At 62.3% G+C, this 53,836-nt stretch carries 61 protein-coding genes (1 of these 61 cut by a window edge); 19 read left to right on the top strand and 42 right to left on the bottom strand.

Annotation, left to right across the window (positions count from 1 at the left end; translation table 11 throughout):
• Positions 1 to 225: 225 nt before the first annotated feature.
• The 7 genes from CIT25_RS30475 to CIT25_RS30510 all read right to left on the bottom strand — a co-directional run bounded on the left by CIT25_RS30475 (position 226) and on the right by CIT25_RS30510 (position 5,914).
• The gene (locus tag CIT25_RS30475) at positions 226 to 696 is read right to left on the bottom strand and encodes a MaoC family dehydratase (RefSeq protein ID WP_095488830.1); all 471 of its coding nucleotides are present in this window, start codon (positions 694 to 696) and stop codon (positions 226 to 228) included.
• Positions 693 to 1,163: a MaoC family dehydratase gene (locus CIT25_RS30480; protein ID WP_095488831.1), complete on the bottom strand. Its 471-nt coding sequence runs from the start codon at positions 1,161 to 1,163 to the stop codon at positions 693 to 695. The genes CIT25_RS30475 and CIT25_RS30480 overlap by 4 nt, the downstream gene beginning before the upstream one ends.
• A gap of 170 nt (positions 1,164 to 1,333) precedes the next feature.
• A complete protein-coding gene (corA, locus tag CIT25_RS30485; RefSeq protein ID WP_095488832.1) occupies positions 1,334 to 2,308 on the bottom strand; it encodes a magnesium/cobalt transporter CorA in 975 nt (324 codons plus the stop codon).
• A gap of 331 nt (positions 2,309 to 2,639) precedes the next feature.
• Complete coding sequence (gene ychF / locus CIT25_RS30490) at positions 2,640 to 3,743, bottom strand: redox-regulated ATPase YchF (RefSeq protein ID WP_095488833.1); 1,104 nt, start codon at positions 3,741 to 3,743, stop codon at positions 2,640 to 2,642.
• Between the two features lie 96 nt (positions 3,744 to 3,839).
• Complete coding sequence (pth, locus tag CIT25_RS30495) at positions 3,840 to 4,568, bottom strand: aminoacyl-tRNA hydrolase (RefSeq protein ID WP_095488834.1); 729 nt, start codon at positions 4,566 to 4,568, stop codon at positions 3,840 to 3,842.
• A 23-nt stretch (positions 4,569 to 4,591) separates the two neighbouring features.
• On the bottom strand, positions 4,592 to 5,230 hold the full coding sequence (locus CIT25_RS30500; RefSeq protein ID WP_095488835.1) for a 50S ribosomal protein L25/general stress protein Ctc: 639 nt from the start codon (positions 5,228 to 5,230) through the stop codon (positions 4,592 to 4,594).
• Positions 5,231 to 5,569: 339 nt separating this feature from the next.
• Positions 5,570 to 5,914 carry an anthrone oxygenase family protein gene (locus CIT25_RS30510; RefSeq protein WP_337126616.1) on the bottom strand — a complete coding sequence of 115 codons (345 nt, stop codon included), beginning with the start codon at positions 5,912 to 5,914 and terminating at the stop codon, positions 5,570 to 5,572.
• A 266-nt stretch (positions 5,915 to 6,180) separates the two neighbouring features.
• Here CIT25_RS30510 and CIT25_RS30515 point away from each other — a divergent pair, with 266 nt between their 5' ends.
• Positions 6,181 to 6,780, top strand: a complete 600-nt coding sequence (locus CIT25_RS30515) for a TetR/AcrR family transcriptional regulator (RefSeq protein WP_095488838.1) — start codon at positions 6,181 to 6,183, stop codon at positions 6,778 to 6,780.
• 82 nt (positions 6,781 to 6,862) lie between these two features.
• Here the strand turns inward: CIT25_RS30515 and CIT25_RS36995 are convergent, their stop codons facing one another.
• Entirely contained in the window at positions 6,863 to 7,192 is a 330-nt protein-coding gene (locus tag CIT25_RS36995) for an FAD-dependent monooxygenase (RefSeq protein WP_167391101.1), read from the bottom strand.
• On the opposite strand from CIT25_RS36995, the gene CIT25_RS37865 reads away from it, so the two are divergent.
• A complete protein-coding gene (locus CIT25_RS37865) occupies positions 7,166 to 7,414 on the top strand; it encodes a hypothetical protein (RefSeq protein WP_167391102.1) in 249 nt (82 codons plus the stop codon). The genes CIT25_RS36995 and CIT25_RS37865 overlap by 27 nt on opposite strands.
• A 32-nt stretch (positions 7,415 to 7,446) precedes the next feature.
• Here the strand turns inward: CIT25_RS37865 and CIT25_RS37005 are convergent, their stop codons facing one another.
• Entirely contained in the window at positions 7,447 to 8,028 is a 582-nt protein-coding gene (locus CIT25_RS37005; RefSeq protein ID WP_167391103.1) for an FAD-dependent monooxygenase, read from the bottom strand.
• Positions 8,029 to 8,178: 150 nt separating this feature from the next.
• Positions 8,179 to 9,429, bottom strand: a complete 1,251-nt coding sequence (locus CIT25_RS30525; protein WP_167391104.1) for an MFS transporter — start codon at positions 9,427 to 9,429, stop codon at positions 8,179 to 8,181.
• A 123-nt stretch (positions 9,430 to 9,552) separates the two neighbouring features.
• Here CIT25_RS30525 and CIT25_RS30530 point away from each other — a divergent pair, with 123 nt between their 5' ends.
• Complete coding sequence (locus CIT25_RS30530; RefSeq protein WP_095488840.1) at positions 9,553 to 10,437, top strand: AraC family transcriptional regulator; 885 nt, start codon at positions 9,553 to 9,555, stop codon at positions 10,435 to 10,437.
• 81 nt (positions 10,438 to 10,518) lie between these two features.
• Here the strand turns inward: CIT25_RS30530 and CIT25_RS30535 are convergent, their stop codons facing one another.
• The 6 genes from CIT25_RS30535 to lgt all read right to left on the bottom strand — a co-directional run bounded on the left by CIT25_RS30535 (position 10,519) and on the right by lgt (position 16,268).
• Positions 10,519 to 11,454 (bottom strand): ribose-phosphate pyrophosphokinase, encoded by a 936-nt coding sequence (locus tag CIT25_RS30535; protein ID WP_095488841.1) that lies wholly within the window; start codon positions 11,452 to 11,454, stop codon positions 10,519 to 10,521.
• 155 nt (positions 11,455 to 11,609) lie between these two features.
• Entirely contained in the window at positions 11,610 to 12,212 is a 603-nt protein-coding gene (locus tag CIT25_RS30540; RefSeq protein WP_095488842.1) for a hypothetical protein, read from the bottom strand.
• Positions 12,213 to 12,266: 54 nt separating this feature from the next.
• Positions 12,267 to 13,418 (bottom strand): M24 family metallopeptidase, encoded by a 1,152-nt coding sequence (locus CIT25_RS30545; RefSeq protein WP_095488843.1) that lies wholly within the window; start codon positions 13,416 to 13,418, stop codon positions 12,267 to 12,269.
• A complete protein-coding gene (pgeF, locus tag CIT25_RS30550; RefSeq protein ID WP_095488844.1) occupies positions 13,418 to 14,212 on the bottom strand; it encodes a peptidoglycan editing factor PgeF in 795 nt (264 codons plus the stop codon). The genes CIT25_RS30545 and pgeF overlap by 1 nt, the downstream gene beginning before the upstream one ends.
• Before the next feature lie 116 nt (positions 14,213 to 14,328).
• Positions 14,329 to 15,417, bottom strand: coding sequence for a class I SAM-dependent methyltransferase (locus CIT25_RS30555; RefSeq protein ID WP_095488845.1), 1,089 nt, complete (start codon positions 15,415 to 15,417; stop codon positions 14,329 to 14,331).
• On the bottom strand, positions 15,414 to 16,268 hold the full coding sequence (gene lgt, locus CIT25_RS30560) for a prolipoprotein diacylglyceryl transferase (protein WP_095489213.1): 855 nt from the start codon (positions 16,266 to 16,268) through the stop codon (positions 15,414 to 15,416). Before lgt ends, CIT25_RS30555 begins: the two co-directional genes overlap by 4 nt.
• A 132-nt stretch (positions 16,269 to 16,400) precedes the next feature.
• Between lgt and CIT25_RS30565 the strand changes: the two genes are divergently transcribed.
• The 3 genes from CIT25_RS30565 (at position 16,401) to CIT25_RS30575 (ending at position 18,000) form a co-directional block, all read left to right on the top strand.
• Positions 16,401 to 16,703 (top strand): accessory factor UbiK family protein, encoded by a 303-nt coding sequence (locus CIT25_RS30565; RefSeq protein ID WP_095488846.1) that lies wholly within the window; start codon positions 16,401 to 16,403, stop codon positions 16,701 to 16,703.
• Between the two features lie 418 nt (positions 16,704 to 17,121).
• Complete coding sequence (locus tag CIT25_RS30570) at positions 17,122 to 17,622, top strand: type III secretion system chaperone family protein (RefSeq protein ID WP_095488847.1); 501 nt, start codon at positions 17,122 to 17,124, stop codon at positions 17,620 to 17,622.
• Positions 17,623 to 17,640: 18 nt separating this feature from the next.
• Positions 17,641 to 18,000, top strand: a complete 360-nt coding sequence (locus CIT25_RS30575; protein ID WP_095488848.1) for a tRNA-binding protein — start codon at positions 17,641 to 17,643, stop codon at positions 17,998 to 18,000.
• Positions 18,001 to 18,168: 168 nt separating this feature from the next.
• On the opposite strand, the gene CIT25_RS30580 is transcribed toward CIT25_RS30575, so the two are convergent.
• The 4 genes from CIT25_RS30580 to CIT25_RS30595 form a co-directional block, all read right to left on the bottom strand.
• On the bottom strand, positions 18,169 to 19,254 hold the full coding sequence (locus CIT25_RS30580; RefSeq protein WP_245330073.1) for a glycosyltransferase family 4 protein: 1,086 nt from the start codon (positions 19,252 to 19,254) through the stop codon (positions 18,169 to 18,171).
• A 281-nt stretch (positions 19,255 to 19,535) separates the two neighbouring features.
• Positions 19,536 to 20,948, bottom strand: coding sequence for an ATP-binding protein (locus CIT25_RS30585; protein WP_095488849.1), 1,413 nt, complete (start codon positions 20,946 to 20,948; stop codon positions 19,536 to 19,538).
• A gap of 131 nt (positions 20,949 to 21,079) precedes the next feature.
• Positions 21,080 to 21,799: a response regulator gene (locus tag CIT25_RS30590; protein ID WP_036261013.1), complete on the bottom strand. Its 720-nt coding sequence runs from the start codon at positions 21,797 to 21,799 to the stop codon at positions 21,080 to 21,082.
• On the bottom strand, positions 21,786 to 22,319 hold the full coding sequence (locus CIT25_RS30595) for a MarR family winged helix-turn-helix transcriptional regulator (RefSeq protein WP_164547134.1): 534 nt from the start codon (positions 22,317 to 22,319) through the stop codon (positions 21,786 to 21,788). The genes CIT25_RS30590 and CIT25_RS30595 overlap by 14 nt, the downstream gene beginning before the upstream one ends.
• A 248-nt stretch (positions 22,320 to 22,567) precedes the next feature.
• Here CIT25_RS30595 and CIT25_RS30600 point away from each other — a divergent pair, with 248 nt between their 5' ends.
• The 3 genes from CIT25_RS30600 (at position 22,568) to CIT25_RS30610 (ending at position 24,689) form a co-directional block, all read left to right on the top strand.
• Positions 22,568 to 23,461, top strand: coding sequence for a branched-chain amino acid aminotransferase (locus CIT25_RS30600; protein WP_095488851.1), 894 nt, complete (start codon positions 22,568 to 22,570; stop codon positions 23,459 to 23,461).
• A 145-nt stretch (positions 23,462 to 23,606) separates the two neighbouring features.
• Positions 23,607 to 23,924, top strand: a complete 318-nt coding sequence (locus CIT25_RS30605; protein WP_095488852.1) for a hypothetical protein — start codon at positions 23,607 to 23,609, stop codon at positions 23,922 to 23,924.
• A 123-nt stretch (positions 23,925 to 24,047) separates the two neighbouring features.
• Positions 24,048 to 24,689 carry an MBL fold metallo-hydrolase gene (locus tag CIT25_RS30610; RefSeq protein ID WP_095488853.1) on the top strand — a complete coding sequence of 214 codons (642 nt, stop codon included), beginning with the start codon at positions 24,048 to 24,050 and terminating at the stop codon, positions 24,687 to 24,689.
• A 190-nt stretch (positions 24,690 to 24,879) separates the two neighbouring features.
• Here CIT25_RS30610 and CIT25_RS30615 read toward each other — a convergent pair whose 3' ends face one another.
• The 3 genes from CIT25_RS30615 to CIT25_RS30625 all read right to left on the bottom strand — a co-directional run bounded on the left by CIT25_RS30615 (position 24,880) and on the right by CIT25_RS30625 (position 26,200).
• On the bottom strand, positions 24,880 to 25,302 hold the full coding sequence (locus CIT25_RS30615) for a BA14K family protein (RefSeq protein ID WP_095488854.1): 423 nt from the start codon (positions 25,300 to 25,302) through the stop codon (positions 24,880 to 24,882).
• Between the two features lie 217 nt (positions 25,303 to 25,519).
• The gene (locus tag CIT25_RS30620; RefSeq protein ID WP_006202521.1) at positions 25,520 to 25,732 is read right to left on the bottom strand and encodes a cold-shock protein; all 213 of its coding nucleotides are present in this window, start codon (positions 25,730 to 25,732) and stop codon (positions 25,520 to 25,522) included.
• Between the two features lie 255 nt (positions 25,733 to 25,987).
• Positions 25,988 to 26,200, bottom strand: a complete 213-nt coding sequence (locus tag CIT25_RS30625; RefSeq protein WP_023799871.1) for a cold-shock protein — start codon at positions 26,198 to 26,200, stop codon at positions 25,988 to 25,990.
• A 526-nt stretch (positions 26,201 to 26,726) separates the two neighbouring features.
• Here CIT25_RS30625 and CIT25_RS30630 point away from each other — a divergent pair.
• On the top strand, positions 26,727 to 27,137 hold the full coding sequence (locus CIT25_RS30630; RefSeq protein WP_095488855.1) for a Kazal-type serine protease inhibitor family protein: 411 nt from the start codon (positions 26,727 to 26,729) through the stop codon (positions 27,135 to 27,137).
• An 82-nt stretch (positions 27,138 to 27,219) separates the two neighbouring features.
• Here the strand turns inward: CIT25_RS30630 and CIT25_RS30635 are convergent, their stop codons facing one another.
• The 5 genes from CIT25_RS30635 to CIT25_RS30650 form a co-directional block, all read right to left on the bottom strand.
• Entirely contained in the window at positions 27,220 to 28,773 is a 1,554-nt protein-coding gene (locus CIT25_RS30635) for an EAL domain-containing protein (protein ID WP_095488856.1), read from the bottom strand.
• A 282-nt stretch (positions 28,774 to 29,055) separates the two neighbouring features.
• Positions 29,056 to 29,280: a hypothetical protein gene (locus tag CIT25_RS30640; protein WP_095488857.1), complete on the bottom strand. Its 225-nt coding sequence runs from the start codon at positions 29,278 to 29,280 to the stop codon at positions 29,056 to 29,058.
• Positions 29,281 to 29,374: 94 nt separating this feature from the next.
• Positions 29,375 to 29,512, bottom strand: coding sequence for a hypothetical protein (locus CIT25_RS37010; protein WP_164547135.1), 138 nt, complete (start codon positions 29,510 to 29,512; stop codon positions 29,375 to 29,377).
• 49 nt (positions 29,513 to 29,561) lie between these two features.
• Positions 29,562 to 29,810 carry a hypothetical protein gene (locus CIT25_RS30645; RefSeq protein ID WP_095488858.1) on the bottom strand — a complete coding sequence of 83 codons (249 nt, stop codon included), beginning with the start codon at positions 29,808 to 29,810 and terminating at the stop codon, positions 29,562 to 29,564.
• Positions 29,807 to 30,073, bottom strand: a complete 267-nt coding sequence (locus tag CIT25_RS30650) for a hypothetical protein (RefSeq protein ID WP_095488859.1) — start codon at positions 30,071 to 30,073, stop codon at positions 29,807 to 29,809. The genes CIT25_RS30645 and CIT25_RS30650 overlap by 4 nt, the downstream gene beginning before the upstream one ends.
• A gap of 377 nt (positions 30,074 to 30,450) precedes the next feature.
• Here CIT25_RS30650 and CIT25_RS30655 point away from each other — a divergent pair, with 377 nt between their 5' ends.
• The 3 genes from CIT25_RS30655 (at position 30,451) to CIT25_RS30665 (ending at position 32,729) form a co-directional block, all read left to right on the top strand.
• Positions 30,451 to 30,633 (top strand): hypothetical protein, encoded by a 183-nt coding sequence (locus tag CIT25_RS30655; RefSeq protein ID WP_095488860.1) that lies wholly within the window; start codon positions 30,451 to 30,453, stop codon positions 30,631 to 30,633.
• Between the two features lie 36 nt (positions 30,634 to 30,669).
• Positions 30,670 to 30,933, top strand: a complete 264-nt coding sequence (locus CIT25_RS30660; RefSeq protein WP_095488861.1) for a DUF1488 family protein — start codon at positions 30,670 to 30,672, stop codon at positions 30,931 to 30,933.
• A gap of 212 nt (positions 30,934 to 31,145) precedes the next feature.
• Positions 31,146 to 32,729 carry a tetratricopeptide repeat-containing sulfotransferase family protein gene (locus CIT25_RS30665; RefSeq protein ID WP_245330074.1) on the top strand — a complete coding sequence of 528 codons (1,584 nt, stop codon included), beginning with the start codon at positions 31,146 to 31,148 and terminating at the stop codon, positions 32,727 to 32,729.
• 12 nt (positions 32,730 to 32,741) lie between these two features.
• Here CIT25_RS30665 and CIT25_RS30670 read toward each other — a convergent pair whose 3' ends face one another.
• The 6 genes from CIT25_RS30670 to CIT25_RS30700 form a co-directional block, all read right to left on the bottom strand.
• Positions 32,742 to 33,095 (bottom strand): DUF1428 domain-containing protein, encoded by a 354-nt coding sequence (locus tag CIT25_RS30670; RefSeq protein WP_095488863.1) that lies wholly within the window; start codon positions 33,093 to 33,095, stop codon positions 32,742 to 32,744.
• A 64-nt stretch (positions 33,096 to 33,159) separates the two neighbouring features.
• On the bottom strand, positions 33,160 to 33,588 hold the full coding sequence (locus CIT25_RS30675) for a VOC family protein (RefSeq protein WP_095488864.1): 429 nt from the start codon (positions 33,586 to 33,588) through the stop codon (positions 33,160 to 33,162).
• Positions 33,589 to 33,731: 143 nt separating this feature from the next.
• Positions 33,732 to 33,905: a hypothetical protein gene (locus CIT25_RS37015; RefSeq protein ID WP_095488865.1), complete on the bottom strand. Its 174-nt coding sequence runs from the start codon at positions 33,903 to 33,905 to the stop codon at positions 33,732 to 33,734.
• Between the two features lie 104 nt (positions 33,906 to 34,009).
• Positions 34,010 to 35,539 (bottom strand): ABC-F family ATP-binding cassette domain-containing protein, encoded by a 1,530-nt coding sequence (locus tag CIT25_RS30685; protein ID WP_095488866.1) that lies wholly within the window; start codon positions 35,537 to 35,539, stop codon positions 34,010 to 34,012.
• Between the two features lie 463 nt (positions 35,540 to 36,002).
• Positions 36,003 to 39,251: an excinuclease ABC subunit UvrB gene (gene uvrB / locus CIT25_RS30695; protein ID WP_095488868.1), complete on the bottom strand. Its 3,249-nt coding sequence runs from the start codon at positions 39,249 to 39,251 to the stop codon at positions 36,003 to 36,005.
• 112 nt (positions 39,252 to 39,363) lie between these two features.
• Complete coding sequence (locus tag CIT25_RS30700; protein WP_095489214.1) at positions 39,364 to 40,617, bottom strand: hypothetical protein; 1,254 nt, start codon at positions 40,615 to 40,617, stop codon at positions 39,364 to 39,366.
• 150 nt (positions 40,618 to 40,767) lie between these two features.
• Between CIT25_RS30700 and CIT25_RS30705 the strand changes: the two genes are divergently transcribed.
• A complete protein-coding gene (locus CIT25_RS30705) occupies positions 40,768 to 41,808 on the top strand; it encodes a CapA family protein (RefSeq protein WP_095488869.1) in 1,041 nt (346 codons plus the stop codon).
• A gap of 126 nt (positions 41,809 to 41,934) precedes the next feature.
• Positions 41,935 to 42,906: a DUF3137 domain-containing protein gene (locus tag CIT25_RS30710; protein ID WP_095489215.1), complete on the top strand. Its 972-nt coding sequence runs from the start codon at positions 41,935 to 41,937 to the stop codon at positions 42,904 to 42,906.
• On the opposite strand, the gene CIT25_RS30715 is transcribed toward CIT25_RS30710, so the two are convergent.
• Positions 42,903 to 43,412 (bottom strand): hypothetical protein, encoded by a 510-nt coding sequence (locus tag CIT25_RS30715; protein ID WP_095488870.1) that lies wholly within the window; start codon positions 43,410 to 43,412, stop codon positions 42,903 to 42,905. The genes CIT25_RS30710 and CIT25_RS30715 overlap by 4 nt on opposite strands.
• 893 nt (positions 43,413 to 44,305) lie before the next feature.
• Between CIT25_RS30715 and CIT25_RS30720 the strand changes: the two genes are divergently transcribed.
• On the top strand, positions 44,306 to 45,244 hold the full coding sequence (locus CIT25_RS30720) for a diacylglycerol/lipid kinase family protein (RefSeq protein ID WP_095488871.1): 939 nt from the start codon (positions 44,306 to 44,308) through the stop codon (positions 45,242 to 45,244).
• A gap of 149 nt (positions 45,245 to 45,393) precedes the next feature.
• On the opposite strand, the gene CIT25_RS30725 is transcribed toward CIT25_RS30720, so the two are convergent.
• The 4 genes from CIT25_RS30725 to CIT25_RS30740 all read right to left on the bottom strand — a co-directional run bounded on the left by CIT25_RS30725 (position 45,394) and on the right by CIT25_RS30740 (position 49,716).
• Complete coding sequence (locus tag CIT25_RS30725; RefSeq protein WP_095488872.1) at positions 45,394 to 46,605, bottom strand: mandelate racemase/muconate lactonizing enzyme family protein; 1,212 nt, start codon at positions 46,603 to 46,605, stop codon at positions 45,394 to 45,396.
• Positions 46,602 to 48,218, bottom strand: a complete 1,617-nt coding sequence (locus CIT25_RS30730) for a GMC family oxidoreductase (protein WP_095488873.1) — start codon at positions 48,216 to 48,218, stop codon at positions 46,602 to 46,604. Before CIT25_RS30730 ends, CIT25_RS30725 begins: the two co-directional genes overlap by 4 nt.
• A 165-nt stretch (positions 48,219 to 48,383) precedes the next feature.
• A complete protein-coding gene (locus CIT25_RS30735; RefSeq protein WP_206073022.1) occupies positions 48,384 to 48,956 on the bottom strand; it encodes a GNAT family N-acetyltransferase in 573 nt (190 codons plus the stop codon).
• 208 nt (positions 48,957 to 49,164) lie between these two features.
• On the bottom strand, positions 49,165 to 49,716 hold the full coding sequence (locus tag CIT25_RS30740) for a YybH family protein (RefSeq protein WP_158302695.1): 552 nt from the start codon (positions 49,714 to 49,716) through the stop codon (positions 49,165 to 49,167).
• A gap of 207 nt (positions 49,717 to 49,923) precedes the next feature.
• Here CIT25_RS30740 and CIT25_RS30745 point away from each other — a divergent pair, with 207 nt between their 5' ends.
• Positions 49,924 to 50,319, top strand: coding sequence for an acyl-CoA thioesterase (locus tag CIT25_RS30745; protein WP_095488875.1), 396 nt, complete (start codon positions 49,924 to 49,926; stop codon positions 50,317 to 50,319).
• A 498-nt stretch (positions 50,320 to 50,817) separates the two neighbouring features.
• Here the strand turns inward: CIT25_RS30745 and CIT25_RS30755 are convergent, their stop codons facing one another.
• The gene (locus CIT25_RS30755; protein WP_029350030.1) at positions 50,818 to 51,186 is read right to left on the bottom strand and encodes a winged helix-turn-helix transcriptional regulator; all 369 of its coding nucleotides are present in this window, start codon (positions 51,184 to 51,186) and stop codon (positions 50,818 to 50,820) included.
• A gap of 92 nt (positions 51,187 to 51,278) precedes the next feature.
• Here CIT25_RS30755 and CIT25_RS30760 point away from each other — a divergent pair, with 92 nt between their 5' ends.
• The gene (locus CIT25_RS30760) at positions 51,279 to 51,884 is read left to right on the top strand and encodes an NADPH-dependent FMN reductase (protein ID WP_095488877.1); all 606 of its coding nucleotides are present in this window, start codon (positions 51,279 to 51,281) and stop codon (positions 51,882 to 51,884) included.
• 62 nt (positions 51,885 to 51,946) lie between these two features.
• On the opposite strand, the gene CIT25_RS30765 is transcribed toward CIT25_RS30760, so the two are convergent.
• Complete coding sequence (locus CIT25_RS30765) at positions 51,947 to 52,354, bottom strand: winged helix-turn-helix transcriptional regulator (RefSeq protein ID WP_095489217.1); 408 nt, start codon at positions 52,352 to 52,354, stop codon at positions 51,947 to 51,949.
• Positions 52,355 to 52,451: 97 nt separating this feature from the next.
• Between CIT25_RS30765 and CIT25_RS30770 the strand changes: the two genes are divergently transcribed.
• Positions 52,452 to 53,432 carry a quinone oxidoreductase family protein gene (locus CIT25_RS30770; RefSeq protein WP_095488878.1) on the top strand — a complete coding sequence of 327 codons (981 nt, stop codon included), beginning with the start codon at positions 52,452 to 52,454 and terminating at the stop codon, positions 53,430 to 53,432.
• A 141-nt stretch (positions 53,433 to 53,573) separates the two neighbouring features.
• On the opposite strand, the gene CIT25_RS30775 is transcribed toward CIT25_RS30770, so the two are convergent.
• Positions 53,574 to 53,836, bottom strand: the 3' portion of a protein-coding gene (locus CIT25_RS30775; RefSeq protein WP_095488879.1) for a hypothetical protein. The gene runs 379 nt beyond the window's last position; the window shows 263 of its 642 coding nt (coding positions 380-642); its start codon lies off the right edge, out of view; the stop codon is at positions 53,574 to 53,576.

A 53,836-nucleotide genomic window follows, 5' to 3' on the forward strand; every position in this document is an offset into this window, starting at 1 on the left:
AAAACACGATCCGCCATCCCGAATCTCCCTGCTCCAACCTTCACCACAGAATCACCGTTCGGCTTCTGTGCAAAGGTCTCCCTGTGGGAGAAGGTGGCCGAGCGAAGCTCGGTCGGATGAGGGGTGCTGGACAGAGTGAGGCGTTGAGTTCCCTCCAACACCCCTCATCCGTCTTGGCGCTGCGCGCCAATCCACCTTCTCCCACAGGGGGAGAAGGAAGAAAGCTCACCCCATCTTCACCAGCACGGCACTTTCGAACTCGATGACCTTGTCGCCGGTCGAATCGAAGGCCTCCGAGCGCAGCGTGAGCAACCGCCAGCCCGGCCGTGATGCGATGGGGCGATGGGCAAGCGCGGTGCGGGTGAAGGTCACGGTTTCTCCGGCATAGACGGGCTTCAGCCATTTGAGGTTCTTGAAGCCGGGCGAGGGGCCAAATTCGGGCGCGGGCCTAGTGCCGGCCCACCGGGCGCCGTTGGCCTCCACGCCGGTCTCGAGGTTCAATTTCATCCAGGTTGCCGCTGTGTGCCAGCCCGAGGCGCACAGGCCGCCGAACACGCTCCTCTTCGCCGCCTCTTCGTCGAGATGGAATATCTGCGGATCGTATTTCCTGGCGAACGCCTTGATCGCCTCGGATTCGAATTTATGCGAACCGAGCGTGACGGTGACGCCGATGCAGAAGAATTCGTCGAGGCTCACGCGTTGGCCCCTCGGGTCAGGAACATGACGGTGTTCTCGAGTTCGAAGACGCCTTCGCCACGCTGGTTGAAAAGCTCGCTGCGCATGGTGACGAGGCCGAGTTGGGGCTTCGATCTGGACAGGCGCTTGGCAAGGACGGTGGTGTTGCCGGTCAACATATCGCCGGCCAGCACCGGCTTTTTCCATTTGACGAGGTCGACACCGGGGGCGCCCTGCGAGGTCGAGTCCAGCAGGAAGGCATCGCACAGCATGCGCATGAACATCGCGCAGGTGTGCCAGCCGGAGGCCGCCAACCCGCCAAGGATGCTGGCCTTGCCCGCCGCCTCGTCGAGATGCATCGGCTGCGCATCGAACTCTTGCGCGAATTCGATGATCTCGGCCGCGCTCACCAGCTTCGTGCCGAGGTCGAGCGAGGCGCCCTCGACGAAATCCTCATAGGCCCAAGTCTTTCCGGTCTGGCCGGTCATGGTCTGGAATTCTTTCCGGTCATGGTCTGGAATCCGGTTCAAGATTGCACGATCGCCACGGATCGGGGTTCCCGGATGCAGGTGGGACGGGATTTGGTCAAGTAATTTCTGGTGCGCCAGGCCATCGCGCGCCCCACGGAACAGTCAACGAAACAGAAGGTCCGAAGGCTTTACAACCAGCCGCGGCGGCGGAAATACCAGAAGGGCAGGATCGCCGACAGGATCATCAAGCCGATGGCGAAGGGATAACCGAAGTGCCAGCTCAGCTCGGGCATGACATTGAAATTCATGCCGTAGATCGACGCGACCAGCGTCGGCGGCAGGAAGATGACCGCGGCGACGGAGAAGATCTTGATGATGGCGTTCTGCTCGATCGAGATCATGCCGAGCGTCGCGTCGAGCAGGAAGTTGATCTTCTGCGACAGGAAGGTGGCGTGGTCGGCGAGCGACAGCACGTCGCGCGACAAGGTCTTGATGCGCGCGCGGATATCCTTGCTCATCTTGGTCTGGGTCGAGGCGTGGGTGAGGAAGCCGGCGAGCCGCTGCAGCGAGATCAGGCTGTCGCGGATCGAGGAGGCGATGTCCTCCTTGCGGCCGATGGCCTTCAGCAATTCCTGGAAGTCGCGGTTGCGCTTGGAAGCCTTGGTCGAGCGTGCCTCGAAGATGTCGCGCGAGATCGTCTCTATGTCGCGGCCGGCGCGCTCCAGAATGTCGGCGAGGCGGTCGACGATCGCCTCCAGCAGGCCGATCAGGATGGTGTCGCCGCTGGTGCAGCCGGTCGCCACCTTCTCGGCGCGCAGCGGAAAGGTCTTGAAGGCCTTCGGCTCGTGGTAGCGCACGGTGATCAGCCTATTGCCGGCCAGCACGAAGGTGACCGGCGACATTAGCGGATCGTCGGCCTCGGTCTGAGCCGGCAGCGTGGCGGTCATGAAATAGGCGCCGTCCTCGATATAGAGGCGGCTCGAAATCTCGATCTCCTCCATCTCCTCGCGCGTCGGAATGGCAACACCGAGCCAAGTCTCGATGGCCGTTTCCTCTTCCTTGGTAGGGTTCATAAGGTCGGCCCAGACGACCTTGTCGCTGTTTGCCAAGAGATCGTCGGCAACGCGCAGGCGATCATTGTCCACGACGAATGCCTTGATCATCGCCGGGTCTCCCTTGCTGAGGCCAAAAGGATGGGTTCGAGCGGGCGTGTCGTTTCGGATTGCACGGGACAGGCTTTCGACGAAAGCGCGGGCCGGTGCAGACGCCCCTTAGACCGGGCATTGCGGGCAGTCAAGCCACGCGGAAAGGGCCCGTGCGGTCTCTCCCTTCTCCCCTTATGGGAGAAGGTGGCCGAGCGAAGCTCGGTCGGATGAGGGGTGTTCCAGCTTGGCACCCACAGCGCTCCGGCTAACACCCCTCAACCGTCTTGGCGCTGCGCGCCAATCCACCTTCTCCCGCAAGGGGAGAAGGAAGAAGGCGCCGTCGGTCAGGTCAGGTGTTGAACTTGAACAGCATGATGTCGCCGTCCTGGACGACATACTCCTTGCCTTCGTCGCGCGCCTTGCCGGCTTCCTTGGCGGCCACTTCGCCACCCAGCGCGACGAAGTCGTTGTAGGCGATGGTCTGGGCGCGGATGAAGCCACGCTCGAAATCGGTGTGGATGACGCCTGCCGCTTGCGGCGCCTTGGCGCCCTTGTGCACGGTCCAGGCGCGCGTTTCCTTTGGCCCGACGGTGAAATAGGTGATGAGCTGCAAAAGCTCGTAGCCGGCGCGGATCACCTTGTTCAAGCCTGGCTCCTCAAGGCCCAACGTTGCCAGGAATTCCATTTCCTCGTCGTCGCTGAGCTGCGCGACCTCGGCTTCGATCGCTGCCGAAATCACCACGGTACGGGCGCCTTGCGCGGCAGCCATCTGTTCGACCGCTTTGGTGTGCGAATTGCCGGCGGCGGCGTCGGCCTCTGCGACATTGCAGACATAGAGAACGGGGTGCGACGTCAGCAGGTTCAGCCCCTGCAGGATGCGCAGATCCTCCGCGGAGATACCTTTGAGCAGAATGCGGGCTGGCTTGCCGGCCTGCAGGAGTTCAAGAGCGGCTTCCATCATCGGAAGCACGGTCAACGCCTCCTTGTCCTTGCCGGAAGCGCGCTTGCGGAACTGCACGATGCGGCGCTCGAGGCTGTCGAGGTCGGCGAGCATCAGCTCGGTCTCGACCGTCTCGGCGTCGGCGACGGGATCGATGCGGCCCTCGACATGGGTGATGTCATCATCCTCGAAGCAGCGCAGCACATGGACGATGGCGTCGACCTCGCGGATGTTGGCCAGGAACTGGTTGCCCAGCCCTTCGCCCTTCGAGGCGCCGCGTACCAAGCCGGCGATGTCGACGAAGGAGATGCGGGTCGGGATGATCTCCTTCGACTTGCCGATCGCCGCGATCTTCTGCAGACGCGGGTCGGGCACCGCCACCTCGCCGGTATTCGGTTCGATGGTGCAGAACGGATAGTTGGCGGCCTGCGCCGCCGCCGTCCTGGTCAGCGCGTTGAAAAGCGTCGATTTGCCAACATTGGGCAAGCCAACGATGCCGCATTTGAAACCCATTTTTATCCGGTCCTATTGGGAAATCGAAATTTGATGAGGGCTATGGGCGAAAGGGGTGACGAACGTCAAGCCCTTCGGCTCCGTTCACGCCGAAGCTCAATCCTTGCCGCCAAACAGCTTCTTCAGCATGGCAGCCATCGGGCCGGTTTGCGGCAGCTTGACCGCCGGCTGCTGTCGCGCCTGACGGACGTGGCTTTGCTGTTTCGGGCTCTGCTGTTTCGACCCCGCGTTTTCGCGTTCGGGCGTAGCACCGGTCTTGCGTTGGACGGCAACGCTGACCTTGTTCATGAAGCCGGACTCGTCCCCCCTGACGATCAAGTCGGCATGATCACCGATGGCGTCGAGCAGCGGCTCCAGCCATTCGCGATCGGCCTTGGCGAAATCGCCAAGCACATGATGCTGGACGAATTCCTTGACGCCCGGGTGGCCGACGCCGATGCGCACGCGGCGGTAAGCGTTACCGACATGGCCGTCGATCGAGCGGATGCCGTTGTGACCGCCGGCGCCGCCGCCGGTCTTCACGCGGACCTTGCCGTCGGCGAGGTCGATCTCGTCATAGAAGACTGTGAGCGCCGAGGGGGTGAGCTTGTAGAAGCGCAGCGCTTCGCCGATCGACTGGCCTGAATTGTTCATGAAGGTCTGCGGCTTGATCAGGATGATCTTTTCGCCGGCAAGCGTGCCTTCGGCGATCAGTCCCTGGAACTTCTTCGACCAGGGCGAAAAGGAATGGCGGCGGCCGATTGCGTCCGCCGCCATGAAGCCGACATTGTGCCGGTTGTTGGCGTATTTCGCGCCCGGATTGCCGAGGCCTGCAAACAGCAGCATCGTCACCTCCGGGCGGAAAGGGATTACTTCTCTTCGGCGGCAGGAGCCGCTTCGGGCTCAGCCGCTTCGACCGTCTCTTCCGCCTCCGGCTTCATCGCCGCGGAGCCGGCAATGGTCGCGACGGTGAAGTCGCGGTCGGAGATCACCGGCTTGACGCCGGCCGGCAGCTTGACCGCCGAGATATGGATCGAATCGCCGATATCGGTGCCGGTGAGATCGACGGTGATGAATTCCGGGATCGCATTGGCCGGGCAGTGGAACTCGACTTCGTGACGCACGATGTTGAGCACGCCGCCGCGCTTGATGCCGGGCGACTTGTCCTCGTTGATGAAGTGGACCGGCACGTCGACATTGACTTCGGTGTCCTTGCCGATGCGCAGGAAGTCGACATGGACCGGGAAATCCTTGACCGGGTCGAGCTGGAAGTCCTTGGGCAGGACCTGGATCTTCTTGCCGTCGACATCGATCGTGGCGATCGTGGTCAGGAACCCGCCGCCATGGATCTTGTAGTAGATGTCCTTGTAGGTCAGCGCAATCGCCAGGGGAGGCTGCTTGTCGCCGTAAATTACTGCAGGCACTTTACCGTTGCGGCGAACTGCACGGGCGGACCCCTTACCGACCTGTTCGCGCGCTTCGGCCTTGAGCTCGTAAGTATCGCTCATGGCATTTCCTTTCGCGTTGTTCTGGAGCGTTCGCGGCCGGCGAGGTGCCTGGGCCGTAAACGTCGAAAGCCGTCATGGCCTTACATGATCTGGTCCAAAATCTTTTTTGGGATCACGCAGGCCCGGACAGCCTTCCGCCGCGTTGCCTCCAAGGGTGTCTACGCGGGTGGCGGCTCTATAGCGGAAGGCGGGGCGGGGTGCAAGCCGTTGGGGGTGGGCAGTATCTCACCTGAATTTTCGGCGGTGCGGGGGCCCAGGCTCTGTGACCGGGAGCAATACGACCGAAACGAACAGGAATAAGCGCCCAGCCGCTGCGTCGTCCGGCTCAGGTGATCCCGGTCACATCCTCACCAGACCGAGGCCGGCAAAAGCCAAGGCGATTCCTGAGGCGATGGTTCGCGCCTGGTTCCAGAACTGCCATCGTTGTGAATAATCCTGCCAGATATGGCGCGCAGTCTCGATATCGTCGGGAATGGCAGTTGCGGCCAATGCCTCGTTCATTGGCACGTTCACCGTCAATGTGAGGAAAAGGCCTGATGTCAGATAGACGAGCGCTGCCGCCGCGAACCAAAACGCAGGCGACTTGCGGCCATCGAAACGCATCGCGGCAGCCGTGAGCCCCAGGACGACCGGCGTCAGAAAGAATGCCGGAAAGAACACGGCGTTGCGAACCGACGCATTCATCGCTTGCATTGCCTCGATTGCCACGCGCGGATCAGTCTGATCGAGGCCCCACATTGTGGAGCAGACCCAAGCGTAGAAAAATCCAAAAATCGCTCCGCAAAAGATGATCGATGTGATCGACAGTCCTACCACTATCCCAGGCATCGCTGCTTCCACCAAACCGTATCGCCGTGTACGCTTTTGCATATACGTACAAACGTGTACGGTTTTGGTCAAGCAGTTTCCAAGCTTGGCAGTTTCGCAGATTGGCAGTTTCGGAGATTGGAATGCGCGAGGACACCAAGGCTGCGCGTCGAGCACAGATCGAGAGGGCAGCCTACAAGCTTCTCAAGGAGAGAGGCTATGGCGGGACTTCCATGCTTGGCATAGCCAAAGAGGCAAAGGCGTCAAACGAAACTCTCTATCGCTGGTATGGCGATAAGAAGGGCTTGTTCAAGACGATGGTCGAGAACAATGCAAGGACGACGAAAGCGGCACTGGATGCGGCAATCAGGGACGAAGCCGATCCTCTGGTAACCCTTGAGGATGTTGCTCCGATCCTCCTTTCGATGCTGCTTGGCGAGCGGGCAATTTCCCTTAACCGCGCGGCTGCTTCTGACGAGAGTGGCGAATTGGGTGCGACGATTGCCGCAGGTGGTCGCGATTCGGTATTCCCGCTGATCGAGAAACTGATCCAGCGCGGCTTGGAGAGCAGCGCGCTCGCCGCGCCATCTGCACGCATCGCGGCCGATTGGTTCTTGAACCTGCTGATTGGTGATCTGCAGATCCGGCGGGTCATTAGCACGCTGCCGGTTCCTTCAGACAAGGATGTCCATTCGAGAGTGGTTGCCGCGATCAGTGCATTTAGAAAGCTCTGCAGCACATGACGGCAAAATTGCTCGATCTGTGGTTATGCATAGGGCGAGCAGGAATAGGTCGGTTTCCAAGGCCATGCATGGAGGCTTGGCGCTACGCGGCGATCCTGACCGGCTCGAAGTCTATGTCGAGAACCGAATCCAACTGCCGGTCCATGAAACGCTCAGGGATGCTCTTCACCAGCAAGTTGCGGAGAGGGACGACAATCGGGTTCCGCAATTGCGCAACTCCGGCGTAAAAACGCGATTCGGATGCAACGCGATGCGCCCTTTCGAGGCGACGCTTGTCATATTCGCGGATTGCCTGCCCGATCGGATGCCGTCCGAACAAAGCCGCAAGCACCGCCGCGTCTTCAATCGCGAGTCCCGCTCCCTGTCCCAGATCAGGGGTGACGGCATGGGCGGCATCGCCAAGCAGGGCCACCCTGCCGCGGGTGAACGCAGGCATTGGGTCGAGATCGAGAATGTCCGTCCAGATCATCGAGCCGGCAGGTGTCCGATCGAAGATTTCCGGAATCGGATCGTGGAAACCGGAAAACATTGCGCGCACCTCGGCAAGATCGGCCTGCGCCAGTTTGGGATCGCCGACGCGGTCGGCGCCGCTGCAGGCAAACCAGTAGACTCTTTCGCCGGGAATCGCCGCTAGGCCGATCCGTTTGCCGGCCCCCCAGCTCTCGGTCAGGCGGGTGGGTCCATTCCTTGTGGAAGGCCTGGCGCGATTGCGCGCCAGCAGACATAACGCGCGAAGCGCTCCCTCGATTGCGGAAACAGCGCCTTGCGAACCACGGAGTGAATGCCATCGCAGGCGAGCACCAGATCGCTCCCCACGCTCTCCTCATTCGCGAAGCGTAGAACGATGCGATCACCCAAGTCACGTGCATCGACGCACTCCATATCGGTGTGAATTATCGAGTGGGGTAGCTGCGAAAGAAGGGCCTTGTGAAGGTCGCCTCGGTGCAGCACAGCCATGCTGAGATGACCGTATCGCTGGCTAAAGCGCTGAAAATCCGTCGATTGAAGAACCTGGCCTTTGTCGTCAAGAAGGTCGAGCCGGTGTATCGCCTGCGCATTGGCCACAACCGCATCGTAAAGCCCGAGCGTGCGCAGAGCCCGAAGCGCGTTGGCGCTCAGGCTGAGACCTGCGCCCAAAGGCTTCAATTCGCTCGCTTGCTCGAAAATCTCGACCTCCCAGCCAAGGAGCCGAAGCCCCTTGGCAAGCGAAAGTCCCGCAATCCCGGCGCCAACGATGACTGCCCGCATGACCTCCATCCCTGAGAATTCTGAGTAGCGCTGTGATTGGTGTATCCAATCCTGGCCTCGTTCTTAACGAGCGCCTTACAGCGCGAGTTCCCATCGAGTTGCCATTTCGCGCGGCCTGACTTGGGAGAAAGCCGAGGTCCAACCCAAGCTTCACCCTATCGTGGCGTCGTCCTCGATCTTCCTCGCTTCCTTCATGTTGGGAAGAAAAACCGTCAGCAGCCCGAGCAGCGGCAAATACGAGCAGACCTGAAAGACGAAATCGATGCCTTTCATGTCGGCGACGACGCCGAGCACGGCGGCGGCGATGCCGCCCATGCCGAAGGCGAAGCCGAAGAAGATGCCGGCGATCATGCCGACGCGACCCGGCACCAGTTCCTGGGCGAAGACGACGATGTTCGAGAAGGCCGAGGACAGGATCAGGCCGATCAGCACGGTCAGCACCATCGTCCATTCGAAATTGGCGTAGGGCAGGGCCAGCGTGAAGGGCAGGACACCGACGATCGAGAACCAGATCATCGGCTTCTGTCCGTAGCGGTCGCCGAACGGGCCGCCGAGCAGGATACCCAGCGCCGAGGCGCCGAGGAACAGGAACAGCATGACCTGCGACATCTGCACCGAAACGCCGAATTTATCGATGGCGTAGAAGGTGTAGTAGCTGGCGAGGCTGGCGACGTAGGCGTTCTTGGTCAGCACCAGCAAGGTCAGCACCGCCAGCGCGCCCATCACCTTGCGGCGCGGAAAGGGCGAGACGAAACTCGCCGCCTTGCGGTTGGCGAGCGAGGCGCGAAGACGGCTGTACCAGCCGCCGACCCGCCACAGCACGATGATGCCGATCAGCGAGCCGACGGCAAACCACGCTATGCTGGTCTGGCCGAAGGGCACGACGATGAAGGCAGCCAGCAGCGGCCCTATGGCTTGGCCGAGATTGCCGCCGACCTGGAACAGCGATTGCGCCAGGCCGAACCTGCCGCCCGAGGCGAAACGGGCGATGCGCGAGGATTCCGGGTGAAAGATCGCCGAACCGATGCCGATCAGCGACGCGCCGATCAGTAGCAGCGAATAATGTCCGGCATAGGCCAGCACGATCAGGCCGATCAGCGAGGCCGCCATGCCGTAAGGCAGCGAATAGGGCATCGGCCGCTTGTCGGTGACCATGCCGATCAGCGGCTGCAGCAATGAGGCCGTCACCTGGAAGGTGAAGGTCAAAAGGCCGATCTGCCAGAAATCGAGGCCGTAATTGTCCTTCAGCAGCGGATAGATGGCCGACAGCAGCGACTGCATGATGTCGTTGACACAGTGGCAGAAGCTCACCGCAAGAATGACGGTGAAGGCCGTCGCTTGCGCCGAAGTGTGGCTGGCCGTCGCAGGGGTGGCGACGGTGGTGGCTGTCGTGTCGGTCAAGGCATGCTCCGTGGACTTTTTGGCGGGCGCTCCCGCAGGCGTAGCCGGTTGCCTTATAAGTCACTTGCCGGGCGACTTCTTTCGTGGTTTGGTCCAATAGTTTCGCGAGTGGGCCATTACCCAATGCCGCACGGCAATGAAATCTTCAAAGCTGGCGACAGCGATCTCGGGCAGTTGCATGAGCGCCGCTGGCAGTGGCTGGAGCAGGCCGTCGGGCCAGCGGTGGCCCTGCCGACCGAATACCCCGACGGCTACCATGTGCCGCGGCACCGCCATAGCCGCAGCCAGTTGCTGCATGCGCTTGTCGGCGTGGTTCTGGTGACGACGCGACATGGGCGCTGGATGGTGCCGCCCGATCATGCCATGTGGATTCCCGCCGGCACCGAGCATTCCGTCGAGATGCTTGGCGACGTCAGCATGCGTTCGGTCTATGTGATGCCGGAGGCGATCCCCGGGTTGCCTGAAGGGCTGCGGGTCGTCGGCGTCACCGACCTCATGCATAGCCTGATCGTGGAATCGGAAAAGCTGCCACAGGGCGGCGAACTGGAAGGGCGCGGCGGGCTGATCATGAGCCTCCTGCTGCATGAAATCCCGAACCTGCCGGAACGGCCGCTCGGCCTGCCTTTTCCTTCAGATCCAAGGCTTGCGGCGCTGTGCCGGCGCTTCGTCGCAGCACCCTCGCCGCATGCGACGATCGACGAATGGGCCGATATCGTCGGCATGAGCCGGCGTTCCTTCACCCGTTCCTTTCATCGCCAGACTGGATTGTCGCTATCGACGTGGCGCCAGCAGGCCTGCCTGTTCGCGGCCTTGCCGCGGCTGGCGGACGGCGAGCCGATCACCAGGGTGGCGCTTGATCTCGGCTATGACAGCGTGCCGGCCTTCATCACTATGTTCAAGCGCATGCTGGGAGCATCGCCGCGCGGCTATATGCGCGGCGCGCGGGATGCCGGCGAAGGCGTTCGCCGGCCCAATGTGCCGGCGCGGCTGGAAGGTCCTGTAGCCTAGGAGCGGCGCGCCCGATGGTGGGCTTTGATACGTGCGAGAGCATCCCTATCGAGGGCTGAAAATCGTTTCGTGGTCGGTGCGCTAGTCGAACAGGCTCGACACCGATTCCTCGGTCGCCGTGCGCGAGATCGCCTCACCCATCAGGTCGGCGATGGAGATGACGCGGATGTTGCTGGTGTCGAGCACCGCCTGGGTCGGCTGGATGGAATCTGTAATGACCAGTTCCTGCAGCTTCGAGGCGCCGATGCGGGCGATGGCGCCGCCGGACAAAACGCCGTGGGTGGTATAGGCGGTGACGCTGGTGGCGCCGCCGGCAAGCAGCGCATCGGCCGCATTGCACAAGGTGCCGCCCGAATCGATGATGTCGTCGATCAGCAGGCAATCCTTGCCGCGCACGTCGCCGATGACGTTCATGACTTCCGATTCACCGGGGCGCTCGCGACGCTTGTCGACGATGGCAAGCTGGGCATCGATGCGCTTGGCGAGCGCACGGGCGCGGACCACGCCACCGACATCCGGCGACACGACCATGACATTGGCAAGCTGCTTGTATTTCGCCTTCACGTCGCGGGCCATGACCGGCACTGAAAACAGATTGTCGGTCGGGATGTCGAAAAAGCCCTGGATCTGGCCAGCATGGAGATCCAGCGTCAGCACGCGATCGACGCCCGCCCGCGTGATCATGTTGGCGACCAGCTTGGCCGAGATCGGCGTGCGGCCCGAGGCGCGGCGGTCTTGCCTGGCGTAGCCGAAATAGGGAATGACCGCCGTAATGCGCTTGGCCGATGAGCGCATGAAGGCATCGATCATGATGAGCAGTTCCATCAGGTGATCGTTGGTCGGGAACGAGGTGGACTGCAGGACGAAGACATCCTCGCCGCGCACATTTTCCTGGATCTCGACGAAGATCTCCTGATCGGCGAAGCGCCTGACGCTGGCTTTGCCCAGCGGGATGTTGAGATAGCGGGCGACCGCTTCGGCCAGCACTCTGTTGGAATTGCCCGCGAAAAGCTTCATGCACCGTTCCTGGTGAAGGATGGAGACTCTGGCAGACTCTCTTGAGCCTCTTAAGTCGGGCTTTTAGCGGCCCGTGCCGGTATTGCAAGCGTCGTGATCGGGAATCCGCCGGCTAATCTCAATAAACGTTTACGGCGAGGGCAGCCTGCAACGTGTCAGCCCGCCTGACCGCCAAGCCATGTGGCAAACTGGTCGATCGTCTGATCGGCGATCGCCTGCATGGTCTCCGGCGCGACAGCAGCCCAGCCTTCGCCACCATTGACCGACGGCGCCTTCTGCTGGCCGTTGATGCGATGCAGCCGGTTGCCTGCCGGGTCATAGACGTCCCAGACATAGATGACGGTGGTATCCTTACCTTCCGACATCGTCGAGAAATAGCCTTTCAGCACGTGCGTTGGGGTCTGCCCGGCGCTGCCTGCCAAGATGATGCCGCGCTGCTTGGCTCGCGTCTGAAGCTCCGCGGTCAACGGTGTGGCGGCTTCTACCGACGCGCCGACGATCGGCGCCACCTGCAGGCGGGTTCGTGCGATGACGGCGGCGCTTTTTGCGGGCGGCACGGTCGTGGTTGCGGGCTGTGCAGGGGCGGAAGGTTGTGCCGTCGCGGAAGGCTGCGGTGCTGCAGCCGTGCCGGCTGCGGGCACGGCCTGTGTCGACTGCGGGGCTATGGCCGAGGGTTCGAGAACGTCCTTCGCATTGGTGCAGGCGGCCAACGCCAGCGCCGCGAGCAATGACACGGTCGTCACATGCGATCGCCTCATTTGCCTCAAAACTCCTTGGCGATGAACGCCCTTTGAATCCCTATCATTATGGATTCACTGCACGATCAAGTCGAGATCATGGCGGGACAGCGGCTTCGGCTGCGATTCGGTCGTCAGATAGGTGCGGCCAAGCGTCATCGCGGTCTCGGTTTCGGAGTCCATGATGATCATGTGGGCGAACAGCGTCATGTTTGGCGCGATGGGCTCGGGATTGCCCTGATAAAACATCGGCATGTCCATCCATGACGGAGTGAAGCGGGCGCCGAGCGAATAACCGCAGGCATTGAGACGGTGCTTGGTCAAATTGTGCGCCTCGAGTGTGCGGGCATGCGCGTCGAACACATCGCCGAAGGTATTTCCGGGCGTCATCGCCTTCTCGACGGCCAGAAGCGCGGCGCGCGCCGCATCGAACAGTTCCTGGTGACGTTTCGACACTTTGCCGGTCAGCACCGTGCGCATCATCGCCGCATGATAGTGGTGGAAGACGCCGGCCCATTCGAGCGTCAGCTGGTCGTTCTTGGTCAGCTTGCGGCGGCCGGCCTTGTAGCGGCAAAGCAGTGCGTCCACCCCCGAGCCGATGATGAACTCATTGGCCGGATAGTCGCCGCCACCAGCAAAGATTGCGCCCTGCATGGCGGCAAGGATCAAGGCTTCGTCGCCACCCTGCTTGATCAGTGGCAGGGCCGCGTCCAGCGCGTCGTCAGCGAGGCTCGCGGCCTTTTCCGCCTTGGCGATCTCGGCCGGGCTCTTGAACAGGCGCAGCCGGCTCACGATGCCGGAAGCGTCGGCGATCTGGCCAAAGGTTTGCAATTGTTCGTCCAGGCGCCGGCCATTGTAGGCGGTCAGGCCGTGGGTGTCGTATTCGACGCCGATGCGGGCGCCGAGCAGGTCGAGGTCGTTGAGCAAATTGCGCAGGTCAATCGCCGGATTGGCGCCGTCGCGGTCGGTCCACAGCACGATGTTGTCGATGATCGAGGTGTGGCGCGCCTGGCGCAGATCGGCCGAGCGCGTCAGCAGGATCATCGAACCGTCTGCCTTCACCACCAGGCACTGGAAGAAGCAGAAGCCGAACGTATCGTAGCCGGTCAGCCAGTACATGCTCTCCTGCGCAAACAGCAGGACGGCATCGAGCTTCTTTTCGGCGATCTCGATCATCAGCCGATCGCGCCGCGCGTCAAATTCCGACCGTTCGAAATGCAGCGCCATTATTCTGTCTCCAAAACGATTGCCGAAATCTGCCGCCCGTAATCCGGCTCGTTGCGATGCGTGGTGCGCCGGTAGGAATAGAACAGATCCTCCTCGGCGTAGGTGCAGCGGCTAAGCCCGTCGGCGGTGACGCCAGCCCGGCTTAGCCGATCGACCGTATAGAGGTTCAGGTCGAACATTGCATGTCCCGACTTCGCCGACGGCGCGAAGTAGCGGATGTTGTTGGCATCGGCCTCGACGAAGCGGGCGACGAATTCCGCCCCGACCTCATAGTTTTCTGGGCCGATGGAAGGACCGAGAACGGCGACGATGCGCTCGCGCCGGGCGCCGAGGCCTTCCATCGCTGCAATGGTATTTTCCAGCACGCCTGACAAGGCGCCCTTCCAGCCGGCATGGGCCGCACCGATGATACGCGCCTCCACATCGGCGAACAGGACCGGTCCGCAATCGGCGGTCGAGGCGCCGACGGCGATGCCCGGCCGGTCGGTGACGATGGCGTCGGCCCTTGGCCGCTCGCCGGGAAAAGGCTCCCTGGCGATGACGACGTCGGGCGAATGGATTTGGTGGGCGGTCAAGAGATGGGTTGAAGGCACGCCCATCCAGTCGGCGACGCGGCGGCGGTTCTCGGCTACCTGCGTCTGGTCGTCGCTCGAGCCGGTGCCGATGTTGAGGCCCTGATAGATGCCGCTGGAGACGCCGCCGACGCGGGTGAAATAGCCGTGGCGAATGCCTTGCGCCCGCGCCTTCTCCAGCAAGTGCGACCGAACGGGATCCGGTTTGGTCTGATTCAGCATGGCGGCGTTGTTGTCCGTGTGGGCGATTTCGTCAAGCTACAGTCCAAAGATGGGCGAAAGTCCAAAGTTGGGCGACAGTCGGAAGTTGGGAGAGTGGGAGAGGCGGCAGCGAAAAGTCAATCCGCTGGTGCAAAGGGCGGAACGGCGATTTCGGCAGGCAGGACGGCAAGCACCTTGAAGAGGTCACCCATGGCTTGCGGGCCGGCGAGGCGCTCGACCTCGCCTGCAATCTTTTCGCGAGCCGCCTCATCGGCATTGGCGCCGAGTTGGCCGGCGCGTTCGAGAAGGCCCATTTCCACCAGGAATTCGCCTTGCGTGGAGAGATGGGCATCGAGGCCGTGCGCCCGCACAATCGCGGCAAGGGCGGCGAAATCGACATGGGCGGTGAGATCGGCTTCGCCCGGATTGGCCAGCACATCTTCGTGATCGTGCTTGCGCAAGGCCTGCAACGTGTCGCCGATCCCTGGCCGGAGATAGCCATAGTCGAGGAATAGGCCAGCGCCACCGAGCTCGGCCAATCGCTCAGCGATGGTCGCCATCAGCGCGGCTCGGGCCGGCGCGACCTCGACAATCGCGCCCTGTGGCGCATTTTCGGCGTCGTTCGGCAACAGCGTCGGATCGACCGAGCCGGCGCCGGCGAAGAAGTGCAATTCGTCCGCGCCGTCGAGGCCGATCATCCGTTCGCGCCAGCCTGTTCCGGCGCGGACGAACTGTCGGATGGGCACAGCGTCAAACAATTCGTTGCCGACGATGAAAAGCGGGGTCTGCGGCAGCGTGCCCGTGCTTTCGTGCCAACCGATCGTGGCCGGCGTGGCGGCAAGCGTTTGCTTTTGGACATCTATCAGCCGCGGGCTGGTCTCGACCATGGCGAAGGATGCGCCGGCGGTCAGCGCCGGATCGAGCCGCGAAAGCGTGCGCAGCATGTCCTTCATCAGCGTGCCGCGGCCAGGACCGATCTCGGCGATGGTGACCGGCATCGGCCGGCCGGTCGCCAGCCAGGCTTCGTAGAGCCAGACAGCGACCAACTCGCCGAACATCTGGCTGATCTCCGGCGCGGTGACGAAGTCGCCGGCAGCCCCGAACGGTTCGCGCGTCGTATAGTAGCCGTCCTGCGGATCGAACAGGCAAAGCGCCATGTATTGGTTGACCGGGATCGGTCCCGCCGCACCGATCAGCTCGACGATGCGGGTTTTCAGCCGGGTCATACCGGCTGGGGCTGTGTTACCGGCTTTGCAGTCGCCATCGCCCAGACGCCGGCAAGCACCATTGGTAGCGACAGCACCATGCCCATGGTCAGCCAGCCGGTGCCGAGGAGATAGCCGAGCTGCTGATCGGGCTCGCGGAAGAATTCGACGACGATGCGCGAGAGACCGTAGCCGCAAATGAAGGCGCCGCCGACGAAGCGCGGCGTCTTTAGCTTGAGCCTGGAATGGGTGAGGAAGCGCAGGATCAGGAACAGCACCAGGCCCTCGAGCAGCGCCTCGTAGATCTGGCTCGGATGGCGTGCAAATGGGCCGCCATTGGGAAATTCGACCGCCCATGGAACATCGGTCGGCCTGCCCCAGAGTTCGGAGTTGATGAAATTCGCCATGCGAACGAGGCCAAGGCCGACCGGCACGCCAGCTGCAACCACGTCGAACAGCGACCATGTGCGGATGCCGCGCGACCAGGAAAACAGCGTCATGGCGAGAATGACGCCGAGCAGGCCGCCATGGAACGACATGCCGCCTTGCCAGACGGCGAGTATATCGAGCGGGTGGGCGATGTAGCGTGGCAGGTCGTAAAACAGCACGTAGCCAGTGCGTCCGCCAAGCACCACGCCGATGGCCGCCCATACGATGAAGTCGTCGAGATCCTCAGGCTTCATAGGCACGGTGCCGTCGGGCCAGAGCCTTGCATTGGTGACGAGCCGCTTGGCATACCACCAGGCGAAGAGAATGCCGACGATGTAGCCGACGCCATACCAATGCACCGCCAGCGGTCCGATCTGGACGATGACCGGGTCAATGTTGGGGAAGGGCAGGGCCGCCAGCGGCAGCATAAGATACTCGCTCAACAGGATCTCCCGGTTGCGGATCACGTTCGGGCGCGGACCATGCGGCAGGGTTTTGGCGGGGTCAAGGCGACGTGGATGCTTGCATTCCGGGTCGCGCGCCACTACGTCAAATCGACCAAGCGAGGATTTGCCATGTCGACCGGACCGAACCGCATTCTCGATGAATTCGCCAAGCTGATGACCGACGCCGCGGGTGCCGCGCAAGGGGTGCGGCGCGAAGTAGAAACCGCTTTCAAGGGGCAGGCCGAGCGCGTTCTCAACTCGATGGACCTGGTGCAGCGCGAAGAATTCGAGGCCGCACGCGATATGGCGGCGAAGGCCAGGGAAGAAAACACCCGCCTTGCTGCGCGCCTCGAAGCGCTTGAGGCAAAGCTCACCGAATTGACCGGGCAGGCCGCGCCTGCGGCTGCGGCAAAGCCCAGATCAAAAAAATAATCGTTAAACTTTTCCACAAAGCACAATCGCAAAAAGCGCTTTGACGTGAATCGCTTACCGGCATTGCGTGAATCTTCGTGACAGAGGCTTTCCACATGCGAATGACGCAGTGCGAAAAATTGGGCTGGTCACGCGACTCCCGATCAATAGACTGAATTTGTTGCATGATTCGAAGCAGGGTCATGCGCCGGGCGGTGGGGTCCGGTCTGGGGTCTTTGCGTTGACGAAGTCCCGGCCGTCCGAGTTCTAGACAAGATTGTTCGTTGTGTGTGCCCGCGGAGCGTGTGGCGCTCACTAGAGCGACGTGCGTCCACTTGGACGCACAAAGTACGCTCTAGAACTTTGAACGTTCGCATCGTGCTTTCCGAAAATCGAACCGATTTTCGGGCCGTTGCGAAGGAACGACAGGAAGCATTCCATGGAACTTCTCGAACTCGACCTCTCTCGCGAAATTCATCCGGTGGATGTTATCGAGCAGGTGGCCCACAACAACGACTGGTCCTTCGAACGGGCCGGCGACGACGAGATTTCGATTTCGGTTGCCGGAAGCTGGACCGACTACCACGTCTCATTTTCCTGGATGGAGGATTTCGAGGCGCTGCATCTGGCCTGCGCTTTCGACATCAAGGTGCCGGAGGCGCGCGCGCTCGAAGTGATGCGGCTGCTTTCGCTGATCAACGAGCAGATGCTGTTCGGCCATTTCGACCTCTGGGAACAGGAAGGCGCGATCATGTTCCGCCAGTCGCTGCTGCTTGCCGGTGGGGTCGAGCCGTCGAGCCAGCAGGTCGAGGTGCTGTTGTCGTCGGCGCTGGAAGCCTGCGAATGCTATTTCCAGGCGTTCCAGTTCGTCGTCTGGTCGGGAACCTCGGCCAAGGAGGCGCTGGCCGGCGTCCTGTTCGAGACCTATGGAAACGCCTGAGCCAGGTCCTGACCATCAATGAGCTCGAGCAGCCAGCGCAAGCCCGAGATCAGCTTCGCCGATTTCGACCGTGTCGATATCCGCGCCGGCACGATTATCGAAGCCGAGCCGTTTCCCGAGGCGCGAAAGCCGGCGATCAAGCTGAAGATCGATTTCGGCGCTGACATCGGTGTGAAGAAATCGTCGGCGCAGATCACCAAATATTATGCGCCCGAGACGTTGGTCGGCCGGCAGGTCTTCGCGGTGGTCAATTTTGCGCCGCGGCAGATCGGCCCCTTCATGTCGGAAGTGCTGACGCTTGGCTTTCCCGACGAGGAGGGCGCCGTCGTGCTTGGCGCGATCGAACGCAAGGTGCCGGATGGCGGCCGATTATTTTAGCTTCGTCATCCACGGGCGAAGCGGACGCGCAACCCCGAGAATCCATGCCGTAGCAGTGGTCGAAGAGTAGGACGGTCCAGAATCGCGTTGTTCTGGCCGCTCCTGTGGGGCAAGTGCGGCTCGTCGCCTCAACCCAACAAGTTCTTCACCGAAGGGGTCGCTCGCAGGTCACGGCATGGATCCTCGGGTCTGCGCGTCGGCTTCGCCGCCGCTTCGCCCGTGGATGACGAAAGGTGGTGTCAGTTTGCGCGTGGTGCCCAGCGCCTCTTCAACCGTCTCCAGAAACATTTCCGCGCAGGCTTTCCAGCTATAGCGCATTGCCCGTTCGCGCGCCTCAGCGCGGTCGACGTGGAGCGCGGCGAGCGCTGCCTCACGCAAATCATTCGACACCGCTCCGCCAACCCCGTCGCCGACAATGTCGATTGGCCCCGTCACCGGATAGGCTGCGACCGGCGTGCCGCTGGCCAGCGCCTCGATGATGACATTGCCGAATGTGTCGGTGCGGCTGGGGAAGACGAAGACATCGGCCGAGGCGTAGATCTCGGCCAGTTCGTCATTCGGGCGGTGGCCAAGGAAATGGGCAGCGGGGTATCTGGCCTTGAGCCTGGCCAACTCCGGCCCCTCGCCGACGATCACCTTGCTGCCGGGCAGGTCGAGATCGAGGAAGGCGGCTAGGTTCTTTTCGATCGCGACGCGGCCGACGCAGAGGAAGATCGGTCCCTTGAGCCCCAGATCCTTCCTCTTGTCCGGCCGGAAATGGTCGGTGTCGACGCCGCGCGTCCACGGCCTCAGCTTGGTGAAGCCGCGCGCCGACAGATCGTCCGCCAGCGACTGGGTGGCGACCAGCGTGCCCTGTCCGGAATTGTGGAAATCGCGAAGCCAGCGGTAGGCCCAGGCCTCCGGTATAGGCAGCCGCGCGCTAAGATATTCCGGGAAGCGCGTGTGATAGCTCGTCGTGAACGGCCGGCCTGCCTTGCGACAATAGCGCCGCGCCATGATGCCGAGCGGGCCTTCGGTGACGATATGGATATGATCGGCATTGCGCACTTCGATCAGGCGCGCGACATGGCCCGGCGTCGTCAGCGCCAGCCGGATGTCCGGATAGGTCGGCAGGGGCAAGGTGCGAAAGATGTTCGGGGTCAGGAAGTCCGTCTCGACGTCGAAGGATTTCAGGGTTTCCGAAAGCCGTTCCAGCGTGTGGACGACGCCGTTGACTTGCGGGCGCCAGGCGTCGGTGACCATCAGGATGCGCATAGCAGCCCTTTGCTTGAAATGTCGTCGGTTTCCTTGATGCGAGGCCGCAAGGCCGAATCAATCAGGATCGCACGCTTCATGCGCGCTCTTCAGCATGGTTTCATGACGGGCCGATGAAGGCGCAAACCGGCGGTCGTCCGCAGCTGCCAGAAAAGCAGCGCGTCGTCCCGAAAATCGAATTCGATTTTTGCTGCGCTGACCTTCGGTTCGGAAAGCACGGTGCGTAGGTTCAAAGCGTTAGAGCGTACTTTGTGCGTCCAACTGGACGCACGTCGCTCTAATCAGGCCGGAACCTTGATGACGGCGCGCAAGCCGCCGAGCGGGCTCTTGTCCAGCATGATATCGCCGCCATGGCTGCGGGCTATGTCGCGTGCGATGGCAAGGCCAAGGCCGGTGCCGCTGGTGTCGAGGTTGCGGGCCTCGTCAAGCCGCACGAAAGGCTTGAACACGTCCTCGCGCTTTTCGGGCGGAATGCCCGGACCGTCGTCGTCGATGGTGACGAGCAGCGAGCCGCGGCCATGGTTGGCGTTGATTTCAACCGTCTTGGCGTAACGGAAGGCGTTGCCGACGATATTGGACAACAGCCGGGCAAAGGCGTGGGGCCGCACATGCACATTTGGATCGCCGGCGAGCGCGGTCGACAGTTTGCGCTTGCGCAGCGTGGCCTCCTCGCCCAGCTTTTCGAAATACGCTTCAAGATTGAAACGGCCGGCGTCTTCCGTTGCCTCGCCGCGAGCAAAGGCGAGATAGCCTTCCAGCATAGACTGCATGTCATCGATGTCCTGGCCGAGCGCCTCGGTGTCGGCCTTGGTCCCGGTCAGCGCAAGCTGCAGCTTGAAGCGAGTGAGGATGGTTCTCAAATCGTGGCTGACGCCGGTCAGCATAGCGGTGCGCTGTTCGAGCTGGCGTTCGATGCGTTCGCGCATCTGGATGAAGGCAAAGCCGGCGCGGCGGACCTCCTCGGCGCCGCGCGGACGGAAATCGCGCGGCATCGGCCGGCCCTTGCCGAAACTTTCGGCGGCCTCGGCCAGCGTCAGGATCGGCCGGATCTGGTTGCGCAGGAAAGGGATGGCGATCATCAGCAGCACCAGCGAGGTGCCGACCATCCAGATCAGGAAAATGTGCGTGTTCGAGGCATAGGCCTGGCTGCGGCGCACGAAGGCGCGCAGCACCTTGCCCTCGAGCTGGACGCGGACCTCGATGATATTGGAATTGCCGACCGTGTCGATCCAGAACGGCCGGTTGATCTGATGGGTGATCTCGGACGAGAGAATTTCGTCGAGGATCGAGAAGAACGGCTTTGGACCGGGCGCTGGCAGCGGATCGGGCGGAAGCAAGTCGATCTTCAGCTGCATGCGATCCTGCGCGATGCGGATGATATTGGCGTAGTCGGCGTCGTTCGGATAGGTTTCAACCAGGTCGACGATCGCGGCAATGTCGCGGACCGTGGCCTGCGACAGGCGCTGCGTCACAGTCTGCCAGTGGCGTTCCATGAAGACAAAGGCGAGGACCGATTGCAGCAGGATCATCGGTGCAATGACGATGATCAGCGAGCGGGCATAGAGCCGCTTCGGCATGTAAAGCGAAACGAGGCGCCAGAACCGTTTCCAGGCAAGCGGCACCGCCTTCAGCGCCCGCCTGGCGCGAGCGCTCAAGCCGCTATCTTCCGGCCGTTCCAGTTGCGTGGTCGCCATTCGCCCTTTTTGCCCATCTGCAGCTCAACAAGGGACCCGCAAGCGCAGTGCTGCGCTTGCAATTTTCGACTTTATGCATGTCGTCGTCCCAAAACCGCTTCGCACTTTTCGGCGACATGCATTGCGGCAGTCTATTCCACGCTGAGCCGATACCCAATACCACGCACGGTCTGCAGCCAGACCGGGTTGGACGGATCGCGTTCGATCTTGCGGCGCAGCCTGTTGATCTGGACGTCGATGGTGCGCTCGCCGACTTCGGACTCGTCGCCGACAAGTTCATGGCGCGGTATCGTTTCGCCGGCCCGCGCCGCGAAGATCGCCAGGATCTCCTGCTCGCGGTCCGTCAGCTTCAGAGCCTCGCCGCCGCGCTTGAGCTCCCGCCTGGCGATCTGGAAGGTGTAAGGGCCGAAGACCAGTTGCTCGACCTTGGGGGTCGTTGCCGGACCGCCGCGGCGCAGGATGTTGTTGATGCGCAGGATCAATTCGCGGGGATCGAAAGGCTTCGGCAGATAGTCGTCGGCGCCGGCCTCGAGCCCGGTGATCCGGCTGTCGGTCTCGGAAAGCGCGGTAAGCATCAGGATCGGCACGTTCTTGGTCGCCCGCAGCGCCTTGGCGAGGTCGACGCCGGTTTCGCCCGGCATCATTATATCGAGCACGAGCAGGTCGAAATCGAGGCCGGCGAGCTTGCGCCGCGCTTCGCCGGAATTTCCGGCAACGGTGACGCGAAAGCCGTTTTCGGTCAGATATTGTTTGAGAAGATTGCGGATACGGGTATCGTCATCGATCACCAGCAGATGCGGCGCATCATCATCCGGTGCTGCCGGTTGATCAACCCTTTCAATGGTCTCCATGGCTTTTCCCTGACATTTTTGCGGGCACAATGTCGATCTGCGCCCTTAGTTCCGGATTGACCATCGCTTCCAGGAAGCGTTCGATCAAGGCGCGTTCGGTGGCTCCGAAATCTTCCAATGCAGCATGGATGCGGCGCGACTGTGGCCGTGCCAGCGCCAGCGCCAAGGCGCGGCCCTTGGCCGTCGGATAGAGTTCGCGCTGGCGGCGGTCGCGCGGGCCCTGCAACTGGACGACATGATCGGTGTCGATCAGTTGCTTGAGCACGCGTGCCAGGCTCTGCTTGGTGATCTTCAGCACGTCGAGGAGTTCGGCGACCGTCAGGCCCGGCCTGCGATTGACGAAATGCAGAACCCGGTGATGGGCGCGGCCGAAGCCATAATCGGACAGGATCTGGTCCGGATCGGAGGTAAAATCGCGATAGGCGAAGAAGAACAATTCGATGATGGCAAAGTCGATGCCGTCCTCGTCGGTGACCGCCGTCCTGATCGGTTTTCCGGCTGGGTGGCTGCGATCCGTCATCTTTTCTCCGTGCGAAAGGGAAATTATGTCAGTACTATTGACGTAATTTCCCGGCAATGGTAATTTTTGACAAGCTTTTCGGCGGATTGCGAACGAAAAGGCAAGGGAAAGCCGTTTTTCCGGAACTTCCTGTGTTTGCCAGACCTTATATATCCGCCTACGCTTCGAGATACCGGCCGCCCGGTGCGGCTGATAAGAAACGCGCAACGACACAACGATGTGCGGGCGGCCGCCCGCGGGAGGTTACCATGGCATCCGTTCCCTTTGACCAAATGGACGGCTTTATCTGGATGAACGGCGAGTTCGTCAAATGGGCCGACGCCAAGATCCACGTGTTGACCCATGGCCTGCACTACGCCAGCGCGGTGTTCGAGGGCGAGCGCGCCTATGGCGGCGAGATTTTCAAACTGACCGACCACAGCGAGCGCCTGCATGAATCGGCACGTCTGCTCGGCTTCAAGATTCCCTATTCGGTTGCCGAGATCGACGACGCCTGCCGCACGCTGTTGAAGAAGCAGGGCTTTCAGGATGCCTATGTCCGGCCGATCGCCTGGCGCGGCAGCGAACAAATGGGCGTTTCGGCGCAAAACAGCCGGATCAACTGCGCCATCGCCATCTGGCAGTGGCCGAGCTATTTCGATCCGGCACAGAAGCTGAAGGGCATCCGTCTCGATCTGGCCGAATGGCGCCGCCCCGATCCGCGCACTGCGCCGTCGAAATCGAAGGCTGCCGGCCTCTACATGATCTGCACCATGTCCAAGCATGCCGCCGAAGCCAAGGGCTATGCCGACGCCATGATGCTCGACTGGCGCGGCCAGGTTGCGGAAGCGACCGGCGCCAATATCTTCTTCGTCAAGGACGGCAAGATCCACACACCCACCCCCGACTGCTTCCTCGACGGCATCACCCGCCGTACAGTCATTGGTCTTGCCAAGGATCGCGGCTTTGAGGTGATCGAGCGCACCATTATGCCGGAAGAGCTCGAAGGCTTCCAGCAGTGCTTCCTCACCGGGACCGCGGCCGAGGTGACGCCCGTTTCAGAGATCGGTCAATACCGATTCGAGGTGGGTGAAATCGCCAAGACTCTGATGAACGACTATTCTGCGGCCGTTCAACCCAAGCATGCGATCGCCGCAGAATAACGAAAGTCACAGCTTTTTTAACAAGTAGGGGCAGTTTTCGGGCTGCCCCTTTTATTTAAGCACTTCTGCATTTGACTTTCGTCCAATTCGGCGTCTCATGATGGTGTCGGCCCGGGAGGCTGGCAGCTATGGAGGGACTGGTAACATGGACATGAACACGCTTCTTCCGATCATTATTCAGGTGATTACGGGTATCATCGGTGGTCAGGCGGTTGGCGCGGCGATCAAGACAGCGGCAATGGGTCAGCTTCCCAAAATTCTGGGCGGCGCCGTTGGCGGCGTCGGCGGCGCGGCGATCCTCGGCAGCCTGCTCGGCGGCGGTACGATCGATCCGGCTGCAGCCGCAGCGGCAACTAGCGGATTGGGCAGCGCGCTGAATCTGCAAAACATCGTCGGCGGTGCTGGTGGTGGCGCCATTCTGACGGCCATCATCGGCGCGGTCATGAATGCGATGAAGAAGTAAGCTTGGCGGTTTCGGGCTTTCGCATGGGCGGCTTCGGCCGCCCATTTCTTTTGTGTCCGTGCCAACGGTGGACGCCGTTTGCATGTGTCTCTACATCAGGGGCGACACAGCGAAAGGACGATCATGGGTCAGCTCAATGCCAGTATCGTGCCGGTCACGGCCTTCCAGCAAAACTGCACCATCCTCTTCGACATGGACGACAGACAAGGCGTCGTCGTCGATCCGGGCGGCGACATCGACAAGGTGCTGGCGGTGCTAAAGGATAACGCGATCAACGCCGGCGCGATCTGGATCACGCATGGTCATATCGACCATGCCGGCGGCGCCATGGAGCTGAAGGAGGCGCTCGGCGTCCAGATCATCGGCCCGCATGAGGCCGACCGTCCATTGCTTGCCAACCTCGAGAACCAGGCAAAACTCTACGGCATCACCGATCCGGTGCGCAATTGCATGCCCGACCGCTTTCTCAGCGAAGGCGATACCGTCTCGTTCGGCCAGCACGCGTTCGAGGTCTTTCATTGCCCGGGTCACGCGCCCGGCCATGTCGTCTACTACAATCGCGCTGCGAAGTTCGCCCATGTTGGCGACGTGCTGTTCCGTGGGTCTGTCGGGCGCACCGACCTGCCGGGCGGCGACCACGCCGCGCTGATCGCGTCGATCAAGGACAAGCTTTTGCCACTCGGCGACGACGTCGGCTTCATCTGCGGCCATGGTCCCGGCGGTCGCTTCGGTGAGGAGCGCCGGAGCAATCCATTCCTGATTTAAAGCGCGTCGCATCTGAGGCGCCTCATGCGATGCGCGTCAGGCCCTTGTCTTGCGCATGCCGACAACAAAAAAGCGCTGGCCATGCGGACAGCGCTTTTTTAGGGCTGGGGAGGCCTTAAAGCGCTTTGCGCTTTAAAACCGCTATGCCCCCTGGGGTCAGGCCCGTGCGCATGCTTTTGGGCGACATGTATTAGTTGGCGGTGCAGAAATGCTGTTCGCCGTCATAGCCGGTGAACGTGCCGGTCCGGGAGTTGAACGAGCGATAGCGATCCGAACAATATTCATACCAGCCACGGGTCCATGGCTCGGCGTAACCATCATTATAGGCGACCCGCGGTTCCGCGTAGTAGCGGCGCACCGGGGCTGGCCGTGGATAACGCCCATAATCATCATACCCGGGATCGTAATAGCTGGGCTGCGGGTTGTTGAGCGCACCAACGATCAGGGCGCCGGCCGCGAGGCCAAGGACGCCTGCCGCGATCGCGTCGCCATTGCCATTGCCACGATGGTGGTGCCGGTGGCGCCAGTCGCCGGCGCTGGCCGCGGGCAAGGTCGCGAGCGTGGTCGCGACAATCGCGGCGGACAGGATGGTGGTCTTGAAAATTCGGTTCATCTCGGTCTCCTTCGTGCCGGCCCGGGTAATTTGGGGATGCGGTCCGGCTTATCGAAGACTAGTAGGCGACCGTGGCTGAACGGGGGCTGAACGAAATTGGCGGGCTGGGACCAGTCGACATTCATCGATCAGGCTTGGCGCGAGCCACAAATATCGCACGCTCAACAAGGAGCGGACTTGCCCTGCGGAATCCGTCCGATGCTGTCTCGATCCCGGCTCAGCCGATCGACAGGTTGACGGCTTTCGGACCCTTGCCGCGCTTGTCCGGCTCGGTGTCGAATGTTACCTTCTGCCCATCCTCAAGACCGGGAAGACCCGACGCCTGCACGGCCGAAATGTGGACGAAGACATCCTTCGCGCCATCATCCGGCGTGATGAAGCCGAAGCCTTTGGCATGATTGAAGAATTTGACGGTGCCGGTCTGCGGCATGGGAAGCTCCTTTGATCCCATCAAGTCCAGTCTCGGGCCGGCAAATGCCCGAGTGGAAATTTGTCGTTTATTTTAGCGTCATCGGCAAGAGAAAGTTTTGCGCGCATTGGCTTGCCCACCCGGGCACGAAAAAAGGCGCGACGAAAACCGCCGCGCCTTCGAAAACTCGGATCCGGCGCTGAAAGCCGGCACAAGGCCTGTGGAGACCTCAGGCACAGTCCCTGAGCACGTCCGAGCGGACGTGCGCGCGACGGTTCAGTCGGCGCGGAGATTGACCGCCTTCGGCCCCTTGCCCATCCGGTCCGGCTCGACATCGAAGGTGACCTTCTGGCCATCAACGAGCGTGCGCAGGCCCGAAGCCTCGATCGCGGAGATGTGGACGAACACGTCCTTGGCGCCGTCATCTGGCGTGATGAAGCCGAAGCCTTTGGTTGCGTTGAAGAACTTAACGGTGCCGGTCTGGGCCATTGGGGAAACTCCTTCACCCGTGTCAGTCTTGTGGTTTGCCCGCCGCCTGACGCCGTGGGCAAGTCCCGGTGGTTGCTTCGGCAGTCATGCATTGGCGCATGGTCAAAACCCCCCGCCGAAAAACGGGGCCGTCAGAGATTCACAGTATCGGGGAAAGGTCGTCCAAAACGTTCCGCTCTCCGGGTCGCAAATGCCCGAACACGAAATTTATCGCACGGAAAGGTGATCGTTGCAAGGTAGCGCCCGCGGGCCTCCCGTCGGGCGCATTCCGACGCATGGCACCGATAGGCTGGGGTGCTCGTCCGGTCATCGGCCAGTGCCCGCCCACGCATGGTCCAGCGGGCAGAGAGCTTGCAAACAGGGGTTGCATTTGGCGGTGGAATGGCGAGGATCGGCTTGGAGTAGAGCGCGTTTTGCATTTTCTTGTGCATGTCGTTATCCCAAACCGCTGCGCACCCTCGGATCAGGCCCGTGGGCATGCTTTGGGCGACATGCATTGGAGCGGGGCTTTGAGGGAGGTATAGTCATGAAATTTCTTGCGGCAATCTTCTCGCGGCAGGGTTTTGCCATCCTGTTGCTGTCGGCAGTTCTTGCGGCCTGTACCGCGGTGGTGGTGGACGAAGGACCGGGGTACCGTCCGCCAAGGCCCGGGCCGCAATTCTGCACCAAGCAATATGATCCGGTCTGCGCCCGGCGTGGCGGCGACCGCCAGACCTTCGCCAATGCCTGCCTTGCCGAGCGAGCCGGGTATCGCATCATCCGCGACGGCCAGTGCCGTGACGGCGGCGGCGGTGGCGGTGGTGATGAGGAGCAGACATTCTGCACCCGCGAGTATGCCCCTGTCTGTGCACGCCGCCGTGGCGACCTGCGCACCTTCCCCAACGCATGCGAGGCCCGCGCCGCCGATTATCGCATCGTCGACGACGGTCCCTGCTAAGGGCTGGTTTCCTCCCCGTCCGGCGACGGGGAGGGGCCATCTATCAACTGGACATAGGCGGGCGAAGGGCAGCCACTTGCCTCTACGCCGACAGCCTCGCCTTGCGGCAATAGGCGATGAACTCGGCCGCGGGCATGGGTTTGGCAAACAGCCAGCCCTGACCATAGTCGACGTCGCGTTCCATCAGATAGTCGGCCTGTGCCTGCGTCTCCACGCCCTCGGCAATGATCTTCAGCTTCAGCGTCTTGGCCATGTCGATGATATGCGGCGTTACGGAACTGGTGGCGGAATCCGTGGCAATCGTGTCGATGAACGATTTGTCGATCTTCAGCGCATCGAGCGGTAGGCCTTCGAGGTGGGACAGGCTGGAATAGCCTGTGCCGAAGTCGTCGATTGCGACCGCGTGGCCAAGCTCGCGGGCGCGAATGACGGTCGAGCGCGCTGAATCGACGTCGACGAAACCGCGCTCCGTCGCCTCCAGCCAGATCTGCCGAGGCTGAATTCCGGTGTGCTGCAGGGCCTTTTCGATGACCGGAAGGACCCTTGCCGTTCTGACGTCGGCCGGGCTGAGATTGATCGCGATGTGGAGGGAAGGATTGGCGACAAGAAGCTTTTTCAGGTCCAAAACGACAAGGGCTATGACCTGATCGGTGATTGCCGCGATCAGGCCGCTCTCTTCGGCCAGCGGGATGAAAAGATCGGGCCGGACCAGCGAGCCGTCGGGCCGTCTCCAGCGCACCAGCGCTTCGGCCCCCACGCAATTGCCGGTCCTGAGCTCGACGATCGGCTGATAGTGGACGATGAACTCGTGCTTGCGAACGGCAATCTGCAATTCTCCCAGCGGCGACAGCCGCCGCCGCGACAACCAGGCAACCATGCCGATGATGAAGGCGGCAATGAAAACGCCGAGAGGAAGCAACAGCAATTGCCGCCTGCGCACGCTGTCCACGATCTGGCTTTCCGGTTCGGTGGCGACGGCGATCCAGTCCGTCCCGCGCGCCGTGGCAAACAGATGGCCGTCATCCAGGCCTTTGCCCGGGGTGGCGATGATCTTGGCGATGCGGGCGGGATCAGGCCCGTTCAACGCGCTGAGCAGGACGCCGGTGTCGGTCGCGAGGGCAAGCTGAATGTCGGGATCGACGACAATGTCGACAAAGCGCAGAGGATCGACAAGGACATTATGGTGCTTGTAGTGCAGGGCCATCAGCGGATGGCCCTGGTCGGCCAGGGGCTGTATCCGGGCAGTGACGGCAACGCCGTCTGCGGTGGTGAAATCCGGTGCGGCTTGCGCAACGCGTCCTTCGGTCGAGCCCCAGGATGTGCATTTGAGCAGTCCGGTTTCGAAATAGCCCATCTCTTCGATCGAGCGGGTGTTGATGGTGAGCTGCCGCATGCGGGCAATGTGGCCCACCGAACAGCGGTCGCCGGTGAACCGGTCGATCTCACGCAATGAGTCGGTTGCATCCTTGAGCGATATGCTGGCCCTGGCGATCGCGCGGTTGGCGAACAGATCCAGCCGTTGATGTTCTTCTTGAACCGCCAGAACCCATGAAAAGTGGAACATCGCCGCGATAGGCACGATGGCGCCGAGCAAGGCCAACACCACCGCAGTCACGATGATGCGCGGCCTGTCCATGTGCGCCTCCCTGCCTTTGGCTGCGAGCGACGATTTCGTGCGCGGCCTGCCGGGCAGCCAACCGTGATCGGGCCCGGTTCCAGCGGACCTTATATGGCTTTTGACGTTACGTGATCTTTAATTGGATCCGCTAGAGCAATTCCAGGAAAAGGTGCGTGGCGGTTTTCCCGGGAAAAGCGCGTAGCGCTTTCCCTGGGGAATTGCGTAAGAACAAATACTTAGAGCGGTTCGGCGATTCTATCAAAAGCAGAACCGCTAGTGGCTGAATGAATGCAGTGTTGCTCATCCGTCCGCTGGATACGCTCCATCGGCCGGGCCGGCATAGAGCTCGCTGCCGTCTTCGTCGGAAATGCGCAGGCGGTCCGGGATCTGCGGCATCGCCAGCGAGCGGAACAGCTCAGTGGCGCCCTGCAGGGCGGCGCGCAGGTTCGGCGCCTCGAGTGATACCCTGTCGAGGATCGCTTCGTCGGCGTCGCGCGATCGATAGAACTCGACAACGAAGTTCAAACACGCCTCCGTGTTGCGGCGACGCAGTCCTGCGGGTGCACCAAAGCCGCTTAGGTGCACAAGCATGGTGAGGCGCGCGCGGCGCTTCGGAGCGCTAGCCCTTGGACTTCGGCTTCAAACCGGCTTCCGCCTGCTTGACGGCCGAGCCGAAGGGCGAGGCCGGCTTTGCCGCCGCCTTGTCTTTCTTGGGCTTGCGTGTCTCGCGGTTGCTGCGCTGTTGACCCTTGGCCATTTCTTGGTCCTCGTGATTGATGAACGTGGTGGTGGCGGTCGACGAGGGCCTAGGCGCTCGGATTGTCGGCCACTTCGAGATTATCTTCCGTGGTGACCCGCTCATGGGTCTCCTCGTCGCTGCGGATGCGGTATTGCGGCGAGCCGTCCTTGACCGGCAGCTTGCTCTTGATCTGGAACAGCTCCGCGGTCTTCTGGACAAGGCCGGTGCGGCTCTTCATGCGAACGGTCTGGCCGATTGCGAAAAGATGCGCGGGCGTGTCGGTGCGCGGGCGCGCGTTCTGCTGGAAGCGGATCATGCGGCATTCTCCTGGTCGCGCCTCAGCGCGGTTTCGAGTTCGGCGAGGTCGATGGCGACCAATTGGCTGGTCTGGCTTTTCACCGTTCTCGCCGGCAGATGGATGAAGGTGGCGACACGGCGCCAGGCAAGCCATGACATGCCATCGATAAGCTCCTCATCGTGGTCGATGTCGTAGTCGCCGGCCGGCAACTTTCCCTCCAGGCCGCCAAGCATGAAGGGCGCCTCGAAATGCGCGATGGAATGGGTAGTTCGGCCAGACATTCTCGTGCCTCGAAGTCTCGTTCCCGGCGTGATTCCGATAAAGTAGTGCCCGCTTTGCGGCACTGGGACTTAGAGTGTCGTGCGTCCCTATATCGGCAATTTGGGTATCGGCGATCTGGAATGAGTTTGGCGGGTCGAGAACCTCTGACGCCGCGAGATGCCAAGCTTGGCCCAAAAAACGATCTCAATTCATTAATCCGAAATTGCGGTTTATTCAAGAAGATTCATGCCCGGTGACGATCTTGCGGCGAAATTACTTTTCTAGTGATATTTGTAGAATGATGATACGGTCCAAACTCTTCACAAGAATTGTCTGAAATTGTGCTGGAAAATTTCATCCCGGTATTAATTTTTATTTATGTCTGAAAGGAAAATCCATGGTTTCCGTGAAAACGCCTGATGGCTCGACCGTAACAATCAAGCCGATCATCAAGCCCACAAAAGTCATATCCGCGCGGCTGACGATAAGAAGTGACGAGGCAGCAAGGCGCAGGATTGCCGACACCGACGGCACGGTGCGGCGGGCGCGTCAGCTCGCCGAAACCCACCGCCTGATCTGACATGGCCGGCTTTGCCACTAATCAAGGAGCTTGAGTGTGACGCTCAATTTTCCCAACCGCAGCCGCTCCTACGACGCGGCGGCCAAGCGCATTCGTTTCGTCGGCCATGACGGCATGTTCGAAGTGCCGTTCTTTGTGGAGATTGCAGCGCTTTCGGCGGCAACGGCCACGAGCGGAGCCGAAGCCGAGTATCTCAGCGCGTTCGATGCGGAGCGCTCGTCGATCCAGGATGTCGCGCGCGAAGCCTATTCGCACGGCCGCAGGAACATGTATGTATTGACCCGGGCCGATTTCCGGTAAGCTGGCCTGCGACCCCTTGAACCTGTCGCGCCGATGGCCTAGATCGCGGCAGGCGGACAAAACACGGCAGGTTTCCCATCAACAGAGATCCGAGAAGACCGGCAGGCGCGGGCGCCAATTTCGGCTCAGGCGGACAGCCGCCGCTGGGGCTCGACCAGCGTGTGCAGCAGGCGCTGCAATTGCATCAGGCGGGGCGCCGGCAGGAAGCCGAGATGCTCTACCGGCAGGTGCTGGCGCAAAAGGCCAACCACGCGGCGGCAGCGCATTTTCTAGGGCTTCTGCTGCACCAGACCGGTCGCAGCGCCGAAGGACTGGATCTCCTCGAACAGTCGGTGCGCCTGCAACCCAAGAATCCGGATTTCCTCAACAACCTCGGCACGGTGATGCGCGACCTCGGCCGAGTCAGTGCAGCCGTGGATTTCTTCCGTGGCGCGGTGGCGCTGCGCCCGGACCAGCTTGCGGCGCGCGACAATCTCGGCTCGTCGCTAAAGCAGATGGGACAGTTCGAGGGCGCAGAGGAGATCTATCGCGGCACCCTCGGTCGCAACCCGTTCCATGTTCGCGCCCGCATCGGGCTTGCCGAAACGCTGCAGGAGGCCGGGCGGCTCGATGAGGCGCTTGCCGTCTTTCGGGAAGCGCTGACGATCCGGCCTAAGGATGCCGACTTGCTGCACGGGCTGGGCGTCGGGCTGATGGAAAAGGGCAAGCTCGACGAAGCGACTGACTTGTTCCGCCAGGCGCTGACCGTCAATCCCGGCATGGCCCGGGCCTGGCTGATGCTGACGCAGGTCAAGCGCCAGAAAGAGCCCGACGCCGAGCTTGCCGGCATGGAGGCGCAGCATGCCAAGGCGCCGCAAGACAGCCTGGCGCGCATGCAGCTTGCCTTCGGCCTCGGCAAGGCCAATGACGACCTGAAAGATTACCCGCGCGCCTTTGATTATTTCGCCGAAGGTAATGCCATCCGCCGCAAGGGCATCGATTATGATCCGGTGAGGACGCGGGCCGAATTCGAGGCGATGAAATCGGTGTTCGATGCCAGCTTCTTCGAAAAGCATAAGCCAAGCGCAACCGCCGACGATGCGCCGATCTTCATCGTCGGCATGCCGCGTTCGGGCACGACGCTGGTCGAACAGATCATCGCCAGCCATCCCCAGGTCTATGGCGCCGGCGAGCTCAGTATTTTGAAGACGGTGGTCGGCAAGCAGTTTCCGTCAACCATGCCAGGTGGCTTTCCCTGGGGCGTATCCGATGTACCCGACACGGATTTTGCCGATGCCGGGCAGGCCTACCTCGATATGCTGCATGCCCGCTATCCGCATGTCCGCCATGTCACCGACAAAATGCCAGGCAACTTTCTGTTTATCGGCTTTATCCGTCTGATGCTGCCGAAGGCCAGGATCATCCATTGCGTGCGCGATGCGGCGGCGACCTGCCTGTCGATCTACAAGGTGCATTTCCGCGGCGACACTCACCGTTATGGCTACGATCTCGGCGAGCTCGCCGACTTCCACAATCTCTACACCGACATCATGGCGCATTGGCACGCCGTGCTGCCCGGTGTCGTGCACGATGTGCGCTATGAGGATTTCGTCGCCGACCAGGAAGGGCAGACGCGGGCGCTGATCGCTCATCTCGGCCTGCCGTGGGACGATAGAGTGCTGTCGTTCCACGAGACCGACCGTCCCGTGCGTACAGCCTCGGCGGCGCAAGTGCGCCAGCCGATGTACCAGGGCTCGGTCGATCTGTGGAAGCGCTACGGCGATCGGCTCAAGCCGCTGCTTGACCGGCTAGCGTAATGCGTTGCGGGCCTACAGCTCAATGAAGGGCTGAAAGCCGCCAAAGATCATGCGCTTGCTGTCGAAGGGCATCGCCGATAGCTCTCCGTTCAGGCGTGGGTCGGCCATTACCTTGGCCATCACTGCATCGCGGTTCTGCCGCGATTCATAGACGACCCATGAGAAGACGACGACCTCGTCGTCCTTGGCCTGCACGGCGCGCGGAAACGAGGTGACCTCGCCATAGGGCACGTCGTCGCCTATGCATTCGACATAGGCGAGCGCGCCATGCTCCTTCCAGACGGTGCCGCCGAGCTGCGCCATCTTCTTGTAGGCATCGAGATTTGCCTTCGGCACGGCGAGTACGAAGCCATCGACATAGGACATTGTGGTTCTCCTTGATTGTGGGATTTTCCTTCTCCCACAAGCAAGGGGAGAAGGAAGGAATGCGCTACGCTGCCTTCACCGGCGCGTTCATCGCCCACTCGACGCCGAAAGGATCAGTCAGCTGACCCCAGCGGTCGCCCCAGAACATCACCTGCAGCGGCGTACCGACCGTGCAGCCGGCGTCGACGGCGCGCTGCCACCAGGCGTCGATGTCGTCGCTGCCGAGATGCAGCTGCATTGTGAAGCCCTGCGGCTTCACCGCCGCCATTCCATGCTCGGGATAGAAATCGGAAATCATCAGCGTCGAACCGTTGATGTGGAGATGGATATGCATCGTCCGGCCCTTCTCGTCCGGCGGGTAGAAGAAGACCTGCTCGGCGCCGAAGGCCTTCTGATAGAATTCTGAAGCCTTGAAGGCGCCGTCCAGCTGAAGGTAGGGCGTCAATCCACCGAGGACTTTCGCGGCAGGCTGGGTCTGGGGCTGATCGTTCATGTCTTGCTCCTCTTTGGTTAGGCGTTGCGAACCACAGGACGAATGCGGCAGCGGCGATCCTACATGGCCGACGCGCTTTTTTGGTGCCGACCGTGCGACGGCCGGCTCTTGTCAAGGAGCCCCGTTGTCAAGGAGCCCTCTTGTCAAGGAGCCAGGCCAATCCGCGGGCTGTTCTGTGGGTCGATGACGATTTCCGGCCAGCCGATGTCCTTGCGCAGTTCGATCGGCAACGAAAGGATGGCGCGCTCGCTGCGGTAGCGGGCGCGAGCCGCCGAGTAACGGGTCGCTATGCGACCTACGGATGACAGAATAGACATGATGCTCTCTCCTCGATTGGCGCCGGCATCATCGTGTCGGCATCCCAAGGACGTGGCGCGCGGCCATGATCCGACAGACCGTCGGAATTTTTTGGAGCAAAGCTTCAACCGCGCGTTTCTGCCACCGATCGGAAGAAATCCTCCGGGCTGTCGACCTCGACCAGCCGCCGCTTCTCGATCAGCCAGAAGCGGTTGCCGATCGCCCTGATGAAGGAGCGGTCGTGCGAGGCAAGCAGGCAGCTTGCCTCATGGGCCAGCAATTCTGCTTCCAGTGCTTCCTGGCCATCGATGTCGAGATGGTTGGTCGGCTCGTCGAGCAGGTAGAAATTGGGATTGGCGAGCCTCAGCGCCAGCATCATCAGCCGCGCCTTCTGTCCGCCCGACAGCACGCCGATCCTGCGCTCCTGCATGTCGATGCTGACGCCCGCACCGGCGAGCAGCGAGCGGGCGCGTTGCTCGCCGACATCGAAGCTGCGCGAGAGCATCGCCAGCGGCGTGTCTTCGCCACTGATGCCTGACAGCGCCTGGTCGCTGTAGCCGAGCACCGTCGACGGCGTTACCTTCACGCCTTGCGCTGCCATATCCGGCTCGACGATGGCATTTCTGATCAGGCTGATGAGCCGCGACTTGCCGACACCGTTGCGGCCGAGCAGGACGATGCGGTCGCCCTGGCAGATATGGCGCTTGCCGGTCCTGAACAGCAGCCTGCCGTCAGGCGTCTCGACCACCACGTCGTCCAGCGTGATCAGCACCTTGGCATGGGTGCCGCGATTGGCGAGCTTTATCGCGCCCGCCGATCTTTCGCGGTGCGCCGGTGCCGCGACCTCCTCGAGGCGCTGGGCGCGCTGGTTGAGCTGCTTGGTCTTGACCGTCAGCAGGTCGCTGCCAGAGTTGATGCCGATGTTGTTGAGCTTGGCCGCCTGCCGGCGCAATTGCTGCGCCACCTTCATGTCGCGCTGGAACTTGCGCTCCGTCGAGGCGTCGACTTCGCTCAAAGCGTCGCGCGCCCTGGAATAGGACAGCGCAAACACCGACGACTGCTCAGGGCGCAGGAACAGCGTGCGGTTGGTCGTGGCGTCGAGGAAGGCGCGGTCGTGGCTGGCAATCACCACCGGCACCTCACGCGGCAGCGCGTTCAGCCAGGTTTCGAGCTGGCTGATCTTGGCGAGATCGAGATGGTTGGTCGGCTCGTCGAGAAGCAGGACATCGGGATCGGTGACCCAGACTCGGGCGATCAGCGCCAGCCTTTGCCAGCCGCCGCTCAGCGCCCGCATCGGCCGCTCGCGCATCGGCTCAGGCACGTCGAGGGAGTCGAGCACCACATCGACGCGCCATTGCTCGCTTTCGGCCTGCTCGGCCGGCAAGGCGTCGGCCACCACCTGCTGAAAGCCGCGCTCGGCCAGCATTGCGGGAACGGCTTGCTCGACATAGCCGACCCGGAGGCCGCGGGTGCGGGTGATGTCGCCTGATGTCGGCTCCATTTCGCCAGTCAGGCACTTCAGCAAGGTAGATTTGCCGCGGCCGTTGGCGGCGACGATGCCGAGCCGATCGCCGGTGCCGATGGTGAGATCGAGATTGGAGAAGAGCGGCGCACTCATGGTGACGCCGAGGGATTTGAGGCTGATCAGGGCCATGTGGATTTCTCTGGTCTGCCCGGAATAAAGGTCCGGTTCGATGCACTTTAACGGTGCGCAGGCTGGCCATCAGAACAGGCGTTGCGGCACCACGAAGGGCAGACCAAGAAAATCGAAGCGGGAGAACCCGGACCGTCTCTGGTCAGCCCTGCAAGCAAGCTCGCAGGGCAGCGACAGGGCCGCGCTGACGGTGGTGGTCGAAAGACACGCAGCCCTCCTTTCAAGACGTTCGAGTGTGCGGAGCGATTACACCAAAGGCGGGGCTGGTGGCAAGCGGACTGCTTCAAGCGATGACAGTGGAGTCCTTCCCTTCTCCCCTTGTGGGAGAAGGTGGCCTCGCAAAGCGAGGTCGGATGAGGGGTGTTCCAGGGAACGCAAACGTCTCACTCCGCTGGAACACCCCTCAACCGTCTCGGCGCTGCGCGCCGATCCACCTTCTCCCACAGGGGGAGAAGGGAAGGCGCTACTTTCCCGGCCGCCCTGTCTTGCCCGGCCGGCGTTTTTCGCGGCGGGCGTCGGCGGGGTCTTCGTAGGAACCGATGCCAGCGCGCTGGCGAACGATCGGCTTGGCGGAATCGCCCCCCACTTGGGGGGAGATCGGTTGTGGCTTGGCCGGCACTTTTCCCTCGACCGGCTTTTCGGTGCGGCGCACTGTCATCTCGTCCAGCGAGTTCTTCTTGAACAGCGGCTTGGTCGGTTCACCCGGTATACCGAAATCCGAGCCGTGCGCCTCCTGCGCCGACTGCTTCTTGAACAGCGAACGCGACACCGCGCCTGACGGCTTCGGCATGTCGGTGCCAGGCCCCATATCGTCCAGCGACGGCTTGGCGAACAACGGCTTCTTCACCGGCACAGCGCCGTCAGCGCCCATTTCGTCGAGCTCCGGCTTGCGGAAGAGGTTGGGCCGGGCAGCCTTGGCCGCCTCTTCGGCGGCACGTGCCGCGTCCAGTTTGCGGAAACGCTCTTGTTCCTCTGATGTACGATGTTTGGCCACGCCCTTGTTGTGCTTGCCCTTCTCGCGGCCCGAAACCGGGCTTTCCATGTCGGCATATTTGGCCAGCGGATCGTCGGAGATGGACAGCTCCATCTCGCGCAGTCGCTTGATCTCGTCGCGGATGCGGGCCGCCTTCTCGAAGTCGAGATTGGCGGCGGCGTCGCGCATCTGCTTGTCCATCGCGTCGAGATGGGCTTTCAGGTTGTTGCCCATCATCGCGCCGGCGCTGTCGGTGAACTGCGAGATGTCGGCGCGGACATGATCCTTCTCGTAGACCGAGTCCAGGATGTCGGAGATGCGCGACTTGACCGATTCCGGGGTGATGCCGTTGGCCGCGTTCCACTCCATCTGCTTTTCGCGACGGCGGTTGGTTTCCGCCATCGCCCGCTCCATCGAGCCGGTGACCTGGTCGGCGTAGAGGATGACCTTGCCGTCGACGTTTCTGGCGGCGCGGCCGATGGTCTGGATCAGCGAGGTTTCCGAGCGCAGGAAGCCCTCCTTGTCGGCATCGAGAATGGCGACGAAACCACATTCCGGGATGTCGAGGCCTTCGCGCAAAAGGTTGATGCCGACCAGCACGTCGAAGGCGCCGAGGCGCAAGTCGCGCAGGATCTCGATGCGCTCCAGCGTGTCGATGTCGGAGTGCATGTAGCGGACGCGGATGCCCTGCTCGTGCAGATATTCGGTGAGGTCCTCGGCCATGCGCTTGGTCAGCACTGTGACCAGCGTGCGGTAGCCGGCTTTTGTCGTGTCGCGGATTTCGCCGACGACGTCGTCGACCTGGGTCTTGGCCGGACGCACCTCGACCGGCGGATCGATCAGGCCGGTCGGGCGGATGACCTGCTCGGCGAAGACGCCACCGGACTGCTCCATTTCCCAGCCGCCGGGCGTCGCCGAAACCGCGACGGAGAGCGGGCGCATGGCGTCCCACTCCTCAAAGCGCAGCGGCCGGTTGTCCATGCAGGACGGCAGACGGAAGCCGTATTCGGCCAGCGTCGCCTTGCGGCGAAAGTCGCCGCGATACATGCCGCCGATCTGCGGCACGGTGACATGGCTTTCGTCGATGAAGACCAGCGCATTGTCAGGAATGTATTCGAACAGGGTCGGCGGCGGATCGCCCGGCTGGCGGCCGGTGAGATAGCGCGAATAGTTCTCGATGCCGGCGCAGGAGCCGGTCGCTTCCAGCATCTCCAGATCGAAGCGGCAGCGCTGCTCCAGCCGCTGCGCCTCGAGCAAGCGACCGGACCGTTCGAGTTCGACCAGCCGGTGCTTGAGCTCTTCCTTGATCGACTTGATGGCCTGATTGAGGGTCGGGCGCGGCGTGACATAGTGCGAATTGGCGTAGATCTTGACGCTCTTCAACTCGCCGGTCTTCTGGCCGGTCAGCGGGTCGAACTCAGTGATCGCCTCGATCTCGTCGCCGAACAGCGAAATGCGCCATGCGCGATCCTCAAGGTGAGCCGGAAAAATCTCGATCGTGTCACCGCGCACGCGGAACGAGCCGCGGACGAAGTTGATATCCTGACGCTTGTATTGCTGAGCGACGAGGTCGGCGAGCAGCGCCCGCTGGTCGAGCCGGTCGCCGATCTGCATCTGAAAGGTCATCGCCGTATAGGTCTCGACCGAGCCGATACCGTAGATGCAGGACACCGAGGCGACGATGATGACGTCGTCGCGCTCCAGCAGCGAGCGCGTCGCCGAGTGGCGCATGCGGTCGATCTGTTCGTTGATCGACGATTCCTTCTCGATGAAGGTATCCGTCCGAGGCACATAGGCTTCCGGCTGGTAGTAGTCGTAGTAGGAGACGAAATACTCGACGGCGTTTTCCGGGAAGAATTTCTTGAACTCGGAATAGAGCTGTGCGGCCAGCGTCTTGTTGGGGGCGAGGATCAGAGCAGGACGCTGCGTCTCCTCGATCACCTTGGCCATGGTGAAGGTTTTTCCCGAGCCGGTGACGCCGAGCAGCACCTGGGTGCGGTCATTGTCGTTGACGCCTTCGACAAGATCCTTGATCGCCGTCGGCTGGTCGCCGGCCGGCTCGAAATCCGACACCATCTTGATGGCGATGCCGCCTTCGGATTTTTCGGGCCGGGCCGGGCGGTGCGGTGTCCACAGCACGCCGTCCTTGTGCAGCGGGTTGCCGGATTCGATCAGCGCCGACAGCGCGGCGACAGTGGCGGTGACACCGCCGGAGGCCATCGTCTCGGCTTCCTCCAGCGAAACATCGAGGCCGGCGACCGGATTGAGGCCGGCCGCGGTGCGCTCCCTGGCCGAAGCCGCGCCGCCCATCGAGGTTCCTCGCGCCGTGCGGCCGGGGGAGGAGGAGCGCTCGGGGATTTTTTTCGCCTTGGCGCCTTCCCTCCCCCTTGAGGGGAGGGTGGCGGCGGAGCCGTCGGGTGGGGTCGGTGCGGCCGGGCTCGACGGTTCCTTATGCTGAGCACTTCCTTTGCCGACCCCCTCTGTCGCCTTCGGCGACATCTCCCCCTCAAGGGGGGAGATTTGGCGCTCGGCTTCCTGCTCTATCTGCTCGGCCCAATCGGCGATCGAGCCGGTCAGCGGCGTGCCTGAGAATTCGGCCTGCGGCGCCTCGGCGAAGCCGCCCTTGTGCAACGGCTCCGATGCATCGAGGAAATCGGTCAGCGGGCTGCGCCGCTTGGGCGGCGAAGCGCGATCATCACGCGCCGGCGGCGGCGTCTTTTTGTCAGGAAGTTTGGCCATGCCCCGAATATGGGAGGTATCGGCCGAAATGGAAAGAGCGGAGTGACGAGGGGCGCGGGACGAACTTAAGCTGCTGACACAAGGGTGTCAGGAGCGATGTTGAAACACGCCCTCAGTTAAACCACAGCGCAAACGTCAAAAACCCGGCGCCGCCGAACTGGCGCTGGATCTGGTCAAATTCCTCGCTGGTGAGGATCTTCCCGCTTTCGAGATAGGGTGCGATCGCCGGGCCGGTGATCGACAGCACCAGATCGAAGGGCTTCGGCTCGTCGAAGAAGCGCTTCATGTTGATGCCTTTGTCGGCGATGCGGAAATGCGGCAGCAAGGTGCGGCCTTCGAGCAGATCCTCGGCCATATCAAGCGCGGCGTGCCAGGCTTGGACCTGCTCCTCGCCGACCTCCAGGCCGGTGAGCGGGCTGGCACCTTTCTGTTGCGGGCCGGGCAGCCATTCACGGTCGTTGTCGGTCTCGGCGCGGATCGCCTTCCAGTCCTCGCGCGACAGCCGGATCATCTCCATGAGATGGCGGCGTGCCGCCTGCCGGCGCTCCGGCTCGACCACCGGCCAGTTAACCAGATGCACCAGCGAGATGAAATCGGCCAAGCGCCATTCGGACGATAACATGCTTCCGCCCATGCCGCCGTCCGGCGGAACGAGCGTGTCCTGCAGCGGCAGCTTGGCGCGTGGGAATAGCATGTGGAAGGAGCCGTCGAACATGGTCCTGAAGTCATGCGCCAGCCAGAAGTCCGCCTGCGCCATCAGGAACTCGGCATAGCCCTGCAGCCAGTAGCCGTCGGCGCGGTCGAAGCGGAAGGTGAGGGCAGGTGCGGCCGCGTCTGGCGCACCGCCGCCGCGTGACAGAGACGCCATGATCGCGGCGGCACTTTCGTTCGGCGCGATCTGGTCGTCCTCGTTGAGATCGATGCCGAGACGCGTGAGGTCGACCTCCATGCCGATATCGGCACCGGCAGGCACGGACCCAAGTGTGGCGGCGGATTTCTGCAGCCGGTCGCGGAAGGCGACCAGGATGGCGCGGAAGTCATCGTAGGTCAGCGGTTCGGGATTGGGATTGTCCGGCACCGGCAGCCGCATCAGCGGCAGCATGAACGATTGCGGGCTCTCGAAACCGTGGCGATGCAGGCCGCCGGCCAGGATCTCCAGCGCGGTGAAGAATTGGCCGGCGCCGGCGGCGTAAGCCGACGCGGGATCACCGGGCGCGGCGGCTTCGAGTGCGGTAAGCGTGCTGTTGCGGTCCGCTACGGTTTTTGCCTCGAACAGGGCGGCCGGTTCGGGGGATGCGGCATCAGCGGAAGCAACCGGCAGCAGCAGAATAAGGGCGAATGCCAGCAGGCTCGAAAATCGCGTCATCTTGGTCCTCCAGGGCTTCATGCCGACCATACATGCATTTCGCGTGTCGCGCCTGTCGCAGGCGCCTCGCCCATATGAATCCGAACGGAAGCGCTTCGCTATATCGGGCTCATCGTCTACCGTGGCCGTTCATTCCGGTGCAGGCTGCGCGTGTCGAACTATCCGCTTTCCTACAAATTGTCTTGGCTGCCACGTTTCCTGAAGCCGACGCTTAGTGGCGACGGCGATGGTTTTGCGCCAGCGGCAGGAACGATGATCGAGCCGCCACCGGCGCGAACGGTGCGGCTCGCCTTTGTCGGTGATATCTCGGCGGTGGCCAATCGAACAGCGCCGCAATGCGACCCGGCTATCAAGGCGCTGCTCGCCTCCGCTGACCTTGTGGTCGGCAATTGCGAAAGCCCGGTGGTGGAGCGACCGAGCGCGGCGATGGGCACGAAGCTTGGCACCCATCATGCCATGACCGAGCGGTTTCTCGCCGAGGCGCTGGCGGCCGCCGGCATCTCGCATGAGAAGCTGGTTTTGTCGCTCGCCAACAATCATGTGCTCGACCAGGGCGTCGACGGGTTCGACAAGACCGTGGCGGCGCTGAACCGTCTCGGCATCCGCAGCATCGGTACCGCCGTCGCCGGTCCGGTCGAGCGCCTTGCGGTCGGGCCGCTGACAATAGGCTTTGCCGCTTTCACGCTGTGGCGCAATGCCGGCGCGGCTGCGTTCGCGGGCCGTGTGTCGATGCAAGGCGACCCGGCACAATGGCCACGCGGCAGCGATGTTGACCTCGCCTGCGCGGTGCCACATTGGGATTGGGAGTTCCGGCACTTTCCCCAGGCCGCAACGCGGGCACTGGCACAGCATTTGGCCGCGCAAGGCGTCGGGCTGATAGCCGGCCACCATGCCCACGTCTTGCAGCCGGTGGAGCGGATCGGCAAGGCGCTCGTCGCCTATGGGCTCGGCGATTTTCTTGGCACCGCCTTTGCGCGCCAGCCCTGGCCCGGCCGCATCGGGGGCATCCTGACCGTGGATATCAGCGCTGACGCCGGCACGCGTGGCGCCATTGTCGCCTACCGGCTGCACCCCTTCATGCGGCTGCGGGCTGGTGACCACGAGCGGCTGGTTCCAGTCGAGGCGCTGGAGGGTGCATTAAGGCAAAAGGTTTTGGCGCGTCTGGATACGGTTTTTGGTAACGGGAATTGATGGCTGTGTTGACTGGTGGCTCAGACAAATCGTGCGGGCTCACCATCCCACCGCTGTAGTCGCGCGACTTTCGGCAAAATCAGCTATTGTCCGAGCTGGGTGATCGGTCTTTCGACGGGGATGGCGATGGAAGCAGCGGATTTCATGCCTGACGAAACTGACATCGCCGACATCAAAAGGAATCTCGAGGCCTATGAGGCCAGGCGGGCTTCGGCCTACCGGCAAGTCCGCTGGCGGGTGCCGCTGTTCGTCGGCCTGGTGCTGGTGTTCGTGGCGCTTATGGCCTGGCTCTTCAATATGGTCGCCGATCCCTACGAGCGATGGTTCTCGACGCCGCATGTGCTGCTCTATGTCGTCGGGTTCGTGGCGGCGATCCTGCTCTATTTCCAGGCGGTCAAGCCGACGAGCACGTTGCAGCAATCGTTCCGCAAGACACTGCTGCCGATCATCTTCGGTTTCATCAGGGATATGCGCTACGAGCACGACGTGACACCGAATTCGTTCGATCGGCTGCCGCGCGAGACGATCGGCACGTTCAACAGCAAGCGCTTCGACGACGTCATATCCGGCCGCTACGAGGGATTTCCGTTCGAGTTTTACGAAGTGGATCTCCGGCAAGGCACGGGCAAGAGCGGAACGATAGCATTCAAGGGGGTCGTCGTCGCCTTCGAGACCGTCGTGCCGTTTCCCGGCATATTGGTGGCGGCGCGGCGGGCCAACATGGCCGTCGGTTTCTTCCGCGGCATGTTCGCTAGCAAGATGCAGGAATTGTCATGCGGCGTGCCCGAGCTCGATGCCGCCTACGACTTCCGCACCGACAATGTCGAGGCGGCGCAGCCACTGGTAAGCGGCCGGCTGGCGCAGGCACTGACATGGCTTAGCGAGACACGGCCTGATGATCCGGCGCGGGTTGCGCTCAATGGCAGCGACGGTTTTCTGCTGTTGCCGCAGACCAAGGACTTCTTCGAGCTGCCTGATATGTCCGTGCCGCTCGACTATGCCAAGCATGTCGCGCCGATGATATCAGACATGGGCACGATGCTGGCGACGGCCGCGCTGGTGCGCAAGATCGGCGCAAGGGACGAGGCGGCGAGTTAGCCGCTGGGCATCTTGGCCGCCAGCCAGTCAGCCGACCGCTTCGCCAGGCCGATCGTTGCGGATGCGGCGCGGCCGAGGTCGGTCTTGACCACGGCGTAGCCGGTCTTCGTGCGATAGAGCACGGCGCGACCGCCATCGACCGCCGCTTCATAGGCAACCGGCCTGGCAGCCTCCGTTTCCATCGCCGTTGCCTGCGCCCCGACCGCAACGCTGGGGCGACGGCTCAATTCTGAGGGGAGCCGGTCGGTGGCGTTCTGCGTTGCCGTCGTCAACTCAGGCGTGGAGGCCGTCGTGGCAAGCTGTGACGACGGCGTCTGCGTCGTGCGGCAGATGCCGGAGACGAGCGGATAGTTGAAATTACGCTGGTGCAGCATCTGGCTTTTCATGGCCGCTTCGCAATCGGCGATGGTCGACCACTTGGCCGGCGTCTCACCGATATATTCGCAAAGCTTGGCGTCGCAGTCGCAACCGACGATGGTCATCGCGACAAGGGCGGTCTTGATCACGGTTTTATGCCTTTTGAGTTGCTCTGCCAAATATCACTGGGATCGTTCGCGTGGCCGAAAAGGACACGCGACGCTGAAAGCTCATCAATCGCTGTGGATCAAGGCGGGATTTGGCCGCGATTGTGGAATGAGCGTGACGGTGCGCCGCGTAATTTTTCACGGCCGCTGACTGTGGCCGAAAGGTCTCACCAATCGTAGACGTGTTCGAACCTGACGGCTGGTTCAAATGAAGCAGACGGTCGGATAGCGACAGGAGCCCAAAGACAGTCGGCGCCGGGATTTCTCCCAGCGCCTCCCTGTCAGATCAGGACACGGTCGCGGCAGCAACTTCCGTAAAGACGTCGCGCCATGCCGGCCTTGATGTTGACGGTCCTGCCAGCCACTGCCCGAGGGCAGCGTCCGTTCGGGACCTCGCCAGTCTCTACCCTTGCGAGCTTCGTCCAGCGCGCCATCGAAGGTTTTTGCCGTCCTTCATGGCAGCATCGGTCCGCCGTAGGCGTTCGCACGCTTTCCGCGGCCCCGTAGGTCTCGGCATCCCTCCTCAAAACAGGCAAGCCTGCTTTCATTCGGGGCCGTACGGGCCTCAGGAAATCCGCCGTTTCGCCTTGCCTTTCGACTTGGCGATCGGTAGCCGCCTGAGATGGGTTTAATATACGGGGGATAAGCGTTCGGCGAAACAGCGACGAGCCTGTGAATAGCGGGATTATCGGGGACTGAGCTCGGCGGCGCAGCGTTTTTTTGGACGAGATGCAGGGGGGGCGGACACGCCCTGATCTGCGGCGAGCAGCATGATCAGACATTCGGCCCTTGCTCCGCAGAGCGGCGCGGGCTTCAATGCCGGCAAAGGGCTTTTAGGACAGCAGTGTCGTTGCTGGCCTTTGGGGAGGACGTTCTTGAAGGTCGGGGTGATTCTCAATCCGATTGCCGGCGGCGGCTGGCTCAAACGGCATTGGCCCGAGGTCAATGCTTCGCTCAAGAGACATTTCGGCGATTTCGAGCTGCGCGAAACACAGGCGACCGGCGACGCTGAACGGCTGGCGCTCGTCCTTGCCGCCAGCGGCTTCGACCTGGTGATCGCGGCGGGCGGCGACGGCACCGCCAGCGAAGTGGCCGACGGGCTGTTGCAGGCGTTCGCAGAAAGCGGCCGGACGGCCGAGCTCGGCCTGCTGCCTTGCGGCGCCGGCATCGATTTCGCCCGCGGGCTCGGCCTGCCTGCTGAGGTCGACCTGACGCTGAAGCGTATCGCCCAGGCCAAAGCTCGCAAGGTCGATGCCGGCCGCATCTCCTATGTCGACGATCATGGCGCGCTGGCCAGCCGCCATTTCATCAACATCGCCAGCCTCGGTCTTTCGGGCGCCACCGACCGCGCGGTCAACGCCGACAAGCGCAAGGGCAGGGTGTCGGCCAAGGCGCTGTTCTACTGGCGCACCGTGTGGGAATTCATGCGCTACCGGTTTCAGGACGTTGTGATCACCGTCGACGACGGCGTCCCGGTCGAGGCGCGGGTGGCGCTGGTGGCGGTGGCCAACGGAAGATTCTTCGGCGGCGGCATGATGATCGCGCCGGATGCCGAAATGGACGATGGACTATTCGACATCGTCATCCTGCGCGCGGCGGGCAAGCTGAAACTGATCTGGGACATCCGGCTGCTCTATGGCGGGCGGCATCGCGACCATCCGGCAATCACCATTTTGCGCGGCAAGAAAGTGGTTGTCGAACCGCTCGGCGATGTGCAAAAGAACGCCGCGCTCGTCGACATAGACGGTGAATCGCCGGGGCGCATACCAGCGACCTTCGAGATCCTGCCCGGCACGCTGACGCTCAGATATTGAATCAACGTGCTGAGAGACTGATTCAAGTCCTTTAGGGCGTGATTCCGGCGATCCGGCCAACATGCTGGAATTGCGTGGCAATTACCTGATGGCAGAACTCGATCTTAGCCGGAAACCCGGCGTGCGATGAAGGCATAGCTCTCGCGCGATCACGGCATCAACGGCGTCTGCATCATCTGCAAATGCAGGTCCGTGCCGGTCCAGGGATGCGCCTCGCAGACGGCCTCGTCGAGCTCGACGCCAAGGCCTGGCTCCTTCGACGGAATGACGTTGCCGTCCTGCCATTCGATCTTCTTCTTCAGCAGCTTTTCGTGAAAACCGTCCCACTGCTTCAGCGATTCCAAGATGAGGAAGTTGGGCAAGGTCACGGCAAGCTGGATGTTGGCTGCACCGACGATCGGCCCGCAATAGCAGTGCGGCGCGATTTGGATGTGATAGGCCTCGGCCATGGCGGCGATCTTCTTGGTTTCGAGAATGCCGCCGGAGCGGCCGAGATCCGGCTGCAAAATGCTCGCGGCGCGGTTCTCGATGACACGGGCAAATTCGAACTTGGTCGTCAGCCGCTCGCCGGTGGCGATCGGGATCGACGTGCCGCGCGCCACCTGCGCCATCACTTCTGGCATATCGGGCGGCACCGGCTCCTCGAACCACAGGGGGTCGTAGGGTTCGATGGCGCGGGCCATGCGCAGCGCGCCCGATGCGGTGAACTGGCCGTGCGTGCCAAACAGGATGTCGGCCCTTGTGCCGACCGCCTTACGGATCGCTTTGACCATGCGGGCGGAGAGATCGATGTCGACGAGGCGCGGCTGATGACCGTCAAAGGCGGTGTAGGGGCCAGCCGGGTCGAGCTTGACGGCATTGAAGCCCTGCTCGACATATTCGAGCGCGCATTCGGCCGCCAGGTCGGGATCGTTGTAGACGTTCTTGCCGCGCGCATCCTCCGAATGGACGCTGCCGGTGTGCGGGTAGAGATAGGTGTAGGAACGCAGCGTCTCGTGCACCTGCCCGCCGAGCAGCTTGTAGACCGGCTTGCCGGCTTCCTTGCCGATAATGTCCCAGCAGGCCATTTCGAGCGCCGAGAAACAGCCCATGGCGGAAACGTCCGGACGCTGGGTGAAGCCGGAGGAATAGGCACGGCGGAAAAAGTTCTCGATGTCGTGCGGATCGCGGCCGACGAGATAGCGCTCGGCCATATCCTCGACCATCCTGGCGGTGACATGCGCGGAGAAAGTGGCGTTGTAGGCCTCGCCATAGCCAACGACGCCGCCGTCGGTGGTGAGCTTGACGAAGATGAAATACTTGCCGCCGATGCCGGGCGGCGGATTGCCGACGACCCAGGTTTTGACGTCGGTGATTTTCATTTTTGATCCTCCAGAACCAATTCGGCGCCCTTCCATCCGGTCATGATCGAGGCGGCGTTGGTGTTGCCGGTGATGTTATCGGGAAAGATCGAGGCGTCGACGACGCGCAAGCCAGCGAGGCCGTGAACCCGCAGGCGCGGGTCGACGACGGCTTGGGCAGCGTCCGGCCCCATGCGGCAGGTCGAGACCGGGTGGTAGACGGTGCCGGAGCGCTTCCTGAAATCCTCGATCAAATCCGCGTCGGAGGTAATTGACGGGCCCGGCAACACCTCTTCCTTGATGATGTCGGCCATCGCCGGCATGGAGGCGATCTTCCTCACGAACTTCACTGCCGCTAGCATTTCGGCCACGTCCGCCTCGGTCGAATAGGCGTTGGCGACGATCTTCGGATAGTCACGCGGATTGCTGGAGCGGATCATGATCTCGCCACGGCTCGACGGTCGGCAGTTGGACAGGCCGATGGAAAAGCCCGGCCACGGGTCGGGCGTCAGGATAGGGCGCTCACCGCTCTTCGGGATGACGGTCGAGAACGCCTGGAAGTAGAGCTGCATGTTGGGCCGTGCCGCCGCCGGGTCGGTGCGGAAGAAGCCGCCGGCATTGTTCATCGACAGCGACAGCGGGCCGGAGCGCATGAGGATGTATTGCATGCCGACCATGAGCTTGCCCCACCAAGGGCGCAGGATCTGGTTGAGCGTCGGCAGCCTGCCCTTGAAGGTGTAGTTGATGCCGACATGGTCCTGCAGGTTCGCCCCGACATTCTCATTGGCATGGACGACGGGAATGCCGAGCGGGCCAAGGAGCGACGAGGGACCGACCCCGGAAAGCTGCAGCAATTGAGGCGAATTGATCGAGCCGCCTGACAGGATCACCTCGCGGCCGGCGCGCGCGGTCTTCGTTTCGCCGTTCTGGAGATATTCGATACCAACGGCGCGCTTGCCCTCGAACAGGATCCTGGTCACTAGCGCGTTGATCTCGACGCGGACATTTTTGCGCTTCATGGCGGGGTGCAGGAAGGCGCGGGCGGCCGACATACGGCGGCCGTTCCTGGTGGTGATCTGATAAATGCCGACGCCTTCCTGTGACGCGCCGTTGAAATCCGGGTTGAACGGCAGGCCGGCTTGGCTGGCAGCCGCGAGGTAGCGCTTGGTCAGCGGGTGGACAGCCCTAGAGCAATCGGTGATGTGCAACGGACCGCCGACACCCCGCCACTGGTTGGCGCCGGCCTGATTGTCCTCGAGCGCCTTGAAGGCAGGCAGCAGGTCGTCGAAGCCCCAGCCGGGATTGCCGGCCGCTGCCCAAGCGTCGAAATCCTCGCGCGCGCCCCGGATCCAGACCATGGCGTTGATCGAGCTCGAGCCGCCGAGCAGCCTGCCGCGCGGCCAGTGATCGACATTGCCGGCGAGGCCGAGGTCCGGCTCGGCCTTGTAGTTCCAGTTGACGGCCGGGTCGAAGAAGGTCTTGCCGTAGCCGAGCGGCATCTGCACGTAGAAACGGCGGTCGGTGCCGCCGGCCTCGAGCACCAACACCGAGAAGCGGCCCGAGGCCGATAGTCTTTCGGCCAGAACCGAGCCGGCCGAGCCGGAGCCGACGACGATGAAATCATAGGTCTGCATGATGGATGCGCGACGGCTCCGGATTTTTGCTCAACCTAGACGCCGCAAGCCGCCGCGATCACCGGAGCTTCCGGCATCGCCTGTGAAAAAAGCGACCGGCACTTCGTTTGCATTCGGGGGTCCGGCCCGAAGCGGCCTTTGCCTCGTGGACAAGCGGCCCACGCATCACACGCCACCATCAGCATTTAACTTGAAATCATAACGCATGATCGGGCGGGCTGGCACCCTGCGGGCGACGACCCTGAACCCGGCGCGAGCGAAGGTGGAGGCGTATCCGCAGCCGGAAGCGCTCGGCGACACATCGGCATCAAAAGGATAGGCCTCAAGCGCAGGGGCATTCGCACGCCTTGCAGCTTCCAGCGCCGCTGCGACCAGGTGGGACGTGACGCCCTGCCGGCGGTATCTTTTTCGCACGTAGAGGCAGGACAAGGACCAGACCGGCGCATCATCCACACGCTTCAGCTGCCACAGCCGATCGAGCCAGGGCACGGCATCTCGCGGTGTCACCTGGCACCAGCCGACGGCAGTATCGCCGTCGAAAGCAAGTATGCCTGGGGAGGGACCATTCTCGACGGCTTGCTGGAACGCGGCCCTGTTTTCCTCACCTGGTCGCTTTCGATAAGAACTGCCGATACGCCCGTACATACACCAACAGCGACTGCAGGCGGCACTCTCACCGAACAGGTCTTCGAGCGCGGGCCATAGATCTGATGTCAGAGGGTGAAAGGTAAGCTTCATGTCAGGTGCTTCACGATGAAACCACAGGTCTGCATGATGGACGCGGGCGGCTTCGGAATTCAGGCTCTACCATAGACGGCGCACGCCTCTGGCGTCACTGAGGCTTCCGGCTTCCCTTGTGAAAAAGGTGACTGGCCCTCAAGTCCTGTTGCTTTTAGGCGTGTAGAAAGGACGTCAAAATCCCCTCTCGAACGTTGTTCCAGCGACGCTATGGGGTCAAGTCCAAGACTGCTGTCCGGCTCCGCATGTCGACGGGGAGGGAAACGTGCTCGTGCGTGATCGTCCATCTGTCTCCAGATCGACGAAATGCATTGCTCACGCGCACCCAGTAGTCGACATTCGCGCCTGTTTTCAGGGCGCCATGCGCTCGGATAAGCATCCATGCGGCGGCAACCGCGTCGCCGGCTGCGACATCCAGTTGGCCAAGCTCCTGGCCGATCGGACCAGACCAGCGGGGAAACCAATCTAAGAACCGCTCGCGAAGGGCGTTGGATCCCACATAGCGAAGCGGCGGTACGAGGTCGAAATAGACTATGTCGCTGGAGTAAAGGGACATAAGCCACTCGATGTCTTTGGCGCCCGTGGCGGCCGATCGACTCTCCAGCAGTTCCCTAATCGCGGCTTCAACGCCTGGCATCGTCTCCTCCAATCTCATCGTTTCGCCCGCTTGCCGGGCATGAGGCTGTCCTCCCAAATTGCCATCAAGGTAACCACCGATGGTGCTCCCCGACAACCGGCGTTCACCACTTGAAACAATCACGGAAATCATCCTGGCGGGCGACGCGCGAATCCGGTGGCACAAGCGCCGAGACCTCCCGCGGTCGGCTCCATCCGCTACGCGCTCATTGGCAACGGACGCCAATAGCCGAGCTTCAAACTGCGACATTGCCGGCTGGCGGCGCGTTGACGCACCGTTGCCATCCCGATACGGGATCGGGAGAAGATCGATATCGAGGAAATTTGGCGCATGGTGCATTATGCGGATGGACGGCCGATCGGCGATCTGACGCTCAGGACGTTGGCCATGCCTTCGGACGCCAATGCGGCGGGCGATATCTTCGGCGGCTGGGTGATGGGGCAGATGGACCTTGCCTGCGGCATCCGCGCCGCCGAGCGCGCCAAGGGCCGCGTGGTGACGGCAGCGGTGAAGGAAATGTCGTTCGCCAAAGCGATGAAGATCGGCGACACGCTGTGCATCTATACGCATGTCGAGCGCGTCGGCCGTACCTCGATGACGCTCAAGGTCGAGGCATGGGCGCAGCGCTACCTCTCCGACCTGATGGAGAAGGTCACCCATGCCGATTTCGTCATGGTGGCGCTGGACGGCGAAGGCAAGCCGAAGGCGGTTCCGGCGGAAGGCTGATCGGCTGGATGTAGTCAGCTGGAAGTCAACGGCACCGCCGCTGCCAGCCTCCCGCAAAGAGATGCGAATAGCGATGCTGTGTGATGCTTCGCGTTCGCACGTTTCCGTGACCATGTCCGGCAGGGCATGGGGGAAAAGACAATGCGTCAACGATTGCTGAACGGCGCATTGGCAGGCGCTTGCAGCCTTGTTCGGCCTGTTCGCCGCAACCGCCTGAACCGAGATCAAACGAGACGAGGCCGAAGCCAGTGGCGCCTCCGAAAACCACACTCTCAAGCGGCAAGTGATCAGGAGCGGAATCCGCGTTGCAACGACGTGCCACACCGGCGCGATGAGCGTGAGCAATTGCGGCAAAGAGGCGGCCTGCGCCATGCAGGGTGGTCCAATCGGGCCCGAAGTCGAAACGCACCGAAAGCCGTCTGCGGGCCGGAATGCAGATGCAGCCGAAGTATTCGTCTGCGCTACGCGCCGCGCGCAAACCCTTGCAGCGCAAGAGTTTCAGGCATGAATCCCGTCGAACCTCGCCCGCGCGGCCTTGACGCGCTCGGTGTTCTTGCGCGCCCATTCGCCGAGCGCACCGACCGGCACAAGAAGCTCGTAGCCAAGATCGGTCAGCTCATAATCGACGCGCGGCGGAATGGTCGGAAACACGGTCCGGGTGACGAAGCCGTCGCGCTCCAGCCCGCGCAAGGTGGTGGTCAGCATCTTCTGCGAAATACCGCCAACGGCGCTGCGCAGCTCGTTGAAGCGCAGCGGCCCGTCACCGAGCTTGCCGACGACCAGCACGGTCCATTTGTCGCCGACGCGCTGCAGGATTTCCGAGATGGCGCGGCAGTCCTCGGTGCGGTGCGGGTGCCTTGGTAACAAAAAGGTGCCTCCTTGCGCGTCATCTGCTCGGTCACTCATATAGCTCAGGTATCTAAACGATACCAGAAATTTGCCTAAAGGAGAGCCCCTCTATGTCCAAGCCCAAAATCGCCATTGTCGTCGGTTCGACCCGCGCCGCACGATTTGCCGACGTTCCGACCCAGTGGATCGCCAAGATCGCCAAGTCGCATGCCGACATCGACGTGGAAGTAGTCGACCTGCGCGACTTCCCGCTGCCGTTCTTCGACGAGGTCGCATCGTCCGCCTGGGCGCCGTCGCAGAATGAAGTGGCGCAGCGCTGGCAGAAGAAGGTTGCGGAATTCGACGGTTTCATCTTCACCGCCGCCGAATACAATCATGGCCCGACTGCCGTGCTGAAGAACGCCATCGACTACGCTGCCAATGAATGGAACAAGAAGCCTGCCGGTTTCGTCGGTTATGGCAGCGTCGGTGGCTCGCGCGCAGTCGAGCAGCTCAGATTGTATGCCGTGGAATTGCAGATGGCGCCGGTCAAGTCCGCCGTCCACATTGCGTGGGGCGATTTCCTTGCTGTCCGGCAAGGTGACAAGAAGCTCGAGGAACTAGAGCATCTGAATCAGGCCGCCACCGCGCTCGTCAACGACGTTGCCTGGTGGGCCAAGGTCCTGAAGGCGGCGCGCCAGGCCGACGCCGTCACCGAGGAAGTCAAGGCGGCCTGAACCGCAGACCGGAACAATCCTCCCAAGGATCCGGGGCGGCGCTTGCGCCGCCCCTTTTTGATTCAAGCGATGGCTGGCTGCCGCGCCTGCCGTGGCCTGATGATGCAGTCGGCAAGGCGGTCCACCTCATTTAGCTCATCTGCGTGGTGCTGGCCCCACTCACAGAGCGCCAGAAGGATAGGCTCGAGGCTGAGGCCGAGGCGCGTCGCCGAATATTCGACGCGTGAGGGAATCTCGGCAAAGATCTCGCGTCTGATAAGGCCGTGTCCTTCCATTTCGCGAAGCTGCTGGATCAGCACTTTCTGCGTGATGTTGGGCACCAGCGTCTTCAGCACCGACAGCCGCCGGGGGCCGTCGAAGAGATGGTAGAGAATGACAGCCTTCCATCGACCCGAGATCACCTTCAGGGCGCGTTCCGCCGGCAGCATCGGCAGTCTTTTGGTTGGCAGCTGCTTGGTCAGCTTGGCCATGGTCACCTTCTGGTCAGCAGCGGACAAATGAGTGTGTAGTCGCGATCAGGCAGATAGTGGCAAACAGCAGCCGATGCCATAGCGATGGGTGCATGCCATGAGAACCATTCAACTGAATCGTTTCGGCGCTCCCGACGTCCTCGACGTCGTCGAAATGCCGAAGCCTGAGCCGCAACCAGGCGAGGTGCTGATCCGCGTTCATGCAGCCGGAGTGAATTTCTTCGAAGTGCTGATGCGCGCGGATCGCTACGCGGTGACACCGGACTTGCCGATGGTCCTCGGCGTCGAGGCTGCCGGGATCGTGGAGGCGGTCGGGCAAGGAGTGGACACGTCGCTGACCGGGAGACGCGTCGCGGCGCCGCTGTTCGCTTCAACGCGTCCCTTTGGCGGCTATGCCGACTATGTGACGATCGACGCAAAGCTGGCCGTGCCTCTGCCGGACACGCTCTCATTCGAAGCCGCGACGGCCTTGATGGTGCAGGGACTGACGGCCTTCCATCTGCTGCGGCAAAGCCCGCCAAAGGGCAAGTCGGTGCTGGTCCTTGCCGCCGCCGGCGGTGTTGGCTCGTTGCTGGTCCAACTGGCCAAGCGCCAAGGCGCCGGCGCAGTGATCGCTGCCGCCGGCAGCCGGGCCAAGCTCGATCTTGCCCTGTCGCTTGGAGCCGATGCGGGCATCGACTATTCCAGTGTGGATTGGGTAGCGCGGGTCCGGGAAGCAACAGGCGGCGCTGGCGTCGATATCGTCTACGATACTGTCGGCGGCTCGATGACGGCGGCAGCGCTCGCCGCGCTTGCGCCTTGCGGCGAACTGGTGTTTGCCGCCCTGGGCAGATACGCGCTCGGCGCCTCCGATCTGGAGGCGATGATCAATCGAAACCAATCGCTGAGAGGGTTTGCCCTGCTGCCGCTGCTTTCTCCAGACGTGCTCCGCGGTAGCCTGTCAGAGCTTTTCCATCTAGCCGCCAGCGGAGAGCTTTTGGTGACGACAGGCAGCCGCTTCGCGCTCGACCAGGCCAGCGAAGCACACCGGGTTCTGGACAAGCGCCGCTCGACCGGCAAGGTCGTGTTGATACCTTAGTATCGTAGTCAATTAAATTGCCACACGTTGGAATTTGTCTATGTCGGCCGTAAAGATCAGCTTTGCGGATTCCTGGAAGCAGACAGCGCCGGTCACCGCGCTGGAAGTCGTGGTTGCGCCAATACTGCATTGACCTCCCGCTCAAAGAACGCTCTTTTCAGGGCCATAAGCTTTGGCGAGACGGACCATGCCTTTCGTTCGAAGGCGTTGGTACCAATAGAAAAGTATCATCAAGCCGGTTGTTGTGCCGGCACCAAGGCACAGTGCAGGCGCCAACGCTGATCCGATATATAGTGCTAGAAGGGTCACGCCCGCCGCCGCGACAATGCCATTTACGAAAGCGATCATCGTCGCGGCTGTGGTGAGATGCGCCAGGAGCGGCCCGGAACGCAGCGACGGTTCGG

It is taken from the genome of Mesorhizobium mediterraneum, assembly GCF_002284565.1.
In the GTDB taxonomy this organism is placed as follows: Bacteria; Pseudomonadota; Alphaproteobacteria; order Rhizobiales; family Rhizobiaceae; genus Mesorhizobium; species Mesorhizobium mediterraneum.

Excerpts from the sequence above, each read along its gene's own strand:
- CIT25_RS30480 (WP_095488831.1), bottom strand. The coding sequence starts at position 1,163 with ATGACCGGCCAGACCGGAAAGACTTGGGCCTATGAGGATTTCGTCGAG.
- corA (WP_095488832.1), bottom strand. The coding sequence starts at position 2,308 with ATGATCAAGGCATTCGTCGTGGACAATGATCGCCTGCGCGTTGCCGAC.
- ychF (WP_095488833.1), bottom strand. The coding sequence starts at position 3,743 with ATGGGTTTCAAATGCGGCATCGTTGGCTTGCCCAATGTTGGCAAATCG.
- pth (WP_095488834.1), bottom strand. The coding sequence starts at position 4,568 with ATGCTGCTGTTTGCAGGCCTCGGCAATCCGGGCGCGAAATACGCCAAC.
- CIT25_RS30500 (WP_095488835.1), bottom strand. The coding sequence starts at position 5,230 with ATGAGCGATACTTACGAGCTCAAGGCCGAAGCGCGCGAACAGGTCGGT.
- CIT25_RS30510 (WP_337126616.1), bottom strand. The coding sequence starts at position 5,914 with ATGAATGCGTCGGTTCGCAACGCCGTGTTCTTTCCGGCATTCTTTCTG.
- CIT25_RS30515 (WP_095488838.1), top strand. The coding sequence starts at position 6,181 with ATGCGCGAGGACACCAAGGCTGCGCGTCGAGCACAGATCGAGAGGGCA.
- CIT25_RS37865 (WP_167391102.1), top strand. The coding sequence starts at position 7,166 with ATGGGCGGCATCGCCAAGCAGGGCCACCCTGCCGCGGGTGAACGCAGG.
- CIT25_RS37005 (WP_167391103.1), bottom strand. The coding sequence starts at position 8,028 with ATGCGGGCAGTCATCGTTGGCGCCGGGATTGCGGGACTTTCGCTTGCC.
- CIT25_RS30530 (WP_095488840.1), top strand. The coding sequence starts at position 9,553 with ATGCCGCACGGCAATGAAATCTTCAAAGCTGGCGACAGCGATCTCGGG.
- CIT25_RS30535 (WP_095488841.1), bottom strand. The coding sequence starts at position 11,454 with ATGAAGCTTTTCGCGGGCAATTCCAACAGAGTGCTGGCCGAAGCGGTC.
- CIT25_RS30540 (WP_095488842.1), bottom strand. The coding sequence starts at position 12,212 with ATGAGGCGATCGCATGTGACGACCGTGTCATTGCTCGCGGCGCTGGCG.
- CIT25_RS30545 (WP_095488843.1), bottom strand. The coding sequence starts at position 13,418 with ATGGCGCTGCATTTCGAACGGTCGGAATTTGACGCGCGGCGCGATCGG.
- pgeF (WP_095488844.1), bottom strand. The coding sequence starts at position 14,212 with ATGCTGAATCAGACCAAACCGGATCCCGTTCGGTCGCACTTGCTGGAG.
- CIT25_RS30555 (WP_095488845.1), bottom strand. The coding sequence starts at position 15,417 with ATGACCCGGCTGAAAACCCGCATCGTCGAGCTGATCGGTGCGGCGGGA.
- CIT25_RS30565 (WP_095488846.1), top strand. The coding sequence starts at position 16,401 with ATGTCGACCGGACCGAACCGCATTCTCGATGAATTCGCCAAGCTGATG.
- CIT25_RS30570 (WP_095488847.1), top strand. The coding sequence starts at position 17,122 with ATGGAACTTCTCGAACTCGACCTCTCTCGCGAAATTCATCCGGTGGAT.
- CIT25_RS30575 (WP_095488848.1), top strand. The coding sequence starts at position 17,641 with ATGAGCTCGAGCAGCCAGCGCAAGCCCGAGATCAGCTTCGCCGATTTC.
- CIT25_RS30580 (WP_245330073.1), bottom strand. The coding sequence starts at position 19,254 with ATGCGCATCCTGATGGTCACCGACGCCTGGCGCCCGCAAGTCAACGGC.
- CIT25_RS30585 (WP_095488849.1), bottom strand. The coding sequence starts at position 20,948 with ATGGCGACCACGCAACTGGAACGGCCGGAAGATAGCGGCTTGAGCGCT.
- CIT25_RS30590 (WP_036261013.1), bottom strand. The coding sequence starts at position 21,799 with ATGGAGACCATTGAAAGGGTTGATCAACCGGCAGCACCGGATGATGAT.
- CIT25_RS30595 (WP_164547134.1), bottom strand. The coding sequence starts at position 22,319 with ATGACGGATCGCAGCCACCCAGCCGGAAAACCGATCAGGACGGCGGTC.
- CIT25_RS30600 (WP_095488851.1), top strand. The coding sequence starts at position 22,568 with ATGGCATCCGTTCCCTTTGACCAAATGGACGGCTTTATCTGGATGAAC.
- CIT25_RS30605 (WP_095488852.1), top strand. The coding sequence starts at position 23,607 with ATGGACATGAACACGCTTCTTCCGATCATTATTCAGGTGATTACGGGT.
- CIT25_RS30610 (WP_095488853.1), top strand. The coding sequence starts at position 24,048 with ATGGGTCAGCTCAATGCCAGTATCGTGCCGGTCACGGCCTTCCAGCAA.
- CIT25_RS30615 (WP_095488854.1), bottom strand. The coding sequence starts at position 25,302 with ATGAACCGAATTTTCAAGACCACCATCCTGTCCGCCGCGATTGTCGCG.
- CIT25_RS30620 (WP_006202521.1), bottom strand. The coding sequence starts at position 25,732 with ATGCCGCAGACCGGCACCGTCAAATTCTTCAATCATGCCAAAGGCTTC.
- CIT25_RS30625 (WP_023799871.1), bottom strand. The coding sequence starts at position 26,200 with ATGGCCCAGACCGGCACCGTTAAGTTCTTCAACGCAACCAAAGGCTTC.
- CIT25_RS30630 (WP_095488855.1), top strand. The coding sequence starts at position 26,727 with ATGAAATTTCTTGCGGCAATCTTCTCGCGGCAGGGTTTTGCCATCCTG.
- CIT25_RS30635 (WP_095488856.1), bottom strand. The coding sequence starts at position 28,773 with ATGGACAGGCCGCGCATCATCGTGACTGCGGTGGTGTTGGCCTTGCTC.
- CIT25_RS37010 (WP_164547135.1), bottom strand. The coding sequence starts at position 29,512 with ATGGCCAAGGGTCAACAGCGCAGCAACCGCGAGACACGCAAGCCCAAG.
- CIT25_RS30645 (WP_095488858.1), bottom strand. The coding sequence starts at position 29,810 with ATGATCCGCTTCCAGCAGAACGCGCGCCCGCGCACCGACACGCCCGCG.
- CIT25_RS30650 (WP_095488859.1), bottom strand. The coding sequence starts at position 30,073 with ATGTCTGGCCGAACTACCCATTCCATCGCGCATTTCGAGGCGCCCTTC.
- CIT25_RS30655 (WP_095488860.1), top strand. The coding sequence starts at position 30,451 with ATGGTTTCCGTGAAAACGCCTGATGGCTCGACCGTAACAATCAAGCCG.
- CIT25_RS30665 (WP_245330074.1), top strand. The coding sequence starts at position 31,146 with ATGCTCTACCGGCAGGTGCTGGCGCAAAAGGCCAACCACGCGGCGGCA.
- CIT25_RS30670 (WP_095488863.1), bottom strand. The coding sequence starts at position 33,095 with ATGTCCTATGTCGATGGCTTCGTACTCGCCGTGCCGAAGGCAAATCTC.
- CIT25_RS30675 (WP_095488864.1), bottom strand. The coding sequence starts at position 33,588 with ATGAACGATCAGCCCCAGACCCAGCCTGCCGCGAAAGTCCTCGGTGGA.
- CIT25_RS37015 (WP_095488865.1), bottom strand. The coding sequence starts at position 33,905 with ATGTCTATTCTGTCATCCGTAGGTCGCATAGCGACCCGTTACTCGGCG.
- CIT25_RS30685 (WP_095488866.1), bottom strand. The coding sequence starts at position 35,539 with ATGGCCCTGATCAGCCTCAAATCCCTCGGCGTCACCATGAGTGCGCCG.
- uvrB (WP_095488868.1), bottom strand. The coding sequence starts at position 39,251 with ATGGCCAAACTTCCTGACAAAAAGACGCCGCCGCCGGCGCGTGATGAT.
- CIT25_RS30700 (WP_095489214.1), bottom strand. The coding sequence starts at position 40,617 with ATGACGCGATTTTCGAGCCTGCTGGCATTCGCCCTTATTCTGCTGCTG.
- CIT25_RS30710 (WP_095489215.1), top strand. The coding sequence starts at position 41,935 with ATGGAAGCAGCGGATTTCATGCCTGACGAAACTGACATCGCCGACATC.
- CIT25_RS30725 (WP_095488872.1), bottom strand. The coding sequence starts at position 46,605 with ATGAAAATCACCGACGTCAAAACCTGGGTCGTCGGCAATCCGCCGCCC.
- CIT25_RS30730 (WP_095488873.1), bottom strand. The coding sequence starts at position 48,218 with ATGCAGACCTATGATTTCATCGTCGTCGGCTCCGGCTCGGCCGGCTCG.
- CIT25_RS30735 (WP_206073022.1), bottom strand. The coding sequence starts at position 48,956 with ATGAAGCTTACCTTTCACCCTCTGACATCAGATCTATGGCCCGCGCTC.
- CIT25_RS30745 (WP_095488875.1), top strand. The coding sequence starts at position 49,924 with ATGGTGCATTATGCGGATGGACGGCCGATCGGCGATCTGACGCTCAGG.
- CIT25_RS30760 (WP_095488877.1), top strand. The coding sequence starts at position 51,279 with ATGTCCAAGCCCAAAATCGCCATTGTCGTCGGTTCGACCCGCGCCGCA.
- CIT25_RS30765 (WP_095489217.1), bottom strand. The coding sequence starts at position 52,354 with ATGGCCAAGCTGACCAAGCAGCTGCCAACCAAAAGACTGCCGATGCTG.
- CIT25_RS30770 (WP_095488878.1), top strand. The coding sequence starts at position 52,452 with ATGAGAACCATTCAACTGAATCGTTTCGGCGCTCCCGACGTCCTCGAC.